General features: G+C 41.0%; 38 protein-coding genes (1 of these 38 running past the window's edge). 9 read left to right on the top strand and 29 right to left on the bottom strand.

All coding sequences use genetic code 11. The annotated features are described in order from the left end of the window. The 17 genes from QVD32_RS01635 to QVD32_RS01555 form a co-directional block, all read right to left on the bottom strand. Window positions 1–289: the 5' portion of a hypothetical protein gene (locus tag QVD32_RS01635; RefSeq protein ID WP_118687561.1), read on the bottom strand. The gene continues 491 nt to the left of window position 1, outside the view; only the first 289 of its 780 coding nucleotides appear in the window; its start codon is at window positions 287–289; the stop codon falls past the left edge of the window. 22 nt (window positions 290–311) lie between these two features. Next, window positions 312–887: a K(+)-transporting ATPase subunit C gene (locus tag QVD32_RS01630; RefSeq protein WP_021892186.1), complete on the bottom strand. Its 576-nt coding sequence runs from the start codon at window positions 885–887 to the stop codon at window positions 312–314. 11 nt (window positions 888–898) lie between these two features. Continuing rightward, on the bottom strand, window positions 899–2,932 hold the full coding sequence (gene kdpB, locus QVD32_RS01625) for a potassium-transporting ATPase subunit KdpB (protein ID WP_046412748.1): 2,034 nt from the start codon (window positions 2,930–2,932) through the stop codon (window positions 899–901). Between the two features lie 16 nt (window positions 2,933–2,948). Further along, entirely contained in the window at window positions 2,949–4,655 is a 1,707-nt protein-coding gene (gene kdpA, locus QVD32_RS01620; protein ID WP_008860746.1) for a potassium-transporting ATPase subunit KdpA, read from the bottom strand. Window positions 4,656–4,677: 22 nt separating this feature from the next. Further along, complete coding sequence (kdpF, locus tag QVD32_RS01615) at window positions 4,678–4,758, bottom strand: K(+)-transporting ATPase subunit F (protein WP_083855828.1); 81 nt, start codon at window positions 4,756–4,758, stop codon at window positions 4,678–4,680. 301 nt (window positions 4,759–5,059) lie between these two features. Further along, window positions 5,060–6,397, bottom strand: a complete 1,338-nt coding sequence (locus tag QVD32_RS01610) for a sigma-54-dependent transcriptional regulator (RefSeq protein ID WP_118687562.1) — start codon at window positions 6,395–6,397, stop codon at window positions 5,060–5,062. 117 nt (window positions 6,398–6,514) lie between these two features. After that, entirely contained in the window at window positions 6,515–7,690 is a 1,176-nt protein-coding gene (locus QVD32_RS01605; protein WP_021892189.1) for a LamG domain-containing protein, read from the bottom strand. A 27-nt stretch (window positions 7,691–7,717) separates the two neighbouring features. After that, a complete protein-coding gene (locus tag QVD32_RS01600; protein WP_021892190.1) occupies window positions 7,718–9,229 on the bottom strand; it encodes a DUF4091 domain-containing protein in 1,512 nt (503 codons plus the stop codon). 10 nt (window positions 9,230–9,239) lie between these two features. Beyond that, window positions 9,240–10,781, bottom strand: coding sequence for a DUF4091 domain-containing protein (locus QVD32_RS01595; RefSeq protein WP_021892191.1), 1,542 nt, complete (start codon window positions 10,779–10,781; stop codon window positions 9,240–9,242). Window positions 10,782–10,791: 10 nt separating this feature from the next. After that, complete coding sequence (locus QVD32_RS01590) at window positions 10,792–12,159, bottom strand: glycoside hydrolase family 27 protein (protein ID WP_021892192.1); 1,368 nt, start codon at window positions 12,157–12,159, stop codon at window positions 10,792–10,794. Window positions 12,160–12,237: 78 nt separating this feature from the next. Beyond that, window positions 12,238–13,335 (bottom strand): FISUMP domain-containing protein, encoded by a 1,098-nt coding sequence (locus QVD32_RS01585; RefSeq protein ID WP_021892193.1) that lies wholly within the window; start codon window positions 13,333–13,335, stop codon window positions 12,238–12,240. Between the two features lie 27 nt (window positions 13,336–13,362). Next, entirely contained in the window at window positions 13,363–14,832 is a 1,470-nt protein-coding gene (locus tag QVD32_RS01580; protein ID WP_229033593.1) for a DUF4832 domain-containing protein, read from the bottom strand. Window positions 14,833–14,891: 59 nt separating this feature from the next. After that, window positions 14,892–16,421, bottom strand: coding sequence for a RagB/SusD family nutrient uptake outer membrane protein (locus QVD32_RS01575; protein WP_008860737.1), 1,530 nt, complete (start codon window positions 16,419–16,421; stop codon window positions 14,892–14,894). Between the two features lie 13 nt (window positions 16,422–16,434). After that, window positions 16,435–19,866 (bottom strand): TonB-dependent receptor, encoded by a 3,432-nt coding sequence (locus QVD32_RS01570; protein ID WP_021892195.1) that lies wholly within the window; start codon window positions 19,864–19,866, stop codon window positions 16,435–16,437. An 18-nt stretch (window positions 19,867–19,884) separates the two neighbouring features. Next, window positions 19,885–20,898, bottom strand: a complete 1,014-nt coding sequence (locus tag QVD32_RS01565) for a FecR family protein (protein ID WP_021892196.1) — start codon at window positions 20,896–20,898, stop codon at window positions 19,885–19,887. Window positions 20,899–21,014: 116 nt separating this feature from the next. Then, the gene (locus QVD32_RS01560) at window positions 21,015–21,620 is read right to left on the bottom strand and encodes an RNA polymerase sigma-70 factor (protein ID WP_008860734.1); all 606 of its coding nucleotides are present in this window, start codon (window positions 21,618–21,620) and stop codon (window positions 21,015–21,017) included. 131 nt (window positions 21,621–21,751) lie between these two features. Then, window positions 21,752–23,326, bottom strand: a complete 1,575-nt coding sequence (locus QVD32_RS01555; RefSeq protein ID WP_021892197.1) for a beta-N-acetylhexosaminidase — start codon at window positions 23,324–23,326, stop codon at window positions 21,752–21,754. Window positions 23,327–23,444: 118 nt separating this feature from the next. On the opposite strand from QVD32_RS01555, the gene QVD32_RS01550 reads away from it, so the two are divergent. Beyond that, complete coding sequence (locus QVD32_RS01550; protein ID WP_021892198.1) at window positions 23,445–25,823, top strand: TonB-dependent receptor; 2,379 nt, start codon at window positions 23,445–23,447, stop codon at window positions 25,821–25,823. Between the two features lie 80 nt (window positions 25,824–25,903). On the opposite strand, the gene lpxK is transcribed toward QVD32_RS01550, so the two are convergent. Continuing rightward, entirely contained in the window at window positions 25,904–27,004 is a 1,101-nt protein-coding gene (lpxK, locus tag QVD32_RS01545; protein ID WP_021892199.1) for a tetraacyldisaccharide 4'-kinase, read from the bottom strand. Between the two features lie 5 nt (window positions 27,005–27,009). Further along, window positions 27,010–28,755, bottom strand: coding sequence for a signal peptide peptidase SppA (sppA, locus tag QVD32_RS01540; RefSeq protein WP_021892200.1), 1,746 nt, complete (start codon window positions 28,753–28,755; stop codon window positions 27,010–27,012). Window positions 28,756–29,160: 405 nt separating this feature from the next. Here sppA and QVD32_RS01535 point away from each other — a divergent pair, with 405 nt between their 5' ends. Together QVD32_RS01535 and QVD32_RS01530 are read left to right on the top strand one after the other, a co-directional pair. Beyond that, window positions 29,161–29,631, top strand: a complete 471-nt coding sequence (locus QVD32_RS01535) for a GNAT family N-acetyltransferase (protein ID WP_008860729.1) — start codon at window positions 29,161–29,163, stop codon at window positions 29,629–29,631. A 24-nt stretch (window positions 29,632–29,655) separates the two neighbouring features. Beyond that, complete coding sequence (locus tag QVD32_RS01530) at window positions 29,656–30,099, top strand: DUF4186 domain-containing protein (protein WP_008860728.1); 444 nt, start codon at window positions 29,656–29,658, stop codon at window positions 30,097–30,099. 115 nt (window positions 30,100–30,214) lie between these two features. Here QVD32_RS01530 and QVD32_RS01525 read toward each other — a convergent pair whose 3' ends face one another. Both QVD32_RS01525 and QVD32_RS01520 read right to left on the bottom strand, forming a co-directional pair. After that, the gene (locus tag QVD32_RS01525; RefSeq protein WP_021892201.1) at window positions 30,215–30,538 is read right to left on the bottom strand and encodes a DMT family transporter; all 324 of its coding nucleotides are present in this window, start codon (window positions 30,536–30,538) and stop codon (window positions 30,215–30,217) included. A gap of 182 nt (window positions 30,539–30,720) precedes the next feature. Continuing rightward, a complete protein-coding gene (locus tag QVD32_RS01520) occupies window positions 30,721–35,229 on the bottom strand; it encodes a carboxypeptidase regulatory-like domain-containing protein (RefSeq protein ID WP_118687558.1) in 4,509 nt (1,502 codons plus the stop codon). Between the two features lie 113 nt (window positions 35,230–35,342). On the opposite strand from QVD32_RS01520, the gene QVD32_RS01515 reads away from it, so the two are divergent. Both QVD32_RS01515 and QVD32_RS01510 read left to right on the top strand, forming a co-directional pair. Continuing rightward, window positions 35,343–37,076: a tetratricopeptide repeat protein gene (locus tag QVD32_RS01515; protein WP_147401620.1), complete on the top strand. Its 1,734-nt coding sequence runs from the start codon at window positions 35,343–35,345 to the stop codon at window positions 37,074–37,076. A 24-nt stretch (window positions 37,077–37,100) separates the two neighbouring features. Then, a complete protein-coding gene (locus tag QVD32_RS01510; protein ID WP_021892204.1) occupies window positions 37,101–37,664 on the top strand; it encodes a Crp/Fnr family transcriptional regulator in 564 nt (187 codons plus the stop codon). Between the two features lie 77 nt (window positions 37,665–37,741). Here the strand turns inward: QVD32_RS01510 and QVD32_RS01505 are convergent, their stop codons facing one another. Both QVD32_RS01505 and QVD32_RS01500 read right to left on the bottom strand, forming a co-directional pair. Beyond that, window positions 37,742–40,621, bottom strand: a complete 2,880-nt coding sequence (locus QVD32_RS01505; protein WP_021892205.1) for a PD-(D/E)XK nuclease family protein — start codon at window positions 40,619–40,621, stop codon at window positions 37,742–37,744. 43 nt (window positions 40,622–40,664) lie between these two features. Continuing rightward, the gene (locus QVD32_RS01500; RefSeq protein WP_118687559.1) at window positions 40,665–41,846 is read right to left on the bottom strand and encodes a hypothetical protein; all 1,182 of its coding nucleotides are present in this window, start codon (window positions 41,844–41,846) and stop codon (window positions 40,665–40,667) included. A gap of 230 nt (window positions 41,847–42,076) precedes the next feature. On the opposite strand from QVD32_RS01500, the gene QVD32_RS01495 reads away from it, so the two are divergent. Together QVD32_RS01495 and QVD32_RS01490 are read left to right on the top strand one after the other, a co-directional pair. Then, complete coding sequence (locus QVD32_RS01495) at window positions 42,077–44,035, top strand: ABC-F family ATP-binding cassette domain-containing protein (RefSeq protein ID WP_021892207.1); 1,959 nt, start codon at window positions 42,077–42,079, stop codon at window positions 44,033–44,035. Between the two features lie 104 nt (window positions 44,036–44,139). After that, the gene (locus tag QVD32_RS01490; protein WP_021892208.1) at window positions 44,140–46,170 is read left to right on the top strand and encodes a M13 family metallopeptidase; all 2,031 of its coding nucleotides are present in this window, start codon (window positions 44,140–44,142) and stop codon (window positions 46,168–46,170) included. Window positions 46,171–46,233: 63 nt separating this feature from the next. Here the strand turns inward: QVD32_RS01490 and QVD32_RS01485 are convergent, their stop codons facing one another. The 6 genes from QVD32_RS01485 to QVD32_RS01460 all read right to left on the bottom strand — a co-directional run bounded on the left by QVD32_RS01485 (window position 46,234) and on the right by QVD32_RS01460 (window position 53,400). After that, a complete protein-coding gene (locus QVD32_RS01485; RefSeq protein WP_021892209.1) occupies window positions 46,234–46,575 on the bottom strand; it encodes a hypothetical protein in 342 nt (113 codons plus the stop codon). A 408-nt stretch (window positions 46,576–46,983) separates the two neighbouring features. Then, window positions 46,984–47,802 (bottom strand): META domain-containing protein, encoded by an 819-nt coding sequence (locus QVD32_RS01480; RefSeq protein ID WP_021892210.1) that lies wholly within the window; start codon window positions 47,800–47,802, stop codon window positions 46,984–46,986. A 79-nt stretch (window positions 47,803–47,881) separates the two neighbouring features. Then, window positions 47,882–49,567, bottom strand: coding sequence for an efflux MFS transporter permease (locus QVD32_RS01475; RefSeq protein ID WP_008860717.1), 1,686 nt, complete (start codon window positions 49,565–49,567; stop codon window positions 47,882–47,884). Window positions 49,568–49,569: 2 nt separating this feature from the next. After that, window positions 49,570–50,646 carry an HlyD family secretion protein gene (locus QVD32_RS01470; protein ID WP_021892211.1) on the bottom strand — a complete coding sequence of 359 codons (1,077 nt, stop codon included), beginning with the start codon at window positions 50,644–50,646 and terminating at the stop codon, window positions 49,570–49,572. A 44-nt stretch (window positions 50,647–50,690) separates the two neighbouring features. Next, the gene (locus tag QVD32_RS01465; protein ID WP_008860715.1) at window positions 50,691–52,022 is read right to left on the bottom strand and encodes a TolC family protein; all 1,332 of its coding nucleotides are present in this window, start codon (window positions 52,020–52,022) and stop codon (window positions 50,691–50,693) included. A gap of 103 nt (window positions 52,023–52,125) precedes the next feature. Continuing rightward, window positions 52,126–53,400, bottom strand: coding sequence for an NAD(P)/FAD-dependent oxidoreductase (locus tag QVD32_RS01460; protein ID WP_021892214.1), 1,275 nt, complete (start codon window positions 53,398–53,400; stop codon window positions 52,126–52,128). 183 nt (window positions 53,401–53,583) lie between these two features. Here QVD32_RS01460 and QVD32_RS01455 point away from each other — a divergent pair, with 183 nt between their 5' ends. Then, window positions 53,584–55,665, top strand: a complete 2,082-nt coding sequence (locus tag QVD32_RS01455) for a tetratricopeptide repeat protein (protein WP_118687560.1) — start codon at window positions 53,584–53,586, stop codon at window positions 55,663–55,665. 150 nt (window positions 55,666–55,815) lie between these two features. Then, the coding region (gene thrS, locus QVD32_RS01450) for a threonine--tRNA ligase (RefSeq protein ID WP_287710041.1) at window positions 55,816–57,671 on the top strand (1,856 nt) is incomplete at its 3' end.

The raw sequence follows: 57,671 nt of genomic DNA, 5'->3' as shown, positions 1-57,671 counted from the left end.
CTTTATTCGCAGAGGGAATATTACCATTCCGATAACCATCGAAGTCGGTGGATCCCCATGCCGTCAACGATAGGTTTTCAACACTGAAACTCAACGTCGGTTGAATACTGGCACCTGTTTGATACATACCTCTCCACACATAGGAGCTAACTAAATCTCCTTGTACATTGAATCGTACTTGAGCAGATGCTTTATTGGTAAACATGGCAAGGAGTCCTATAATCGAAATGATTATCAATGCTCTGATAAGGCTAGCGCCTTCTTTATCGATTAATTGTTTCTTTTTCATGGTAGCTATTGCTGAAATGTTTTTATTTGTTTTCATAATTTTCTAAATTAATGTTCAATTTTAATACGTTTACTTTCTCTGTTCCGAATAATCCTAAAAATGGTTTTTCAATTGTTTGGTCTACTATTTCTTTTACGGTAGTTTCGTCCATATTTCTGGCTGCGGCAACACGCTTTACTTGTACGTATGCACTTTCTGGCGTGATGTCAGGGTCGAGACCAGAACCACTGGCTGTGACCATTTCTGCCGGTACATCTTTACGTTCCAAATAAGGGTGGTGTACCAAGAAGGTGTCGATACGAGTTTCTACTTCTGCCAAGTATTCTTCGTTCGTAGGTCCTTTGTTGCTACCGGCAGAACTACTGGCATCATATCCATCTCCGGCACAAGAGGGACGGCCCCAGAAATAGATGTCTTCGGTGAAGACTTGCCCTACATTGGCTGCACCCACTATTTTCCCATCTAAGGTCGCAACCTCGGCGTTTCCAGAGTTTGGCCCTGCGAATTGGGCGAATATCCATAATATCAGTATATAAAATACTGAGAAGAAAAGGCAGAAAACTAATGTTAGCCTGATTGATTTTATGAAATTTTTCATTGTTGCTTTTATTAAAAGAATAATCCTATTACTAAATCTATGAGTTTAATGCCGACGAATGGAGCTATTATACCACCTAATCCGTAAATGAGCAGGTTGCGGCGGAGTAAAGCCGAAGCTCCGATAGGCTTGTATTGAACACCTCTTAAAGCCAATGGAATCAATATGGGAATAATGATTGCATTGAAAATAATGGCCGATAGAATAGCACTTTCGGGGCTATGTAATCCCATAATGTTCAGTGAAGCTAATTCTGGTACGGCTATCATGAATAGAGCCGGAATAATGGCAAAGTATTTTGCGACATCATTGGCGATGGAGAATGTGGTAAGGGTTCCGCGAGTCATTAATAATTGTTTCCCGATTTCTACAATTTCGATTAATTTCGTCGGATCGTTGTCCAAGTCTACCATGTTTCCAGCTTCTTTGGCTGCCTGAGTTCCACTATTCATAGCTACACCAACATTCGCTTGGGCCAAAGCAGGAGCATCGTTGGTTCCGTCGCCCATCATGGCTACCAGTTTACCGGCACTTTGTTCTTTCTTGATGTAGTTCATTTTGTCTTCGGGTTTGGCTTCTGCGATGAAGTCATCTACACCGGCTTTTTCTGCAATGTATTTGGCCGTTAATGGATTATCCCCGGTAACCATGACTGTTTTAACTCCCATTTTACGCAACCGTTCGAACCGTTCCTGTATTCCCGGTTTGATAACATCTTGTAATTCTATGACACCGGCAGGTTTTTCATTGACGCTAACTACAAGAGGGGTTCCTCCATTTTTTGAAATCTCTGTGATACGATTTTCCAAATCTTGTGGAATTTCGTAGCTTGCGTTTTGAGCAATTTTTCGAATAGCTTCTGCTGCCCCTTTTCTAATCCGAGTACCGTCTGCTAAATCTACACCGGAACATTTTGTTTCGGCACTGAATTTGATAAGCTTGCTACCGGTTGTATTCAAGTTGTGTACTCTTAAACCCGATTCACGAGCCAGTTCTACGATAGATTTACCTTCGGGAGTTTCATCGGATAGAGACGACATCATACAAATTTCGGCAAAAGCATGATTTTCCAAACCGTTGGCGGGATAGAAATGGGTAGCTTTACGGTTTCCGATTGTAATAGTTCCTGTTTTATCCAAAAGGAGAGTATCGATATCTCCGGCAGTTTCTACTGCTTTTCCCGATTTGGTAATTACATTTGCTCTCAGAGCTCTATCCATTCCTGCTATACCGATAGCTGAAAGCAAACCTCCAATTGTCGTCGGGATAAGGCAGACAAACAACGATAAGAAAGATGCTATTGTAATAACAGTTCCTGTATAGTCGGCAAACGGTTTAAGGGTTACACATACGATTAGGAATACCAGTGTGAAGCCGGCTAAAAGGATTGTCAGCGCAATTTCGTTAGGAGTTTTTTGTCTGGAAGCGCCTTCGACGAGAGCAATCATTTTGTCCAAGAAACTTTCTCCCGGTTGTTGTGTGACAAGCACTTCGATGCGATCCGAAAGGACTTTTGTTCCACCGGTCACTGAACTTTTGTCACCACCGGCTTCTCGAATTACAGGAGCACTTTCTCCGGTAATCGCACTTTCGTCGATAGAAGCCAATCCGTTTATGATTTCACCATCGGCTGGTATGGTATCACCTGCTTCACAGATAAATACATCACCTTTTTTCAGTTGAGAGCTACTTGTCGTTTTTATTTGTCCATTGACAAGTAGTTTTGCCGGAGTTTCTTCGCGGGTTTTTCTCAGACTATCAGCCTGTGCTTTGCCTCGGGCCTCAGCGATAGCTTCGGCGAAGTTGGCGAATAATAGTGTGATAAACAAGATAACAAAAACCCATGCATTGTACACGAATGAACCTTGAGCGTTGTCAAAGATGGAATAAATCATCACAAGGAACATAATGGCTGTACAAACTTCTACCGTGAACATGATGGGGTTTTTCACCATGATTCGAGGATTCAATTTAACGAATGATTGTTTTAAGCTCGTTAAAACTTGCTCTTTTTCAAATAAAGAAGCTGATTTATTATTTTTCATATCTATCGTTCTGTTATTATAAGCTGAAATGTTCTGCAATAGTACTTAATGCTTGAACCGGGAAGAATGACAGAGCTGCAACGATAAAGATGACAGCGAAGGTCATGACACCGAAAGTAACTGTATCGGTTTTTAAGGTTCCTGCACTTTCTGGTACATATTTCTTATTGGCTAATAATCCTGCAATGGCAACTTGTCCTACGATGGGAAGGTATCGGCTGAGTATCAATACTATACCGCAAGAGTAGTTCCAGAACCATGTATTATCACCCAATCCCTCGAAACCGGAACCATTATTGGCGGCACAGGAAGTAAATTCATAAAGCATTTCGCTTAGTCCGTGGAATCCCGGGTTATTCAACCAACCGCCTTCGTTTTCGACAAAGGAAGGTGCATGAACATATAAATAGGCCGCTAATGAGGTTCCTACTAAGATGACAAATGGGTGTAACAAGGCAACGATCGTAGCGATTTTCATTTCTCGAGCTTCTATTTTTTTGCCGAGGAATTCGGGGGTACGACCAACCATCAATCCACTGATAAATACGGCGATAATGATAAAAGTAAAGTAGTTCATCCAACCTACACCTACACCACCGAACCATGTATTGATTTGCATGTTCAGCATTTCGATCATGCCAGAGAGAGGCATGGTAGAGTCATGCATACCGTTTACAGAGCCGTTGGAAGTAACGGTGGTTGTCACGCTCCAAAGCGCCGTAGCAGCAGAACCCAGTCGGACTTCTTTTCCTTCCATAGCACCGTTGTCTTGTGCTATACCCATTGCGTCGATGCGCGGGTTGCCACCTGTTTCTTGGGATACATTTATCCATACCCCGGCTAAGTAAGCAAATAGCATTACTCCGAAAATACTGTATGCTAATTTCTTTCGTTTAAGGTAAAACCCAAAAGCGAATACCATAGCCATAGGTAAAATCAATATGGCCCAACATTCTATCATATTAGTGAGATAGGTAGGATTTTCAAGAGGGTGCGATGAATTTACTCCGAAGTATCCACCTCCGTTCGTACCTAATTGTTTGATGGGAACTATCGCCGCAGTAGGACCTTGCGATACATATTGTGTTTGTCCTTCTATTGTAGTCACTTCCATCTTTCCGTCAAAGCCCATAGGGGTCCCTTCTATAATCAGTATGAATCCGATAACGAGGCAAATAGGAAGTAAAACACGGGTACAGCTCCTTACTAAGAAGTACCAGAAGTTTCCAATTGTTTTGGTCGTTTTAGCGGCCAATGCCTTCATGATACCCGCCATTGCCGCCATACCGGTTGCAGCGGTGATGAATTGGAACAGCATGATAACGAATAACTGGGTGAGATAGCTTAGCCCACTCTCTCCGCTATAATGTTGTAAGTTACAATTCACGAGGAAGCTGATACATGTGTTGAATGCCTGATGAACAGACTGTCCTAAATTGCCGTCTGGATTTAGGGGCAGTACTCCCTGAGAAACTAACAATATCATTCCCCAGAAAAACCAAAAGAGGTTTATCACGAGCAATGCTTTCAGGAATTGTTTCCAGTTCATCTCTTCTGTTGGATCGACACCTCCCAGTTTGTACATGATTTTTTCGATGGGAGTCATGAAGTCCGACCAAACTTTCTCACCTTTGAAAACCTTTGAAATGTATTTCCCGATGGGGTAGGCGAGTACGACCATCAGGACAATTTGTGCAATAACACCTAATATCTCTGTATTCATTGTGTTTAATCTTTATAAATGACTAAAACTTTTCGGGTTTTACTAATACATACATCAGATACCCGAACATAATTACGCTGATAATAAATAATGCAGTGTACATGTTAAATCTCCTTTTAATTAAATTTTTTCAAACCAGTCTATGCACTTATAGAAGAGCCAGAAACAGGCAATTCCACTGAGTATACAAACTCCAAAACCTAATGCGTCAAATTCCATGTTACATTTTTTTTAAGTGAATACTAAATTATTTTTTTTCGGTTTGGGGTATGCCAAAGTTGTGCCAATATTGTTTTTGAATATTTTAATTGGTTCATAATTAGTATTATAAATGAAAAGGGAGTATCTGTTCACCAGATGCTCCCTTTTCATTTTGGTAGGGTTGTGTATTATTTTGAAAAAAATTAGAGTTTATATTCTTCTATTTTTCGATATAAAGTGGTAAGTCCTATTTTTAGGAGTTTTGCAGCTTCGGTTTTATTACCGTTTGTATAGTCCAGTACTCGGGCGATGTGGCGTTTTTCCATAGCCGATAATTCGAAACCACTATTATTACTACTTTTTTCCTTAAAAGTTGCATTTTGTATTTCTATGGGTAAATCTTCGGGGTGTAACTCATCACTTTCACAAACAATAAGACTTCTTTCGATAACGTTTCTGAGTTCACGCACATTGCCTTTCCATTCTTGTTGTTCGAGCATGTCGATGAATGCTTTGGAAACCGTTTTCGAGGAATGGGTCATTTTTTCGGATAAGGATTGTACAAATGCTTCGGTTAGAAGTCTAATATCTCCCGGACGTTCTCTCAAAGGCGGTAAATGTATTTGGAAAACCGACAGCCGATAAAACAAATCCTCCCTGAAATGCCCTGCATTTATTTCTTCCGGCAAGTTTCGGTTGGTTGCTGCAATAATACGAACATTTACAGATGTCGGTTTGGTTTCACCTATTTTGATATATTCTCCGGTTTCTAATACTCGAAGCAACTTGGCTTGCAACTCTATCGCCATTTCTCCGATTTCATCTAAAAATATCGTTCCGTTGTGAGCCTCTTCGAAAAGTCCCTTTTTGTCTTTCAAGGCTCCGGTAAAGGAGCCTGCTTTATGTCCGAATATTTCGCTTTCCAAGAGTTCTTTGCTAAATGCCGAACAATTTATTGCAACGAAATTTCCTTTATTTCGTTTGCTCTCGTGGTGAATCGCTTGGGCGAAAACTTCCTTTCCTGTACCGGTCTCTCCGGTTAAAAGAACCGGTACATCGGTTGATGCCACTTTTCGTGCCAACGCGATAGCTTCCAGCAAAGGCTTTGACTGACCAAGAATAGAATTGAATGAATATTGCTGAAAGGTTTCTTTTTCGGGACGATTTTTTACTCCGTTAGTTCGAGCTTTTTCCATAGCCCGACTAATCAGAGGAATAATTTTGTTATTGTCGTCACCTTTGGTTATGTAGTCGAAGGCTCCGTTTTTTATGGCTTGTACCCCGTCGGGTATATTTCCGTGGGCTGTTAATAAAATGATTTCCGATTCGGGCGATATTTTTTTAATTGTTTTTATGAAATCTACACCATTCCCGTCGGGGAGAAAAACATCGCATAAGACAACATTGGGAGAATACTCCATTTGTTTTACTGCCGCTTTACAGTCTCCTGCCTGTAAAACTTCATATCCTTCCAGCCCTAAAATGCGGGCTAATAACTGTCTTATCTGTGGTTCATCGTCGATGATTAGAACCTTATTTATAATATTCTCATTCTTACTCATGCGTGCAAAGATAGGATATATTTTTGTTCCGAAAAAGCAGATACAGAAAAGGCGAGACATTGCATGTTCCCGCCTTTATAGTTTATGGAAGATTTATTAAAGAGCAATTTTAAATGTCGGACCGTACCCTTCTATGGAGATGAAATATATGCCATGAGGGAATCCTTCTATACTGAGAACCGTTGTTTCGTGTTCGGCTGAAATTTGTCGGCTCAAAATGCCTTGATCGGTATATATCGAAATCAATTTTCCAGTTTGAATGCCGTCAATTTGGATTGCGTTATTGTGTCTGACAATAGAAATATTTTTATGAATATTGGTTATGGCCGAGGAGGTAGATAGATTGACCGAGAAAGCATCGGAAAATGCAGTTTCCATAAACGAATGTGCCTTTACACGTACAGTGTAATCTTTTTTATCGAGATTAGAGAAACTGGCCTTCTTTTCGGTAAGTCTGGTTTTCGTGTCGACAACTTGTCCATTGGCAGATAATTCGACACTCCATGTGTTACCGTCGGTTCCGTCCCATAAAATGTCGAATGAATTTTCGGTTTGATTTTCTGTCCGTAGATTCGTAGGTATCTGCGCTACTGTTTCCCAACTGTAATCGGTATCGATAGCGCCCATACACCATGCTTGATTCCCTTCGGGCTCTGCTAAGTTGGCCGTGTGGTCTCCATTACCTTCTGCGAAATTGAAATTTTTAATCAGTCCTGTCGCGGACGGTTCTACTTGTTTCTGATAATTATTTTTTATTTCTTCTGCTGTGCGGGCTACACTCCAAAGTCGAAAGTCTGCCATTTTGCAATTGCAAGGATTGCCCCACGGAGCAGTTCCCAAAAAAAGAGGCTTTCCATCGGCTTCCGTATTATATCCTGTTGTATTCTCCTGTGTTCCGGCTACTTCACCGTTAACATAGACAATCATCTGACTTCCGTCGGCGACACAAGCGATGTGAGTCCAGTTCTCTTTCCAAGAAGTAGGATCGATCCATATAGATGCTCCGTCCAACTGAAATTTAAACCACCCGTCGAATCCTAATGCAAATCCCTTGTCGTTGTGCATATTGCTGGCGAAAAATCCGGTACTATTGTCTATATATAACCATGTTTCTAAAGTCATTTGATTAGACCCGATTGTCGTTTCCAACGCATTCATACCGGCAGCCGATGTTTTGAAAGAAATAGCTCCGATGTCCGCTTTTGTAGGCATAGCTGCAAAAAGACAGGCTGTTATTAAACCTGCGATTTTGAATGAAGTAATTATTTTCATAGATTTGAAATTTAAATGATTAAAGAATTATTTACTAAGAATTTCTAAAATGGATTTTCTGAATTTTTCTATTTCTGCGTTGTTTTTCGAGTATTTTTCGGGCGATTGGTATATAGATTGGAAAAGGGTTTCGCTTTTGGCTCTTCCTATTTTCTTTTCGAGCTTGGCAAGGTATTCATAGTCTTCCATACTGTCTCTCCAACGTTCCATTCGTATCGATACTACGGGGCTTGTGCTGTTGAAATATTGGCCGGGGTAAATCAGCACACCGTCGCCCTCGGGGAGGTCTTTGCGAAAAGCCAATGTGTCGGATTCGGCATAGGCATTGACTGCCCAATATAGGAATCCGGTGGTACGCTCTTTCCAGCTGCGCCATAATACAGCTCGATGCTGATATCCGTCCATCGTGAGTAATAAATTGGGTTGCTCTTCTCCGGGTCCCATGCAGACATAAGTCCACCATTCTTCATTGCCTCGGAGAAGAGAACGGCATGTGTCTGCGTTGGCTTCGTTCGCTTGTAAAGCCCAAGCGCTCATACTGAAAATTTGAGTGTCTCCTCGCCAAAGGTCGAATACGGAAAACAACCGGTCTTTGTATTTCCCGTCTTTTGGTCCGCAGTAAAAGGTCGTGAGGACTTTTGCTTCGGGCATGAGCTTGTGTATTTCTTGGGAATATTGACCGATGAGGTGATATTCTTTCATATAAGTAGGTTCGTCCCATAAGTAGAAGTAGGATTTATCGAGTAAATCGGTTTGTTTTAATTGCTGTAATAAGCTGTCCAATTCGTTGTGTGACAGAGAGTGGTAGGGGACAGCGAACCGATTGAATCGTTTGTCCGATAGGAAAGGAACCGTTCGCTTGTCGTTCCATTTCCACGGAGATGAAGATGCTTCATGTTTCATGCTGTTGGCCAACCATGTGGAGAAATAGGGGTTCATGCGATAATCAAGGCATAATTCTGCCCATTCCAGTTTGTTTTGCAAAGTTTGTTCTTTCGAAGCCGAGTCGATGAGATTCTTTTCTATGATCCCGAATGCTGCTGGTAGCGAAGGTGTCGAGGGTAATGCCGTGTCGTACACTTGCAGATCGATTTTTATTTTTTGCCGTTTTCCGTTACCATCGATCGAAATTTGTTCTTCGTATTTCCCCGGTCGGGTCGACTCGGCCGTATGGAATGTAATCCATAGTTTAGCGATAGAGTCGTTTAAAGTAACTTGTTCTCCATCTATGGGGACTAAGGCATCGTCGAATCCATATACCGATTTGATTTGCCGACAACTATATCGGATAGAATTGTCGGCATTTTCGTTTCGATGTATTTTATAGGTCTCTCCCGGACAGCCTTTGAAAACGATTTGGATATGTTCCGCTTCATTTTTAGCGAGGAATAACGTGCCGGAATTTCGAGGTTGAACTTTATAAAAATCAGATGCTTTGTCGGTCGAAGGTATAAGGTAACATTCGATTGTTTGTTGACAAGAGATTAAAAAGAATGTACAGCTTATGATGAGAAGCCGATAGAAAAGGTGATGTTGCATATCGAAATATTTATTCTGTGATGTTTTCAATTAAATTTTTACGTAGAGCCAATGCGTATTTGCTTTGATCTGTGTAGTTCGAGGGACTCTTATAAACGTTGTTGAGAAGAGATAAGGCGGCCGATCGTCCGAGTTTTTTTTCGTACAAGACCAGCATGTCGTAATCTTCGGCTCCATCGCGCCATCGTTCCAACCGGACAGAGGTACAAATTTTGTTTGTGCCGAACGATTCACCGGGATAGATGAGTATCCCGTCTCCTTCGGGCAGTTCAGGGCGAGGTCTGAGGGGATAAACGCTGGCGAATCCGTTGACGACCCAATATAGGAATCCGGAATTTTGTTCTTTATAATTACGCCACATGGTCGCCCTGTTACCGATAGCGGTAGAATTTGAAGCAAGCCCCGGAGTGTTAGACATGCACACGTAGCTCCACCATTCTTGTCCTGATTTTAATTTGGCTTTGCATTGCTTCGAGCGATTTTCATTATCCTGCAACGCCCATACGCCAGTACAATAAATAGATGTCGCTCCATTTAGAATGTCGAATACGGCGAATAAATCGTCTTTGTGTTCTCCGTCGGTAGGGCCGCAATAGAATGTAGTGAGCACTTTGGCTTCCGGTGCATATCGATGAATGCGATCCGAAAGAGTTTTGATTTGTTCATATTCGTTGGTCTTTGTAGGTTCGTCCCATACATAAAAAAATGCTTTGTTTAGCAATCCGGTTTCGCGAGCTTTATTCAGCATTATCTCTAACTCATCGTCGGATAACCCATGCGATGGCAAGGCAATACGGCTAAAACGTTTGTCTGCCAAGTATTCCCAAGTGCGATCGTCATTCCATGCGTATGGCGAGGAGAAACATTCGGTTTTCATCGTTCCGCTCAGCCATGTGGAAAAGTAGGGCGATATGCGATATTCCAATAAAAGATCCGAAGCTGCTTTGCGCTTTTCTATTTTTTGTTCTTCCGATAGACCGGTGAATATGAAATTTTGAGGGTTGATTCCGAATACCGAGGCAATAGATGGAGTTTCTGGCAAAGAGGCGTTAACGACATTAATCGATATAGCTACGGCATATTCTTTGTCATCGGTTTTGAATCGTATGATTTCTTTATGTCGTTTAGCCTCGGCTTCGGACTTGACTTTAAAAGTGAGCCAAGCTCGCACTACTTTGTCGTCGGGTTCTATTTCGTTATCGCAAGGAATCAGAACATCGTATTTCCCGTTGAAAGCTTCCAGTTTCCGACATTGAAATTCAATGGCATCGTTGTTACCGATACGTTCTATTTTCAGCCTTTTTTTACTATCGGTTTGTATAACGAGCTGTACACTTTCGTATTCGTTACGAACCATATTTATATCGTATCGGTTTTCTGGATCCGAGTTGGAATAATTTTCTATGTTATCCAGACTGTTTAATAGCCAAGTATTGGTCGCTACGGAGGGAACGTCGTTGTCCGAATTTTCTTTTTCACCCGGCCCGTCGTCTTTACAGGCGGCAAGTAAAAACGAGAATAGTATTATATAATAAAAATGTGATGATTTCATACCTACAAGACTATTTAGTTAGTTTAATCAGTTTTACGCCATGCGCAGGAACAGAAAACGAGACTGAGTTATTTTTGATTTCCATTGATTCGTTTTTCCACAAATCGGTGATGTGACCGTCTCCGATATAATTTATGGTTTGTAGTGGAAAGGTGTAAGATTCTATATCTTTATCGGTAGTGTTAAATATGGCGATATAGTGGGTCAATTCGTCTTCGCTTTGAGCATACCAAGCGATTATTCCATTTCGATCGAACAATTCTTTATTTCCTTTGGAATATTGATTGATGTCAAGTACCTCTTTATTTGTAATCAAGTTTAGCGTGAAATCGTCTATTTCGGGTAGATTACAGCCAATCATCAGAGGGGATCTAAACATGGCCCATAGTGTGAGCATTGTGTATTGTTCGTCTGGTGTAAAATTACTCATTCGGGGAGTCCCTCTCATGGCTCTTTGTGCCATTGGGCCTATGGGGAGCATATCGGCGTCGGGCCAGTGCCCTTTACAAATATACTTTTGCCATTTCCGGCAAAGTGGAAATTGTTCTTTCAGAGCCTCCCAGTCGTCCCAGAAGTCTTCGGAAATGCGCCATAGTTGGGCTACGCTTTGCAAATGTTTTATGTTCTCGACAGGGGCAGGGCCGGGAGAAAGGCTCAGGACAAAGGGCCTTTTTCTTTTTCTTGCGGCTTTGGTTATCGCTTCTATTTCGTCGTGTGCATAAATGGGAGATAGTAAATCGTCGGCCTTTACATAGTCTATTCCCCATGAATCATAAAGTTCGAAAAGCGAGTCGTAGTATTCCTGAGCTCCGGGCTTACTCATGTCTATCCCATAAAATCCGAAATACCATTTGCATCGAGAATCGGTATTGACAATGTCTCGTGCTCGATATGATGTCCCTTTTATGGGCGTATTAGCTTCGACCGCTTGAATGGGAATACCTCTCATGATGTGTATACCCAATTTTAAGCCTCTGCTATGCAGATAATCGGCGAGAGGTTTCAACCCTTCTCCGTTTTTTGCAGATGGGAATTTTTCCGTATCGACGATGAGGCGTCCGAATTTGTCGATGATTTGATGTGGCGTTGACGATTCATATTGCTCCAAAGTCTCCATGCCGGGCGCATACCAACCGGCATCGATAACAATGTATTCCCAACCGTATTTTTTCAGATTTTCGGCCATGAAGTCGGCATTGGCTTTAACTTCGTCTTCTGTTACAGAAGTTCCAAAGCATATCCAGCTGTTCCAACCCATCGGTGGGCGTTCGGCTAATATTGCGGTGGATTCCGGTTGGTTGGTTTTGTTGTCGTTGGTGCAATTAGAACAAAGTAGGAGTATGAGTAGCCCTATTGCAATTGAGGTTTTGATGTTCATGATATTCAGTTATCGGGGTTAGGATAAGTATGTTATACGTTATTGCCGAAGGATCCGGCAATAACGTATAGCAATAGTTTAATCTAATACGCAGCGGACACTATATCCTCTGTTCCTGTCGTAAGGATAAAGGGCGGCTCCTGAATCGTTAAGTGTGAATCCGTATGTTACTCCCTGATTGGGGAAGTTTACGGGATCGGGATTCCACGGGTACACATCTCCGTCTTTGGGAGCTGTCGAGGTCCAGAAATAGGTATTGGCAAAGGCTTCTATTACATCGTTTTCAGGTATGCTCCAAATGTATCCAGTCCCAGCCATATTGAATCCGATAGAGTTCATACCGACATCTCCGGCATTAGGATCCCAATAGCTTTTTTCTTTTAATATGGTGGCGGGCATAGTGGGGTCACCGCAAGCATTGATTAAGAAGTCCCATTCAGTTTTAGTCGGTATGTGCCAACCTTCGGGCGCTATACCTTGAATTTTTTCACCTTCTTCTGCTCCACGAGTGCCCCGCATGGTGGCGGTCCATGTGTAATACCCTCCGAAAACTTTTGTCCAAGATTCGTCTTCTCCTTCTTGGGGAGTATAGAATTTTACATCATTTTCTCCAAGAGGAGTTCCGTCGGAATAGGTCGTCGCTCTTAAATTGTCGGCCAACCATACGGCATAATCTTCGGATATAGGATCGAAAACACGACATACGCGATATTCTTCGTTGTCACGAGGATCGATGAAAGGTTTATAAAAACGGAACAATTTCATGCTGCGAATTTCGCTGCGGGACAAGGTTCCTTCGTTTTCACTTTCGACCGCCCAATATAATTCACCTCTTTTGTATTCGCCTACGCCCAGTTTACCGAGTAAGTCGTCGAGGTCTTGATGGGTGAGAGATGTGTACATTTCGGTTCCGATATCAATTCTCTCGATGTTGTTCATCTCTTCATCGAGGCTGAATATAAGAGCGTATGTAGCTCCTTCTTTATCGCTTTCCCATTCGAATTTCAGTTTTCGTGTGGGATTTTCGTACAAAAGATCAAACTCTTCCAAATCGTCGGGCGCGTATAGTGTAATGTTGCTCTCTTGCCCTTTGGGGTCATCGTCATTGTTGTCTTCGGAACATGAGGTCGTAGCAATGAGTAGTGTTGCTGCTAAATAAAAAAGTGATTTTTTCATTGTAATTGTGTTTTTAGGGTTGATGAATTATTTAGTGATTTGTATAGTACCGATTTGTAGCCAGTCGTTTATGAATTTCCCGTTTTTTACGGCAAGATTCAATCCCGGTTTTTGATTTTGGGTATCGTCTGTAATGGCAACTGCCAATATGTATTGTCCGGCTGGGACAATTAAAGATTCGCTGGTTTTATACGTTTTATCGGTTCCTTTTATCCATGCCGACGGTTCTGCGTTTTCATCGGTGATCCGTTGTTTTATTTCATGGCTTTCGGGATCGAGTAGGGCAAATGAAACTTTATATTTATAGTTCCATCTTTTGTTATTGTTGGGACATACGCCTACCCCGCTATTTCGCCATGTATGCTTTATGGATAATGTATTTCCCATTTGTACCGATGCTGGATATTCTATTTGGATAGGGGTTAATCTGTATCCACCGTTACTAATGAAGTCTTTTACCAAATCTTTGGCGTGGGTTATCCAACCTCTGGTTTCGGTAGCCTCTCTCAAATCGAGTGTATTGGCATGTCCTCGTATAGCGTCTTTATAAGCCTGAGTATAAAAGTCGGACCATGATTTGAATTTGTCGGCATAAAGCGGATCGGTGTTCCACGGTTGATAGCTGTCGGAATTTCCTCCCCAATAGCAGCCTTCGGCTATGAATGCTTTTTGTGGGAAAAGCGAGTTGATGATATTGACTTCTGCATCTTGGAACCAATAACTGCCGATTCCGTCACGGCGAGTCAAAAAATCGTGTTTGTCGATAGCCAATCGTTTTTCATATTCGAATCCTATTTCTGTTCCAAAGTTCACGACAAGCAAAACATTTTTGAAATTCTCGGCATATAGGTCTGTAATCCATTGATACACTTTGAATTTATTATTGTTGTTCAAATATTGTACGTGATGCCCTTCACCCCACCAGCCTAAATTGTAAGCGTCGATAAAATCTACTTGTTCGGGATTGTCGAATTCTTTGGCGAAAGCACGGATAAAATTCCCGAATTTTTCCTGAAAGACGGGGTCGTCGGCATAGGGAGTCCAGTTGTTGTTTTCATTTGCAGGGTCCCAGAGCTTATGGACTGCATAACCTTTGGCTCCGGCCTCTCTTACGAAGTCGGGAGTACCGTTATGAATATTGTCTTGTCCGTCGATGTAAACTCTGAATGCCAATTTCAATCCTCGGTCAAGGGCGCCTTGAATGAGCGCTTTGAAATTCTCGTCATGTTCCCATGCGTATTTACCTTCTTCTGGTTCGAGCTCAGACCATCGGGAACGCCAATAGAAAATAGAAGCATATTTTTCTGCTGCGGCTCCCTGTTGATTCCAATAGGTATTCGCTTGTGCGACGTAGTCGTTTGCATCGTCGTATAAAGTCCAACCCGATGCTGGATTGCGGATAAGTGTATTTAGGTCGGGTTCGAACGAGATTATTTCATCTCCCGATTGTAGATTGTCTCCGCCACTGTTCTTTTCACTGCACGCTGTAAGATTCATGCAGATACAAAATAGGAATAAATTAGGAAACAGATATTTAAAATTTAATTTGTTCATAACTAAAAACCTTCGTTATTTTTAAGATTTGGATTTTCATAAATTACCGATTGTGGTATTGCATATAGAATGTGTTTGGGTTCGGCCATAAGCTTGCCACGAGCAATGGCATTGGATATTAGTTCTCCATGACGAATCAAATCGGGGCGACGCATGCCTTCCCAACAAAACTCCCAACCTCTTTCTTTTAATAGGTGTGCTCTGAATGCATCTTTATCGGTTATATCATTTATCTCTTTTTCGTATTTGCTGCCTTTGTAATTATCGAATGCTCGTTCCCGTATTTCATGAACGAGGTCTTTGGCCTCTTGGGTCGGACCGTATATTTCGTTCAGAGCTTCGGCTCTGGCCAATATTACTTCGGCATATCGGTTTATTACGTATTCGCTGGCATCCCATTGCCCTGTCGTGCTAGGATTTTCTTGGTATTTCATTGGAACAGCACCCGGTTTACCCGTGTATTCAGTACGGCGGTCGACCATCTTTTTTCCATTCCAATAGGTCGCCAACAAAGCATTTCTCCGTTTGTCTTTGGGATCATAGGTGTCGTAAAAATCCCAGGGAACAAGGAACCCTCCCCATTTAGTCAATGCTATTCCGTTTTGCGATACATAATCGGCGGGTAATGCATGTGCGAGGAAACAGTTTCCTAAGCCGCCTTCGGGGAAATTGGGTATTGGGAAAATTACTTCGCTGTTCCTTTGATTCGAAGGAGACCATATTGACATGTAATCTTTTTGCAGGGAGTATTCTCCGTCTTTTATCATGACTTCGGTAATCGAATCTACCCGATTCCACCACATCATAGCTTTGCCTTCGTCGTTTCGATAGTGGCGTTCTTGACCGGCTTCATGCATATAGAGTTTCAACATATACATTTGAGCGATACCTTTGGTCATTCTCCCGTATTCGCTTGCCGCGAGCAGACTGGCCGGTTTCAAATTTTCTTCTGCTTCTTTTAATTCAGTGTCTATGAAGTTGACATACCATTCTATCGAGGGCCGTTCTGGCATATAAGATTGGGCTTTTTGAGGATCGAGGGCTATATCTGGATCGGTAATTAATGGTACTGTTCCGTAGAGATCATATAGATCATATGCCCACATAGCTCTGAGACATCGGACTTCGGCCATATATCTGCGTTTTATTGGAGCGGATATAGATATTTTTCGCATGCGTTCCAGCAGAGAGGTCGCTTTGGTAACAGCGGGAACTAGTCCGGTATAAAATTGCCCTAAATCGGTTGTTTCAGCAGTCCACAGAAAATCGAGTTGTTTGTCCCATACCCAGTTGCAGTCACATTCATCGGTACAACCGATTTGCATAGTTAGTAGAGAACCCCATGCACAATTATAGCGATCCCAGCCTCCGCCACGTAGTTCGTGGTATATCCCGGTGACAGCGGCTTTGACATCGTTTTCGGTAGTCATCACGTTATCGGAGCCAAGTTGATCATAAGTTTCGTTTTCCAAAGAGCACGAATATGCTGCTATGAGAAACAGCGAGGAGAAAAATATATTTTTAGTTTTCATAATTCATATAGGATTAAAAGGTTATGTCCACTCCAAAAGAATAGGTACGTTGATTGGGGTAACCGGCTTTGAAATCGGTTTCCGGGTCATTGCCAGAGTAAGGTGTAATTACGAAGGGATTTGAAACATCTGCAAAAATCCGGGCTCTGGAAAATACTTTCCGTATCCATTTTTGAGGAAGTGTATAACCCAGAGTGATATTTTTACAGCGTATGAACCAAGCGTCTTCCCACAGATAATCAGATGGCTGCGGGTATTGGCTTACGAATCCAGACGGATATTTGCTGTGTGGGTTTTCACTAGACCAACGTTCGGATATTTCTTTCATCATGTTTTGTCCGTTTAGAATAAAACGAATATTGGGAATGGAGAATTTTCCACGCGTGGCGTTGTTGACGATTCGGTCGAACATGCCGTAAAAGAATATATTCAGATCGAAACCTTTGTATTCGAATGTATTTCCAAATCCGATTGAGAAGCCCGGATCGTATGTTCCCAATAATACGATATCCGCTTCATCGATAATCCCGTCCGGGGCATCTGTGTATTGAACGTTTCCGTTTTCATCGGGTATAAGGTTCCCGAAGTCGTCTCGGAGATAACCGTTTACGTCTTTTATTTTATATTCACCGGGCAGCAGGTTGGGCATGGAAGCGGGAGGTGTCTCGTCTATACCCAGAACTCCGTCGGATAGGTATCCGTAGTGAGCTCGAATGGGATCATTCGCTTTTTGCCAAGGGCTTAGTTCGTCTTCGGGATTACGCTCTTTCCAACGGTCTACATATCGGGTGAAATTAAGTTCAGTGTCCCATTTGAATTCTCCTGTAAAATTTCGGCTTTTCAAGGAAATTTCTATACCGGTACTTTGAGTTTTTCCGATGTTGGCGGCTACCGTAGATACTTCCATGAATGATTTTAGCGAGCGGTAACCCAAAAGGTCTTTCACTTCTTTTTTAAAATATTCGAATGTACCACTTAACCGTTGGTTGAAGAATCCGAAATCCAAACCAAAGTTAAATTCGGTTGTTGTTTCCCATTTTAAATCTGGGTTGGCGATTTGCGATTTTGCCGTTCCGGTGTTAATCGAATTGCCAAACACATATTGTTGCCATGCTGCCGTATAGTATTCAAAGGCGTTATTCCCGATTTCACTGTTACCCGTCTGACCTAAACTTATTCTCATTTTTAAGTCGGAGAGGAAGTCGACGTCTTTTAAAAAGTCTTCCTGTTTGATACGCCATGCAAATGCTCCCGACGGGAATATTCCGTATCGATTGTTTTCACCGAATCGGTTTGAGCCATCGACACGAGCAGTGAGAGTGAAAAGATATTTATCGAACAAGTTATAATTTATTCGACCGAAGTAGGAGATGAACATAGTTTTTGACTTGTTGGAAGCTACCGTGGGGCGGGCTGCTTCTCCGGAAGCCAGTGAGTTGTATTTGAATATATCGGTGAAAAATTGTGAATTGGCGGCAGAGAATCCTTCGTTGTTGAAATCTTGATAGGAATATCCTGCTAAAATATTGAACTTGTGCGCTTTTGCAATATTGAAATTATAGTTTACGGTTGCTTCTAACAAGCGGTCGAATTGCTGTGCCATACTTTTGCTGGCTTTTCCTCCTTCTTGCTTACCGTATAATGTAGTAGTGGGTATGTAGGAATTTCTTACGCCGTTTTGGTCATCGAATCCTATATTGATTTTCGCAACCAATCCTTTTATGATTTCTGCTTGAAGAAAAGCGTTCACCAATAATCTTTTAGTTTGTGTATAGTCATCTATTTCGAGCATAGAAACAGGATTGGGTACAGTAGTCATTCGATCGCTTTGCGCATAATCCCCGTTTTTGTCTCTGACAGGTGTCGTCGGGTCGTACGACATAGCCGAGTTTATCAATCCAGAGTTTTCGAAGTCTTCTGTTCCCAATGGAACATTCGAGGACTTGATGTAACTTTGAGTCGCATTGATTCCGTATTTGAATATTTTATTTATTTGATGTTCGATGTTCAGACGTCCGGTATAGCGGGTGAAGTCACTGTTTCGAACAACTCCGTTTTGATCGAAGAAGTTGAATGATGCCATGTATTTCAGGTTGGAAGTTCCGCCAGATACCGATAAGTTGTGTTGGTGAATCATACCTTCTCTGGTAATTAAGTCATACCAGTCGGTTCCTTTCCCCGCATTTTTTATATCTTTTGCTTCATAAGGATAGACGATGGGGTCTTTTATCGACGATGGGTTCGTATTTCCGTATGGATATACTCTGTTGTTATAGAGCCATTGCTCTTTGGCGAATTTGTTGGCTTCGGTCATGAATTCTTCGGCCGTCATCATTTCCGTCTTGTTGGCAATTTGTTGGACGCCATAGTTTGCGCTGTAATTGACAACGGGTTTTCCCTCGCGTCCCTTTTTAGTCGTAATGATGATAACACCGTTCGCAGCTCTTGCTCCGTAAATAGCCGTGGAAGAAGCATCTTTTAGAATCTCTATGGATTCGATGTCGTTAGGGTTGATAGAGTTCAGAGGATTACGAGACCCGAAATCGCTATATCTGTTGTCTGCCGCCGGTTCGACTTGGGATCCTCCTACTGGAAATCCGTCGATGATGTATAAAGGTTCGTTTCCGGCTCCGGTAGATGCTTCGCCTCGTATACGCAGAGTGACGCCGCCACCCGGTTGTGCGCTGTTTTGAACCGATGTTATCCCGGCGGCTTTTCCCGATAACATGTGAGAGATCGATGTGTTGGCTGCCATCGGAAGATCTTCGGTTTTTACCGAGGTAACAGCTCCTGTCAGGTCGCTTTTTTTCATACTGCCATATCCGATAACGACCACTTCGTCGAGGTCATTTATCTTTTCTTGTAGGGTGGCGTTCAATATATTCCCTTTTCCTAATTTTAGTTCTTGGGTATCGTAGCCTACATAAGAGAATTGTATAACAGATTTGTCGGGTACAGTTAAAGAATAATACCCGTCTATATTGGTTATCGTGCCTTTGTTGGCTCCTTTTGCAATGATACTTACCCCGATGAGCGGGTCACCTTGTTTATCGGTTACTCTACCGGAGATTTTTTTGCTTTCGGCTGTGCTTCCTGTTTGTTTCGAATCTTTTTCAGGGGCTTTAATGATTCTTACCATTTTACCTTCTATTTCGAAAGAAACCGGTTGGTTTTGGAATATGGTTTCCAATACCTTTTCGATAGGTTGGTTTTGCAAATCGGCATTGACTTTTTGTCGTAAGTTTACATCATTTGTTTTGACAGAGAAAGAATACCCTTCTTGATTCCGAAGAATTTCCAAAGCTCTTTCTACTGTTATATTCGGGAAGTTGACAGATATGTTTTGTCCGTATCCCATAAAGACGAAGCATAATAAAAATGGGATTATGCCTTTCTTGCATCTTCCGACAATGTCGGCGAAGTGATGAATTTTGTGCCTTTTCATGATAAATTAGTTTGATTGTCAATAAATTTCTATGATTTTACCATCTCGTTTGATTGTTAAATATCCGTCTAAATTCATGGCCGATAGAATGTCGTCTAAAGTTTCGTTGTTGACAAATGCCATGTGATAAGGAATTTGTTTGAGTGAATCGTTTTTGATAATTATGTTGACATCGAAATTCCGCTCTAACTGTTTGGCAATATCTTCCAATGTTTCGTTTTTGAAATAGTATTTTCCATCTTTCCATGAAGAATAGTCGGATAGGATAAAATTTTTCTTTTCCAGATTGTGGGTTGTGCGATTGTAATAAACTTGTTCGCCCGGAGAGAGGATACATTTCATTTCTTGGTCTGTCGTACTCGGATAACAGAACGCTACCGATCCATCGAGAAGGGCTACTTCTATTCTGTTGTCGTTGCTGTACGATTTTAAATTGAATTGGGTTCCTAAAACTTCTATACTGCTTTCGTTCGATTTAATGATGAATGGTTTTTCTTTATTTTTTGCCACAGAAAAATGACCTTCTCCCGTAAAGAATATTTGCCGGAAACGGCCGATGAACTCTTCGGGGTAAATAATAGTGCTGCCGGCATTCAACCATACAGTGGTGTTATCGGGCAAAGTGATATGTTTGATGTCGCCATATCCGGCACTTTTTTCTATCCACACTATGTTTTCTTCTTTTTGGTGTTGATAGAATAAGTACCCCGAAAATATAATCAGAGGGAGAATGAGGATTGCCGCAATACGTTGTATCCAGAGAAACAAGTTTGGTTTTTTAGACTTGTTTTCTTGGGGTGCGGAGCTCAGTAATCGAGCTTTGAATTGTTCGAAAGCGGCTTGTATCTCTTCGGGAGAAGTAGATGATGTAGTATCTTCCAATTCTTCCCATAAGGAGAATAATAACTTTTTGGCTTCTTGGCTGTTACCGTTCTTGAAAAACCAACGTTCGACCTTATTGCTTATTTTGGGCGTGCACCGGTCGAAAAAATAACTGGATAGTTCTTGTCTGGTTGGAGTTGGATTCTGCATAATTTTATCTTATATAATATTATACGATTGAAGGAAATTACACACGTAACGACCGTGAAAAAAATTTAATATAAATCTTTATTGGTAAGAAAATGACGATAGGAGATAACAGCTATTTATTTAATAAAGAATATAAATAGCCAGAAAAGGAAGTCTCCTAAATTTTTTTTAATGGTAGCCAATGCGAGGCTGATGTGTTTTTCTACCGTACGTTTGGATAAACCGAGGGTTTTGGCGATTTCGTCATTGCTTAAGAATTGTTCTCGGCTCATTTGGTATATTGTTCTTCGTTGCGGAGGCATGTTTTGCAACGTACGATTGACAATGGATTTTATTTCTTTGATGTTATATTCCGAATCGATTTCGTACTGTAAATTTTGTGGAGTAGACAACATTTTTTCTTGGTATCCGAGCGAATAGTGTTTTTCTCGAAAAAAGTCGTAAACTTCATTTTGTACGATGGTGAATATGTAACTGCTCAAAGTGTTGTCGGACGAGAGTTTTTCCCGATTGGACCACAACTTTAAGAATACATTTTGTGCTATTTCCTCGGCTTCGTATTGATCTTTTATCATACCGAATGCAAAGCTTTTAACCCGAGGATAATATGCGTTGAACAAAATCTCGAATGTTTTGATTTTGCCTGCACGTATCTCTTCTATTTGTTGACTGGTGATTTGCATAAAGTGATGCTGTCGAGGAGCAGCTTGTTTTATCGGCATCAAATTACGGTAAAAAATGATAGAAAAACAATATTTAAGGAATGAAAAGAATGAAGTTTTATAATTCTAAAAAATCTACATAGATAAATCAATAATTACCTATGTAGATTTTTTAGAATAAATATTAATATTTATTGGTATAATTGTTTCCAACGGAGATTTTCTTTGTAGGCCGCTTGATTAAAACGTTTCCATGATTTATTTGAAGGTGAGGTCCAGCCACATTCGGCAAAAGCCGCTATACGAGGATATAATTTACGGTACATGTCCGAAGGGGTAGGTATCCATTCTCCCCACATTTGGGCTCCTATTCCGATAATTAAATCCGTTTCTTTTCCGGTGATACCCGCCAAAGGATCGAAATGGTATGCTTTTTCGAGAGAAGTGTATGCCGTGTCATAATCGAGGTAGGTATATTCGTGATAGGAGTTAACCACTTGGTATCCTTTTTTGACTGTTTGTTTGATCAAAGAAGGGTCTCCTCTCCAAAAATGTACGATGGTTCCTTCTGCAAGCGATGCTCCGGAGGCTGCATCCTCAAAATCGGTGTAATCGTGTATTTTAACTCCGGTAATTTCATTCCAGCCCATCATGTGCTTTTTTTTGCTTTCCAGGTAATGGGAAATGGTATTTGTGAACCATATTTGGAGATCGGCAGGTGTTTTTATATTCTGTTCTTTCATGAAATTACGTACCTGTGCCGATTTTTTCCATTGGTCGTATTTGACTTCGTCTCCTCCGATGTGAATTGTTTCCGAGGGGAAAAGGTTGCATACTTCGTCTAAAACATCTTTTATAAATTGTATGACTTTGGGATCGGCGACGTTATAAGCATGGTATTGTACTCCGAAGCGTGTAGGAACCTTGATAGATTGTTTTTCTGTTCCTAACTGGGGATAAGCTGCAATAGCCGCAGAAGCATGCCCCGGCATTTCGATTTCGGGAACGATAGTTATTTGTCGCTTGGCTGCATAGTCTATTATTTCTTTGATTTCTTCTTGTGTATAAAATCCCTCGTGTACTTTTCCATCGTAAATGTTACTGTTCCAGTTCCCTATTTGGGTAGAATCTCGTTTCCCTCCGATTTTGGTCAGTAACGGATATTTTTTTATCTCGATTCGCCACCCTTGATCGTCGGTCAAATACCAATGAAACGTATTCATTTTGAGACGAGCCATTTCGTCCAATAGCTTTTTAACTTCTTCTTTTCCTTTGAAATAACGGCCTTCGTCCAGCATGAGAGCCCGCCAGAGAAATTTAGGGCTATCGGCTATTTCGACGAACGGAATAACAAGCGTATTGTTTTGAGATGTTATTAGTTGTCGGAATGTCTGTAATCCATAGAATAGACCTTTTGTATCGGAGGCCGTAATTTTTGTTCCATAGTCGTTGGATACGAGCCGATAGCCTTCTAGGCCGATTGTATCGGGTTTTATGTCGAACGTTAAATCGGCTATCCATTTAAAATTAGTAAACTTACATTTGACACCGGTATCGGACAAGAGGTCTTCGATATAATCTTTGTCCAGTCCGCTTTCGGGAGATAGGTAAATCGATAAGTTTTTCCCTATTGGCCTATATTGAGTTCCGATGGCGATTTGGTTGGGGTAGGGGATTATGTGGACTGTTCCTGTAAAGGGCTGTTGTCGGCAAGACGAGAATAATAAAATGATAATCAGTAGATTGAAATTTGATAAATTTTTCATGGTACTATTGTTTTTTATTTATACGGATAATTTTTTGAACGTACGTAATCGGTTATTTTCTTTTTTGAATCGAGAACAAAAATATATTTATCTTTGTACTCTTAAAAAAGGATTGTTTATGTTGCGGTTACATACACTTTTTGTTTTTCTCTTTTTTATATTTATTTCGGCTTATGGAGCTCAAACGTATTCTGTAAAAGGAGTGGTGACGTCTCGTGCAACGGGTGAGGGATTGCCCTTTGTCAGTATGGGTATTTGGAATACTCCGATGGGGACGATGACCGATTCTTTGGGTAATTATTTCATTGGAAATTTATCTCCGGGAATGTACCGCATACAGGTTTCTTCTGTCGGATATAAAACTTATGTCTCTCCTGAGTTTCGTATATCGTCTTATGATTATACGCTCGATATAGCGTTGGAAGAATCGCAGGTGGCTTTAAGCGAGGTAAGTGTTGTGGCCGCTCCGTTTAGAAGTTCGATAGAGAGCCCTATCGCTATGAGGGTTATCGGTGTGCAGGAGATAGAAAAAAGTCCGGGCGCAAACCGGGATATTTCGAAAGTCGTAAATTCTTTTCCCGGTGTGGCTTCGGCTGTGGGAAACGGGTACAGGAATGATTTGATGATAAGGGGTGGAGGTCCTTCGGAAAATAAGTTTTTCTTAGACGGGGTAGAGATACCTAATATCAACCATTTCAGCACACAAGGTGCATCGGGGGGACCGGTTGGGATTATCGATGCCGATCTTATCCGTGAGGTCAATTTCTATACGGGGGCTTTTCCTGTAAGTCGGGGAAATGCTTTAAGTTCTGTATTCGATTTTAAACTTCTCGACGGTACTCCCGATAAATATACTTTTAAAGGAACCGTTGGAGCTTCGGAGGTGGCTTTGACTTCGAAAGGACATATTGGGAATAAGACGACTTATATCGTTTCAGTAAGGCAGTCTTATTTGCAACTACTGTTTTCCTTGCTCGATATGCCGTTTTTGCCCCGTTATACCGATGCTCAGTTCAAGGTAAAGACCCGTTTTTCACAGGAACATGAGCTTATGGTCTTGGGATTGGGCGCGATAGACGATATGAAGTTAAACACGGAAACGGATCCCGAAGATGAATCGAAACAATATCTGTTGAACTATTTGCCTACCATTAAACAGAATACCTATACTCTGGGTGCAGTCTATAAGCATTATTCGGGCAATCATACACAGACGGTCGTGTTGAGCCGTAGTTTTATGAATAACAGTAATATTAAGTATAGGGATAATGATGAATCTTCTACCGATAATCTGACTTTGAGGCTTAAATCGGACGAGATTGAAAATCATTTGAGGTTCGAGAACAGGTCATTGGTGGGGCTGTTTGATTTGACCGCTGGATTTAATGTCGATTATGCCGTTTATAGGAATAATACGTTTCAACGTGCATTTACCGATATCCCTAAGGAAATAAGATATAAAACGGATTTGGGTTTGTTCAAATGGGGTATCTTCGCAACTTCTGGATATAAGTCGGCCGACGATCGTTTTTCGGCTTCATTTGGATTTCGTCTCGATGCTTGTAATTATTCTTCTTTGACGGATAATCCTTTCAAGCAATTTTCTCCCCGGTTGTCGCTTTCGTATAATTTGATAGGGAATTTCTTTTTGAATGGTAGCATAGGTCGGTTTTATCAGCTACCGGCATATACGACAATGGGGTATCAAGAGGATAATGTTTTGATAAATAAATCGAGATTGAAATATATTTGTTCCGACCAAGCTGTCGTTGGAGTGGAGTATTATATCAACAAGTGGGCACGTTTGACGGTTGAAGGGTTTTATAAAAAATATACTCATTCACCGTTGTCTCTAAGGGATAGTATTCCATTGGCCTGTAAGGGGACGGACTACGGTGTGTCGGGTAATGAGGCGGCAAGCTCGACTGCGCGAGGCAGAGCCTATGGTTTGGAAGTGATGCTCCGTTGGTTTGGTATGGGACGGTTTACGGCATTGGCTTCTTATACATGGTATCGTAGTCAGTTCGAGGATCCGGCAACCGGGATTTATATACCGTCGGCATGGGATTATCGTCATCTTTTTACTTTGTCCGGGACGTATAAGTTACCTAAAAACTGGGATATAGGATTGAAATTCAGGTTGATGGGAGGGGCTCCATATACTCCTTATGATGAGTATACTTCGTCTCTTGTTCCGGCGTGGGATGCCACGGCTAGACCTTATTATGATTATGACCGGTATAATACAGGACGTTTGAAAACTTTCTATGAGGCTGATATCAGAGTGGATAAGTCGTTTTATTTCAAAGGTGTGATGTTGGGATTTTATGTAGATTTACAGAATGTGCTGAATTTTAAATACGATAATCCTCCGGTATTGATAAGCACGGGCGAAAAATATGTGGATAATGACGGGACAGAACGGTATCGCATGAAATACATCGCCCAACAAAGCGGAGTGATTCTGCCGACATTGGGAATTACCGTGGAGTTTTAAGAAACTGTTTTAATTTTTGTAGATAGATATTTTGTGCGATGATCTTAATCTGGCATAAAAAACTCAATGCGGCTTCGAAGTTATTTTTTCACTTGTTTCGATCTGCGGTTCTTATAGATTATGTCTGAAATTTTTTCATCGAATGATGTTCCGGTATGTTGCATGAAACGAACATGTATCGGAAGAAAATAGAGCGCTTTTTTTATTGCGTCATCGAATGGGACCGATCGTAGTCTCGCTGCATCTTTTTCTGTGGTGATGATGTATTTTTTCTCTCCTTTCAAGGCCAAAAACCGTGTCGTTATATCGTTCAGATCGTTCGAAGTAAAGTTATGATGATCGGGATAAAGTAGCTTTTCTCGCAGGTCGTGAAAATGAGAGATGTATTGCAGCATGGGAGCCGGGTTGGCGATTCCGGTTACTACCATCAATCCGTCTTTTCTCGATATATCTTTTAGCGATATTTCTCCTATGGCAGTATCGGGGAATACTGCTTGCAGATGACCGTAAGAAAGAGTGGAGAAATATAGATTTTGGTAGGGAAACAGGTGTAACCAACGAGATATAATATTATATTCAATAGGTTTCATATCTATTGGACACTTGGTTACGATGACCATATTGGCTCTCGACAATTCGTGTCGAGATTCACGTAATCGTCCCGCCGGTAATAGTTTGTCGAGGTGTAAAGCTCTATTGTAGTCGGTCAGTACTATCGAGGACAACGGCGTAACATAGCGATGTTGGAAAGCATCGTCGAGTAGAATCACATCGATGTCGGGTATTTGTTTTTTTAATTGTTTGATACCTCGACGGCGATTGGCATCTACCGCGACGGTTATATTGGGGTATTTTCTTTTTATCTGGTAAGGTTCGTCTCCTATTTCACGGGCGGTAGACTTGTCATCGGCCAATATGAATCCTCTACTTTTCCGTTTGTATCCTCTGCTGAGTACGGCAATATGATATTTATGACCGAGTAATTCGATCAAGTATTCGATGTGAGGCGTTTTGCCTGTCCCTCCTACGGCAAGGTTGCCTACTGATATGACGGGTATGTCAAACTCTTCGGCCGGGAGAATGCCCCAGTCGAAGAGTTTGTTTCTAATCTCTACTCCGAGTCCATATAGCCAACTGATCGGAATGAGCCAATGGTTTATCTTAACCGATTTTCCGTACATAAGACTTAGTAGAGCTCAATGTCTTCCATACGGTATTGTACGGGATCTATATTTTGACATTGCTCCAACGCTTTGAAATATTTATAATTTTCACCTAAATAAGAAGCGGCTATTTTTGAGCGAACATTCATTCCCAGCTCGTCCATTAATTGTTCCATAGCCGTTTTTTGTTTTGGATAAGCACTTGTTTTATATTTGTCGAGTTTGGCTTTTTGAGCAACCCATTCGATAGCGGCATCCAAATCTCCCAATTCATCGACCAGACCTATTTCGAGGGCTGTTGCACCGTCCCATACACGACCTTCGGCGATTTTTTTGATCGCCTCGATACTCATGCCACGGCCTTCGGCGCAACGAGTGGTGAATAATTCGTAGCCTCGTTCTATGTATTGTTGCATTTGCCGATGTTCATCGGTTGTCATAGCCCGGCTTACCGAGGGGAAATTACCATATTTATTGGTTTGTACGCCGTCGAATGTAAGGCCTAATTTCCCAGTCAATAAACCTTTATAGTTAGGGATTAGGCCATAAATGCCGATCGAGCCTGTCAATGTAGTGGGATTTGCAAAGATACGGTCGGCATTGCAAGAGATGTAATATCCACCCGATGCAGCGACATCGCCCATCGATACGGCTACTGGTTTTCCGGCAGCTTTAATAGCTTCGATAGCAGCCCATACTTGTTCCGAACCATAAGCACTTCCACCCGGAGAATTAACTCGGAGAACAACTGCTTTTACGTTTTTATCGTTTTGTATTTTGGTTAAATCTTCGACCAGCTTGGCGGTGTTCACTCCGTTGGTTTCACCCATATCGATGCCTCCCTCGGCATAGACGATAGCAATTTCGTCTTTGGCTTTATTTGGGGCTTGCTTGATCGATGCTACTTCGTTGATTGATGCGAAGATTAAATCATCGTCTTTATCTATTCCCACTTTGGCTTTCAGAAATTCGTTCATTTGAGGACGGTACATTAACGTATCGACCAATCCTTTGGCAATTAATTCTTTGGCATCGACTGTCACCAATAGAGTGTCGGCCAGATTGTTCAGCTGGTCCACCGATATGTCTCGGTCTTGCGAAAGTTGTTCGAGAAGATGATTCCAAATAGGAGTCATGTAGGCCATCGTCTGCTCGCGGTTCGCTTCACTCATTTGCGTGTTGATATAAGGTTCTACCGCCGATTTATATGTTCCTACTTTTAGGACTTGGACTTCGATACCCAATTTATCGTAAAGCCCTTTTACAAACATTATTTGACTTGCCAGCCCTCTGAAATCGATAGCTCCTACCGGATTTAGAACGACACTGTCGGCTACCGCACTCAGTAGATATTCGCGTTGTGTGTAGTCGTCGGCATAAGCATAGATGAATTTATCGCTCTCTTTGAAATCTTTCAGAGCCCGGTGTATGCGGTCGAGAGAGGCAACACCGAGGGAAGAGCCGTTAGCATCGATGTATATGCCGGCAATGTTTGGGTTTGTCTTGGCTGTTTTTATAGCTTTAATGATGTTGTCAAGACCGTCTGTTTTTTGTTGGTTCCCAAACAAAACACTCATGAAATCTTCTTGGCTACGGTCGGTAACGATACCTAAATCCAATTTCATGATAGTGTTTGGTTTCGCTGTGTATTCGGTTTCTGTCGAAACCGCCATTCCGGTTAATGCTGCGATGGACAATAAGGTTAATAATATTCCTGCAATCATTACGCCCAATACGCAGGCGAATGTCGTGGTGAAAAATTTTTTCATTGTTCCTTGTTTTTATTTATTGTTTGTTTCATTCTATTTTTACAAAGATAGATTTTTTGTGAATAAAAAGGATTGTAACTGGTTTATCTTTCATTCTTAATATGGTGCAAACATACATATAAAATTTTAATTCAAAAAGAAAATCAATAAATAATTATCGTTTTTCGATAAAATCTATATATTATACTTTACTCTTGGGTATTTATTTTGATTGATATTTATGAATTTTTATTTGTATTGTTTTGATTATTAGTGAAATATATCCTTTTTTGTTGATTCTTCGATGATTGTTCCGCAGAGTGATATGTGCCGTGAGATTGGGGAAAGATAGATTTTTGGGGGTGGTGACATTTCTCTTTATATTCAAGAATCAGTATCTTCGTAATGAAAAAGAGTATAAGCACAATGATAATAAGGTTTGCAGAAGAAAAGGATATAGAGCAGATAAACAAACTTTTGGTTCAAGTGAATAGTATTCATCATCGAGGACGCCCCGATTTATTTAAATCCGGGAAGAAAAAATATACAGATGAAGAATTAAGAAAAATTATGTCCGATTGCGATACCCCGGTTTTGGTAGCGGCAGATGATAAAGATAGAGTCTTGGGATATGCGTTTTGTATTTTTCAGCAACATCGGGATAGTCATATCCTCACGGATATAAAGACTCTGTATATCGACGATTTGTGTGTCGATGAAGGCCAACGGGGCAATGGTGTGGGTAAAGTGATTTATGATGCGGTGGTTCGGTTGGCTAAGGAACAAGGGTGTTACAATGTCACTTTAAATGTGTGGTGTTGCAACGAATCGGCTATGACGTTTTATGAAAAATGTGGTTTAAAACCTCAAAAAGTAGGAATGGAGATGATTTTGTAGGTCAACCTCTGTTGTTTTTGTCTCATGAAGAAGGTTAAAGGAAGCGATTTTTTCTGCGGTGAATTATTCCCTGAATCGACTTCTGTCGAAAAAACAGAGGCTTTACCCAATACCTATGATTGGGGAGACCTTTTCGAACGACTTTCACAGTCCCGGTTCCGCAGCAAATTTCGTTTAACTACTAAGGAAATAGTGTATCTGAAAGAAAAAGGAGAGGATACGATTGCCCGTCATGCCGCCGATTTTATTCGTAAACGATTGGCTCCGGCCGTGATTCCCAACGATGGTAAACAAACTCCCATGCGCGGGCATCCCGTGTTTATAGCTCAACATGCCACCGGGTGTTGTTGCCGAGGTTGTTTCGAAAAATGGCATCGTATACCGGCCGGTCGAGAATTGACCGATGAGGAACAACATTATGCCGTGGCTGTGGTGATGGAGTGGATAAAACGACAGCTCGGAGAATAGTAAAGAACACGGTTGTAGTTTATTTCTCATTTATTTTTTGTCTGTATCGGTTTAAGGTTGTTGTGTTCGGTGGCAGCCATTATCTCTTTGAACATATATTACTATTTATTTCTAATTAAACCATTTTCAGACCTATGATTGATGCAATTAATGTCGTAACGAAAAACAGTCGACCGAAAGCTGCAGGTTCATGGAAAAAGACGATGCCTACTATCACCGTACCGACAGCGCCGATTCCTGTCCATACAGGGTAGGCCGTGCCGATAGGAATTGTCTGTATGGCTTTGGCCAGAAGTATCATACTTAGAGCCAGACAAGCTAGAAAACCTATGCCCCAAAAGTAATATTCGAGGCCTACAACTCCTTTCATTTTTCCTAAGCAAAAAGCGAAACACGATTCGAAGAATCCTGCTACAATCAAAATAATCCAGTTCGTCATAAAATCGAGAGGTTAATTTGAAAATGGTGCAAAGTTATTCTAGTCCCGCCTATTTTTACTTTACATTTGATAAGAAGTGAAATAAGTTTTTGACGATTAATGATGAATGATATCGAACGTAGTAAAAAAATCCCGATACATAACGATGTATCGGGATTCTTCGAAATATAATTAGAAAATTATTATTTAGTCACGACCAATTTGGTCACCTCGGTTTGGCTGCCGGAAACGATTCTGACGATGTAGATACCCGATGGCAGGTTCCGTACGCTTATTGTTTCCCCGTAAAAATAACGAGACTTTTCATTCCCGGATATATCGAATATGGACAAGTAGTCATATTCACCGGAAACTGTTACTGTCTCTTTTGCCGGATTGGGGTGAATCGTTCTGCCGTTTAATTGGTTTTCTTCTATTCCGCTGCCTTCTTCCACATCAAACTCTATTTCTGTCATAGGGGTCGTTACCGAAGAAAAGACAGCTTTCACACCTGCTTTATGTTTACCTTTATTCAGACCGGAGAACAGATAATTGCTCTGTTGGGTCGTGTTGATTTTTTCACCATCTAAATAGACTTCGAAAGAGATATTTTCTTTCATGTTGTTTAAATCGACTCCTTCTGGTAACTCTACTCCGATGAATATATCGTCGACCATAAAGACGAAAATATTATTGGAGACGCAGTTAATCGTTATATATTTGGCTTCGGCAGGAATGGTATATTTATATTCCGTCCAATTTCCCATCGGAACTTCTATCGGGTTTTCTCCGTTCAGCCAGATGAAATCGGTTGCGTCATTACCGGTGACCGAATATCCTACATTCATCAACTCTTTACCATAATCTTCCGTATAACTCTTGGCATAAAACTTCAATATAAAGTCTCGATTGAAGTTCAGTTCGGGAGAAATGATAAAGTCATTGTTCGCACCCGGACGTGCAGGGAATGAAGCTAAGTATTTTTCTCCGCTACGTGGTCTGATATTGGAATCGAAAAGTGCGATGTTGGGGTCGGTAGCGTATGGGTTAAAGATCATATAGGCTTTCGGAAGAGTCGCATTGATGTAGTCTACGTCGTCGATTCCATAAGTTTCTTGACCGTCACCGTCGATATAAGTCCAGCCTATGTTTCCTGCCGAGTTGATGACAAAATCGGTATGAGTTTCAAAATCGTCGAAAAGATGTTCCGACACGTTCCATTTGAACATGCGCTCCTGTTCATTGTCGGTTTTCACCACTTCGAGATTGAACGGATTGACGATATATTCTTGTAATACGTAGCTAGATTTTTCGTAACTGTTTTCAGTGGAAAAGTCTTCGGATTCGGCTGTGTAGTTATTGAAACCTTTTAATGAAATGTTTATATCGTAAGTCCCTTTCCATATATTGGAGAAGACGATTTTACCCGAAGCATCGGTTGTACCGGTGTATATATGTTCGCTGTTTCCATCAATATTTGTCAGAACTACTTGGGCTCCTTTCGCTTCGTTGGTAGGAGTGCTCGTTTTTATGTTGAGGGTGACCCGAGTGTACATATCTTTCGTTAACGCTTGCGTGAATGCTGCCGGCGAAACGATTTCTCCGTTATTGTAAACGGTTTTGACTGCATAATGATAAAATCCTTGTTTCAAGGAACTCCAATTTGTATCGGTATAAGAATATGCCTCTACTGTTTCGGCGGTTAATAATTCCCATTGTTCCGGAGTGTCTTTCTGTTCGGCGGTTAGTCTCCATACTTGGTATTTTTTATCTGTCGTGGCAGGCGGTAATTCGTCTTCACCGATCAGAATACCGATACCGCGAATCATCAGAGAACGTTTGATATCGTGTTCTTCCGTATAAGTGAACTTTCCGGTCGTGTAATCCTCTGAGAAACAATTTGTTTTTTCGGTAAACGGATAGTCGGGACCTTCGCCTGTATCGAGTCCTAATCCGACGTGGCCTTCATAGCTGAGTGCCAACATGTATCCATTCGGTGCATTTATCGGTTCCGGGAATTCAAAACTGCTCCATTCCATATCTTTGTTGGGAACATTCGTTTGAGAGTATAAGATGGTCGAAGTGGGCTCTCCTTCGGTATCTAAATCGAACACAAAAATATTGACCGTGTGATGTGTGGTAAGGTAGTTTTCTGTGAACCATGTCATTCCGGTTAGCTTGGTCGGTGTTCTGAATACCGAACCATATACGCTTTTTACTGTCGATCCTGTTGTTCCGAGTCTTCCACCATGTATCCCGTTATCGTGACGGAATAAACGGGTATCCATAGGTTCTTTCCACTCTAATTTTACCTGTTCTCCCTGAATTTCAGCTTGCAATGAATAGGGTGGAAGAGGCTTGTCTTTTAGTATGATGTCATCTAAAACGATATTACTATTTTCTACGTTCAGAGTCAGTGTATCGTTGCTTAACCCGTAACGTTCGATGGTTAGTGCGTATAGGTTGGATTGATATACTTGTGGGAATATAAATGTACCGTCGGAACCGGATTCTGTCGAGTAATCGGTATATCCGGTTATCGATACTTTCGCATGACTGATAGGTTCGTTTTTACTGTTTACTATTTTACCGCTTACGGAATAAGTAGGCAGTTCCTCCAACGTCGTATTTATTTTCGCAGTATCTCCCATTTCGACGATTATATCGCTCTGTTCGATATAGCGGTAACCTGTTTTATTGAACGTCAATGTATAGTTTCCTGCTTCCAGTTCTTTAAATTCATAGAAACCTTTTTCATCGGTAGTGCATTTAGTTTCAGAGTCTTTTATGGTTACTTCCACACCCTCCAAAGGTGTTTGTCCGTTTGTTACGACACCCGATAAGACCCCTTCGCTGACTTCTTCTAATAAAACGTCGGTTACATAAAGGATAAACATGTACGGCTCAGAGTGGCAATGGAAAGAAATGTGATAATTTCCTGATTCCAACCTTTCGGGGAGAATGACTTTATATTCGACGAATGTATTGCTTTCGACTTCATAGTCGCCAAGTAAGGTCGTCTGTTCAGCGACAGAAGCTCCTGTACCCAGATGTACGGCGACCTTTTCGGGATAACCTACGTCATAGGATTGTAATTTAAACTTTAAGCGATAGATTTTGTTTTTTTCCAAATGAATCGGCGAAGAAACCAACCAATCGTCTCCCCCGGTTTCTCCATCTTCATTATAGTAATAATAAGCGGCTGCAAGAGTCGTTTCCCGTTTCCATGTGTATTCGTCATTATTGGCGTCGATCACATTCCAGAGAGCGAATTGGTCGTCTGTCGCAAAATTACATCGGTAAGGTACAGTTAATGCCGGACCCATGACAAGCCTGTCCGTGGTTGCGGTTGGACCTGCGCCATCGGGGGTAATGGCTTGTATCTGATAAGAATAGATATTTAGTTTTGTAATGGAATTATCTATATACTCATTACCGGTCGTAGTTTCGGCTACAACGATAGAATCCGGTAGACGAGTAATTTTATAGGTGAGAGCAGAGGCATCTATCCAACCTCCGTTTGCACCGGTTTGTGGAGTAGACCATGTTATCTTTGCTCTGTTTTCATCGAGGACAATCAATGATAGTTGGGAAGGAGCTGCCGGTACGTCACGTCCTATGAATATTGCTTGTGCCGTGGTGCTGCTTGTTCCCTCGTTATTGATTGCGGTAATTCGATATACAACCGATCCATTTTGTTGTATTCCGGTATCTTGCCAATTACTTTTTTCTCCGATTGCCGGGTTTGTGATTTCGTGAACGAGTTGTTCGTTTCTATAAATTTCTATCTTTGTTAAGTTGGTTAGTTTATTCCCTCCGAAAGTTAAAGATGGATTTGTCCAACTCAATTCGGCAGATAATTCTCCATTAGCTCCCGGTGTGATTTGTAAATCCGAGATTTCGGCAGGAGCATTAGGATTCGTTTTTTTGAAGGGTATATAAAGTCCTACGACTTGTGCATAGTTCCCTAATTTACTAATCCCTTCTGCTGCTCCCGTAGAGGTATCTATCGTTCCCCAAAAATTATATCCGGCCCAATAAAGAGTATTTGTTTCGTGATCGAACTCCATAGATTGAAGATCCTCGCTTACCCGTTCACCGGTATAGCCGATGTCTGTGGCTGCCCCCGTAAATTTATCGATACTCCATAAATCTCCATAGTCTACATCGATGGCATATAATTGACCTTCATAAGAACAGGCTAAGGCTACATATTTGCTTTCGCCTATCTCTCCTGCAATGGTCGTTTCTCCGGTGGTCAGATTTACTTTCAATAGCAGCGTTGTATAGACGCTTTCATCATACCCGATGGCATACATGGTTTGGGTCGAATAGTCGTATGTCATATCCTGAAATAAAAATGGCATACCTCTATAATCTGCGACCTGTGTGGACTCTCCGGTGGAAAGATCTATGCGATTGAATGAGTAAGGGGTGGCATTATAACCGTCGGTCTCATATAGATAAACATAATAGAATCCTTCGGCGAATGCACCTGCACAGGCTACTCTTGCTTGGTCGTAAGGCCATACGGGTTGAATGTCATCGGCCGCATCGGTTTTGAATTTACAAATACCGTATTCGTCTTGGTTGTAATCGTCATATCTCAGCCAACCGTAAACATCACGACTGTCGGTTTGGGCAGAGATGGTCATGGATAATAAGGTAAATCCTAATAATACTAATAAATGAAAAAGTTTTTCTTTTCTCATATTAACCACTATTTTTTAGTTTTAATATACAAATGTAAACTAATATGCTGCTTTTCTCGAAAAAAAAGAATGGACAATCGGTGGACAGATGGCATTTTTCGTATATTTGTATCATGAAAAGAGGTTTTTTATTCGTTTGTTTATGGTTATATTCCTTTAACTTTTGGGGGCGTGAGGTTATAGGGACGTATTGGAAGCCTATCGATAATACATTCGATTCGATTGCAGATGTGCTTGAATTGGAATTTATATCTACCGATAGTATTTATTATCGGGATTCGTTGATACAGGAATTATATACCATAGCCCGAGCTCACCATAAAGAAACGGTGTACCTGTGGCGAGCTAAATTTTGGGATGCAAGGTCGCAGCTTAAAAAGAACAATTCCGATTCTACAATTCATTTAATTGATGAGGCCTATCAGCAGGTAGATTCCATACGTTATGTTTATGATTATATGCGTGTTTTTCATTTATGGACAATTATGCATAAAAATCAGCCGCATGTTGCTTATAAGAATTTAAAGAAAATATCGGAGTATTATGCCCGGACGAACAATCTGTTCATGTTGGCTCATGCTTATATCGATATGGGAAACATACTGAGTCGCCTGAAAGATTATCCTAAGGCGTTGGAGTATTTGCAGAAAGCAGATTCTTATTATAAGAAACTGAATAAGCCGGTTTATCGGGCAAAAAACCAGTTGAATATTTCGAATGTTTTATATTCGATGAATGAAGAGGTGCAGGCCGAAAAAATTCTTTATAAACTGTTGGAAAATCCTGTTTGTGTTGAAGATACGTCTTTCTATATCAATACTTTGTTATTGTTGACTGAACATGATGTACCTCTGAGTAAAAAATATGTTTCAGAAGCGTATCGATTGTCTACCGAATTTGCGAATAAAAGACTGTTGATTCAGTCGGAGTGTTTTATGGGGCGTTTTTACCAAAATAATCATAGACAGGATAGTGCTTTGTATTATTATAGAAAGGCATGCCGTAGAGTGAATATTCGGAATATCGACCTCATCGTTCCTGTCATAAAGAATATGTCGGAATGTTTTGCTGCCATACAGCAGGAGGACAGTGCTTATGTTTATTTGAACAGGTATGAACAATATAAAGATTCGTTGGACCAAGTAAACAGTTTGGCTGAAATTAGACGTATGGAAAGCCGGGCGGCCATAGAGAAACAGGAACTCGAATTGCAGCAGGCGGAAGAAAGAGGCAGGTTCCGGTTCGTTTTGATTCTTGTCGTTTGTGCATTCATACTTTGTATTGCCGCATTGGTTTGTTATATATTTTGGAAAAAGAGTAGGGAGGAGAAGATAAAGAAACAATTGAAAGAGTTGGAAAATAAAGAATTGGTGACTCGGTTGGAGAATGAGATGTTGCAGAATAATTGTTTCAAAGTGGAATTGGAGTACAAAGATAGGGAGCTTGCCTCCAATTCGTTGATCATCATGGAGAAGAACCAAGTATTGAAATCTCTTGTCGATGAATTGGAAAAAGAAAAAGATGCCGGAAATATTCAATCGAACACGGCTTTGCAAATTAGTAACAATATAAGAATGCACTTGGGGACCGACGATGAATGGGATTTCTTTAAAATGCAATTTGTAAAGGTACATCCCGATTTCTTTGTTCGGTTGAAGACTTTGTGTCCATCTATTACCGAAGGGGAGCTTCGTTTATGTGCATATATCCGTACCGGTATGGAAAATAAACATATAGCCCAAATGCTCTCTTTACAACCTGAGAGCGTTAAGAAAAATCGTTATCGTTTGAGACAAAAGTTGAATTTGGGGAAAGAGTCGCTCGAAGATTTTTTGAGAGGTATTTAATATACTTGGAATGAGTCGTGTTTTATGGATTTACGAGACATAATCAACAGCATATATCCGATATCGGAGAAATCGATGGATAGGGTGTTATCTTGTTCTTTGGAACTCGGACACCCTAAGGGGCATCTCCTATTGGAGGCAGGGAAAATCGAGTCGGATATATTCTTTATAAAAAGAGGAATTGTGAGGGCCTATGTTTCGCACGAAGGTAAAGATATAACGTTTTGGATCGGGAAAGAAGGGGCGACTATCATGTCATTGAAAAGTTATGTAAAGAATGAGGCTGGATACGAAACCATAGAGCTTATGGAAGATTCTCTTTTGTATTGCTTAAAGAGGAGCGATTTGTATCGCTTGTTTGAGGAAGACATCGATATAGCGAATTGGGGGAGAAAACTCGCCGAATTGGAATTTTTGCGAGCAGAGGAAAAACTAATTCCACTGTTATTCACGACGGCTTCCGAACGTTATAGAGTTTTGTTGGAGCGTACTCCCGATTTGTTACAAAGAATTCCCTTAGAATGTCTTGCCTCGTATTTGGGAATTACTCCTGTAAGTTTAAGCCGTATAAGGGCGAAGTTAAAATAAATTGGGCGATACCATGTTTCTTGGAGAAAGAACATTAGCTTATGTAGAAAAATTTATTCGCTTTTCATTTGTTCGAGTTATCGTTTGCATAACTGTTTGAAATCGCAATATTTACAATGCGATTCAACAGTGGTTTGTGAAAATGGTTTGTCGAGGTCGAATATATCTTCTAAACAACGAGTAAGGTATAGGTCGAATTCTTTTTCTACAAGGTTAAAGTCGGTGAGAGGCTCTTTGTCGTATTTCAAGAAGGATTCGAATTTATCGAATAAGTTACGGACAATATAAATAGACGGCTGTAAGGGTTGTATAGGGGTTTTGTATAGTTTGTACAACTTGCAGTAAAATAACACCTGCATGATTGCTTTTTTACGATCTTTTTCAGAAGGGTAGAAAAGTTCTGTTACCGATTTGAAATCGAGTCTTTCGCGTCCGGTTTTATAATCGACGATACGAATAAGTCCGTTATGTTCGTCTACCCGGTCGATAAAGCCTTTCAACTGTATGGATCGGTTGTTCCCGATCGATATGTTTTTATGTATGGGAAGTTCGGAGGCTACATAGGAAAAAGGCGTAAGGGCACGGTCTTTTTCCAGAGTTTTGTCAATCAGTTTAAGAATGATTTCCCCGGTCAGGTAATCATACCCGGTTAGCGGTTCGGGGCTATGTGGGGCTTTGTAATACTCTTTGGCAAAACATTCTTCGAGATACCGGTTGAGCAAGCCTTTGTCTTTGCGTATGGCGTCGATGTGGTCGGCGGTGACAGTTATTTTTTCTTTTTCGCCTTTGATACGGTTATAAATTTTTTGCATCATACCGTGATAAATGCTACCGAAAGTACTGCTGTCGACGCTTTCTGCGACTTCGTCGGTTTGTTCTATTTTTTCGATGTATTGCAGATAAAATTGTAAAGGACAGTTCAAATAACGATTTATTGCACTGGCCGATAATGCGCTATTTCCTCCTTGCATGAAATCGGCTAATTTTTTTTCTATGCCATATTTCCGTTTATCGATGGAGATTGTTATCGGAGAGAAGGTCGCTATGTCGCAATTGATCTGTATTTCCTGTATGGGTATGCGGTAATGGTATTTCAGTTGGTATATATATCGGCTCACTTCTCCGCTTTTGAGTCCGTCGGTGCGACTGTCGTATAATAAGAATACCCGTTTAGCCCGGCTTATCATGCGGTAAAAGTAGTAGGCGTAAATACTGTCTTGATGCTCTGTCGTAGCCATGCCGAATCCTTTTCTTAAATTGTAGGGAATGAATGTGGCGGCTATTTTCTTAACGGGGAATACCCCTTCATTCATGGAAAGGATAATAAGATTATCGAAATCGAGCGCACGAGTTTCGAGTACGCCCATGATTTGTAATCCCGATAAAGGCTCCCCTTGAAACGGTATGGAAATCGATGCGGCCATTTTCCCCAATAGCCGAAAGAATGTTTCTACGGTCATCTCTATGTCTTGCTCGGCGATAACATCACGTAACCGTTTGACGGTAATGTAGTAGTGATACATAAATTCCAGTTCTATCGCCGAGAATCCCACAGGTGTTTCTTCGTCGCCGGCTTCTGATGAATCGCTCCTATTTTCTCCTTGTTGCAAATATTCGAGCAATTCTATCAGATAGGCTGCCGCTTCATCTGTTGTACGGGGTATAAGAAACAGAAGTTTTATCAGTCGATGATTCCCTAATTCTTTCGGAGAGACGAATGTGCGATTGTTTTCGTTGATGAAATTCGTTATTTGATAGGCTTTTTCGCCTATTCGAGACGCTATGAACCGGTGTCCCAATAATTGTTTTACATCGAGATGATAGAATCTCGGCTCTCCTTTTGAGACCCGGACGCGGCGCTGCATTTGGTATATCGATTCCATGAGTGCTGCGACAGTGGTGTGTTGCAACGTATATCCCATAGTGATGTTTACCGTAGAGATTTCCGGTGGAATGGAGTATAGCATAGGAAGCAACAACTCTTCGTCGGGGAGAACGATGGCTGTATTGATGGCCTTTTCGGGAGATAAATGATTATTGTCGATAAGGCTTTGAAGTATATCTGTCGCTTGTTTCGCCTGCCCGACAGCCGACGGTATCGATATTAATTCGATCTGAGGCGTTTGTTCGATATGCTCGTCGATCTCGATTTTTGAGGGGAATCTGCGTTTATTATCGTTAAGAAAGAATGCCGCTTTGTTGTATGAATCCTGCAAGGTGGGAGCGTAATAATCCCAATAGAAATCTCCTATGCCGATGTCGCGTAAATATTCCATGAATATTTTTTCGGCTTCGGTGATAGCGTTGAATCCGATGAATACCACTTGTGTATAAGGTAGGTCGAGAGCTTCTTTCCGTTTACTCCGTTCGGCGACGTCTCGGAATACCATGCCTTCATAGGCTTTGTTTCGAGAGGATAGCTCATCTCGTAATCCGGTATAAAGATCGAAAAGAATTTGCCACAGTTGAATGAATTGCTGTTTATTATCGCTTTCGGTGGTAGGAAAAAACAGATGCCCCCAGAAACGTTTGACGATTTCTATTTGCTCTTCGGTCAGATAAAATTCGTCTATCTCTTTCAGATCGTGTATATTGGTAAATAATTGCCGAGCATCGACCATGTATTTATCCACATCGTCGAAATCACCTAACAGCATGTCTCCCCAAAAAACGAAATTGTCGAATGTCTCATCGCTCTTTCTCAGTTCGATGTATTTTTTATACAACGTTACAAGTAGGCTGATTCGGTCTATTAAGGCATAGGGCGATAGCTCGGCCATTAGGTCGTTTATCGTGGTTACTTTGGGCGAGAAGATCGGTTTCCCGGAAACTTCGGCCAAATATTTTTGAAAAAAAATGCCGCTTCGCCGGTTGGGAAAAACAAATGCAAGTCGAGAGATTTCGTTACCGTACTTTTTGTAAAAGGCTTGGGCTATGCGATATAGAAAGGGTGTCATGATTTTCCCGGTTTATCTACATGATCGGTTTGAGGAATTTTTATTATATTAAGTATTCAGTTATATCGACAGGATTATGATCGGTAGTTTTGGGTTGCGATAAAAGGAATTTATCGTTTTTGTAGTTAATAATAACGTGCCAATACATTCTATTCTCCTTTTCAGTCGTCCACATATTTTTGACCAAAGGACCAAATAGGGCATAGGGTATGAGGAGTGTCTTTTGAGAATCTCCGCATCCAAATGCGACGTAAGCCGTAGGATATTCTTCCAACATTTTTTGTTGATGAGGGTGAAATGCAAACCAAAATCGGCCTTGTTTATCGGTTGTATTATGATTTCGGGATATGGTACACATTACGCAGAGACTATTGTCTTTGGTCGTATATGTTATTTTTGTTTGTTTTATAAGCTGTTGTTTAAGGTGGTTCTGTATTTTATGAATACAATCTAAATAAAAGTTGACCGGAATAGCTTTTTCTTTTTTGGTAGGTGATAGCGATGGTGTTTCTACTGTATCGATATCGTCTAACTGTAAGTCTTTTGACGTTTCGAATATCAAATCGATGAGTTTATCGACTCGTGTATATTCTCTTGGTTTTAGTAGTTCTGTGATTTGGAGAATTGTTTTGGCATCATTAAATGTTTCCTTCAATTTTAGTAGCTGTATCAAGGCATCGGTACTGATAATCCGTATATTCCAAGCATAGCGGGAACCTCGTACCTGAGATTCTAAATCTCCGGTATCTTCGCGACCTACGACGATTAAAATAGAAGAATTTTCTTTATCTATTTTCCCCGCGTCGATAAGTGCGCTTCTATATTTTGCAACCGATTCGCTTAAATTGATTCTGATGTAATCGGTTGTTTTGACTTCGATAATGATATTATATCCGTCTTTTGTAGTCCATATTCCATCAAAACCAATACTGTTCTTTTTCCCTTTGTATAATCCGTATTCGACATTGAAATTAAGCCTTTTACCTATTTGATTGACAATGTCTTGTAAGGCAAGACCACTATTTTCAAAAGGGTTTGAAAGACAATAGTTTGCGAATTCGAATAAAATATTCGGTTGTACTATATCCAGTAGATTCCTAAATTCGGAAGAAGTGGTATTCCCGTCTTTTAACTTTCCGTCTCCTGCAAAAGATAAAATTTGAGGTAAAGACTTGTCTTTGAATATGTCTGGTGTTTCGTTGTAAAGGGTGGCTATCGTGTTCATGATTGGAATATAGGGCGTTTTGTATCTTGTGATATATTTGTTTTTTAAGTTTAATGGCAAATTTAATAATTTTGTTGTGAGTATGAAAAGACACTTTTAAAAATTAGAGATTTATGATTGGGGTAAAATAATCTTTCCCAATAACTATAATTAAGTGTTTGTTGTAGCTTATTCTGTATTATCTTTTCATTTTATTATCTATCTTTGCATTTCGATAAGGTAGAAGATATATGATATCGATAGAAGGACTTTCGGTCGCTTTTGGAGGAAATACACTATTTGACAATATTACTTATGTAATTAATAAAAAGGATCGCATTGCATTGGTGGGGAAAAATGGTGCGGGGAAATCGACTATGTTGAAAATCATAGCCGGGTTGCAGGCTCCGACATCGGGCAGTGTGAATATGCCGAAAGACCTTACAGTGGGGTATCTTCCGCAGCAGATGAATCTATCCGATACTCGTACGGTAATGGAAGAGGCGGAACAGGCTTTTTCTCATATATTCGAATTACAGTCGCGTATAGAGCGCATGAATACCGAATTGTCCGAGCGTACCGATTATGAGTCGGAATATTATCAGGAGTTGATAGAGCGGGTTTCCAATGCTAATGAGCAATTGGCTCTTATCGGGGCATCCAATTATCAGGCAGAGATAGAGAAAACTTTAATAGGGCTGGGATTTACACGAGAGGACTTCGGGCGGGATACGTCGGAGTTCAGCGGAGGGTGGCGTATGCGTATCGAATTGGCGAAATTGTTGTTACAGCGTCCCGATGTGCTTTTGCTCGATGAGCCCACCAACCATTTGGATATAGAGTCTATACAATGGCTCGAAAGTTTTTTATCGACTCGCGCCAATGCGGTCGTATTGGTTTCTCACGACCGGGCGTTTATCGATAATGTGACAACACGGACGATTGAAATCTCTTTGGGGCGCATTTATGACTATCAAGTCAATTATTCCCGTTATGTTGTTCTCCGGCAAGAGCGTCTCGAACAGCAGATGAGAGCTTATGAGAACCAGCAGAAACAGATACAGGATACCGAGGCTTTCATCGAGCGTTTTCGTTATAAGGCAACGAAGTCGGTACAGGTACAGTCGCGTATCAAGCAACTAGCCAAACTCGAACGAGTAGAAGTGGACGAAGTAGATACCTCCCGGTTGAATCTGAAATTCCCACCGGCGCCTCGTTCGGGCGATTATCCCATTATCGCCGAAGGAGTAGGAAAGAATTATGGCAGTCATGTGGTTTTTTCGAATGCCACGTTTACGATTAAACGAGGCGAAAAAGTCGCTTTTGTCGGGAAAAACGGTGAAGGAAAATCGACTTTGGTAAAATGTATCATGGGCGAAATTCCCTATACAGGAACTTTGAAGATAGGGCATAATGTAAAGATCGGGTATTTTGCTCAAAATCAAGCGAGCTTGCTCGACGAATCTATTACGGTTTTCGATACGATCGATCGGGTCGCGGTAGGGGATATTCGTACAAAAATACGAGATATACTCGGTGCTTTCATGTTTGGGGGCGAGGCTTCGGACAAGAAAGTAAAAGTTTTGTCGGGAGGGGAGAAGACCCGATTGGCAATGATACGTCTATTGCTCGAACCTGTCAATTTGCTTATTCTCGATGAGCCGACTAATCATCTGGATATGCGTACCAAAGATGTGTTGAAACAAGCGATTCGTGATTTTAACGGGACGGTAATTCTTGTTTCCCACGACCGGGAATTTCTCGATGGTTTGGTTTCGAAAGTATATGAGTTCGGTGGAGGACAGGTGCGAGAGCATTTGGGCGGAATTTATGATTTCCTGGAAAGTCGTAAGCTGGATTCTTTGCGAGAGCTTGAACAACGAGCCACAGTTTCGAAAACAGAGAAGGACGGAAATATTTCGAAAGATTCTGCTTCCTCGGCCAAATCGGAGGATTCTAAGTTGTCGTATGGAGAGCAAAAAGAGTTTGCCCGTCGTTTGAGAAAGGCCGAAAAGGTGGTTGCGGATATTGAATCGGAGATTGCTGGTTTGGAGAAACGAATAGCCGAGGTGGAGGAAAAGTTGGCAACGCCCGATGGTGCGGCGGATACTTCGTTATACGAACTACATGGACAGTTGAAGAAGCAACTCGATGATGTGATGTGGAAATGGTCCGAGGCCTCCGAAGTATTGGATAAATTACAGAAATAAATATAGCAAAAGTCGAATGCAAAAAGCTAAGTTCGATTAGAATCTTTGAGGAAACGCATTCTATATTCTACAAAGTGAATGAAACATATAAAAATGAAAGTAAAATGAAAAGAGTAATGATTTTATCGTTTGCTGCTGCTTTGCTTGCTACTGGTTGTACAAGCAAATCGACCGTAAAGACTCCGGGTATCGATCTTTCCAATCTCGATACGACGGTAGCTTGTGGTGATGATTTTTATGATTATGCGTGTGGCGGCTGGATGAAGAAAAATCCGTTGAAGCCTGAGTATGCTCGTTTCGGATCTTTCGACCAATTACGTGAAAATAACCGAGAACAAATTCGATTGTTATTCGAAGAATTAGGTAAACAAAAGGCTGAACCGGGTAGTATCGCTCAAAAAATTGGCGATTTGTACAATATGGGATTGGATAGTGTGCGATTGAATGAGGAGGGAGCTTCTCCTATTGCGGAAGAATTGAGTCGTATACAATCACTTTCCGGTAAAGAGGCGATAAGTGCCATGATAGGAGAGATGCATCGTACCACATCAGCCCCATTTTTTGCCATATATGTGGATGCCGATGCTAAGAACAGTACGATGAATATCGCAGGTTGGTATCAGGCGGGTATGAATATGGGTGACCGTGATTACTATATAGCCGACGATGAAGCCAATAGCAAGATACGGGATAGTTATCGCAACTATATTCAGAAAATATTTACATTGTCGGGATACAGTGCCGAGTCCGCAGCGCAAGCAGCTGCTACCGTATTGAAGGTGGAGACCGAAATCGCTAAGGCCGCTTTTACTCGCGAAGAGTTGCGTGATCCTCAGGCGGGTTATAATGTTATGACAATCGATGAATTGAAAAAGCAATTCGGCGGTCTGGATTGGGATATCTATTTTAATACGGTGGGTTTAGACAGCTTGAAAAAGATAAACATCGGTCAGCCGCGTACATTGAAAGCTGTAAATAATTTGCTGAAAACATTGAGCGAGCAAGAGATTCGCGATTATTTGGCGTTCAACTGTATCGATGGCGCAGCTCCCTATTTGAGCGATGACTTTGTAAATGCTCATTTCGATTTCTATTCGAAGACTTTATCGGGGAAAGAACAAATTGAACCTCGTTGGAAACGTGCTCTCGATGTCCCTAACAGTCTCTTGTCGGAGGCAGTGGGCGAAATGTATGTTGCTAAATATTTCCCTCCTGAGGCAAAAGAGCGTATGGTACAACTTGTTGCGAATTTGCAGACCGCACTGGGACAACATATAGACAGCCTTGAATGGATGAGCGACGAAACCAAAGCGAAGGCTCATGAGAAACTAAACAACTTTTATGTAAAGATCGGTTATCCCGATAAATGGCGCGATTATACTGGTTTGACGGTGAATCCGAAAGATAGCTATTATGCTAATATTCGTCGTGCAGCCGAATTTGAAACTTTATATTCTCTGAAAGATGAAGGGAAACCTGTGGATAAGACCAAGTGGTATATGAGTCCTCAAACCGTTAATGCTTATTATAATCCGAGCTCTAACGAAATTTGTTTCCCTGCCGGAATTTTGCAGCCTCCATTCTTTAATTTTGATGCCGATGATGCCGTTAATTACGGGGCTATCGGTGTCGTTATAGGACATGAAATGACTCACGGATTCGATGATCAAGGGCGACAGTTCGATAAAGATGGTAATCTTAATGATTGGTGGACTTCTGCCGATGCCGAGCAATTTACTAAACGAGCTGAAATTTTGGCTTCGCAATATGATAACATTGTTGTGCTCGATACAGTGCATGCCAATGGTCATTTTACATTAGGTGAGAATATTGCTGACCATGGAGGTTTACGCATTGCTTATACTGCATTGCACAATACTTTCGATGGTGTGGAGCCGGCTCCGATCGATGGATTTACTGCCGATCAACGTTTCTATCTGGCGTATGCTGCATTGTGGGCCGGCAATATTAGAGATGCCGAAATTCTCCGGTTGACGAAGATTGACCCTCACTCGTTGGGCCGTTGGCGTGTCAATGCTGCGTTGCGTAATATGGAAACTTTCTTTAAGGCTTTTGATATTAAAGAAGGAGATGCCATGTACATGGCTCCCGAAGATCGGGTGATTATTTGGTAATGGATTGTAGCAAACAAAAAAGGAGATAATCCTAAAAGGATTATCTCCTTTTTTGTTTATATCTTAATTGAAATATCGGGAAATTTGGAGAATATCTAATTCTACGAGATCGAGATGTTTTTGTATTTTGTGTAACGGTAGATTTAGTTTGCGAGATATTGCCTCGTCGCTTAGTCCCTTTTTTCGCAGTTGATAAATAAGTTTTTGTAGATCGCTCATTCGCTCTGAAATTCGTACGAGTTCTTTATCGTATAAGTCTTCGGGTGTGATGACTCTTAAATATTGTTCCATTTGACGTTGAGTCGTGTAGGCTTGTCGATATTGCCTTAATACATTTTTGTAATCGTGAACAAAAATGGAGATGAGTAATTTGAAGAAAAATTGCTTGACTGTCGGCGGCAGCATAAACTTTTTTGTTTTTTAGTTGTATATATTAAAACCTCCGCCTAATTCACATTCTTCAAAAGATGTCTTACTTGCTTTCACAGAATGGTGTGGGTTACACATGATTAGGCGGAAGGTTTAAAATCCTTCTTCCTATTTTGTAACACACACATATTTTCCCTAATGTAAGCAAGTAAGACGACTCAAAATTAAGCAATAGATTTGAATAAAAGGAGGTGCTTGATTTCATTTTTTTGAAAAAATGGCTATTCTATTATAACCCGAATTTTTTAATGGTTTATAGACTATTTAAATGGGTTTCTAAATAAAAAACGCAGGTTGATAACGCCTGCGTTTTTTATTTTTATAAGAATAATTTTTTATCCTGCTCTTTTTTCAGTGGACATGTAATCGTTGCTTTGTATTTTCTTATTGAACTTTTTCGATGATGATTATCGGAGTTTGGGGTTGTTGATATAATGCTGCATGAAAGTTGTCTATCATGTAAAATCCGGTAACTTTGCCGAGTGCCGATAAGAATAATTGCTCCGTTTTCATGTCTGGACAAGCCATGCGGGTAGTTGCTACTTGTGTAAAAGCTATTCCGAAAGCGGTTCCATCTAAAGAAATCCCTCCGAACATACGGTTACAGCCCGCAAATCCAGATAATTTTGCCTCTGGGATATCGATAACCATAGTCGGATTTTCTTCGGTGATTTTTTTCCCGTCGATAGTTGTGACTTTCCAAGAACCATTTAATAGATCTACCATTCGTTTTTCAAGGGTCATCACAGATTTCCCTTTTTCGTCACAGAATTTGATAGATAGCTCTTTGGTATCAGCTCGTTTATAAGAGCGGGTTTCGTTCAAAGCATTGAGGACAGTACGATCTGTAACTTCTGGCCGGCAAGCCTTCATCGTCGAGATGAGCGATTCGAAACGTAACCCATTCTCATTTTCGAAAAATGCAGTGCCGTTTATTACGTTGCAACCGTCGTTGCCGTAAATACGTCCGTTTGTGAGATCGAAAGTGATTTCTACTGGTGAATCGCCTATAACGGTTTTACCTTTGGCTGTTTTTATAATCCATGTCCCGTTGAGTTCTTCTCGATTTATAGAAATGTTTTTCTTCTCATTGGTTTGTGATGTGGAAGTTTGAGTTTGTGTCATACTTCCTTTTTCAGTCGTTTTACACGATACTGCGGATAGAAGTAAAATAATGAATCCGGTAAAAAGAAAATTTTTCATTATATATATTTGTTTTGGTTATATGCAAAGATAACAAATAAATTCTCGAAAAGTAGGACATTTTTTTATTTGTTATATATTAGGCTAATTCTTTCCCTACATAAGCTCCTTTTTCTTTGAGATTCAGTATTCCCGGATATTCTGGTTGCTTGTACCGGACACAGAGAACTATAATAATGAATAATATGCTTGCAAAGATTGTCCAGCCCGTGATTTCTTTGAGAGCCGACAACATGGCTTGTACTTGAATGCGTCCTGATACTTGCATGGTCGCAAGAGTAGTCGCGGTTTCGGCACTATGTCCTTGCATGAATTGACTGCCTTTCACCGTTTGATTGAAGCTGCCTGCGATTTCTGGATTCATCAAGTCTACTCCTGTCGATAGTGTGGCCATATAATGTTGCTGACGTTCGTTCAATAAGTTGGAATAAATCGCTGTTCCTACGGTCGGCCCGATAATTGACCGGGCAAAGAGCATTACAAAAATCCAAGACGACATATATTTGAGAGGCAGGCGTATACTACCCAATACGGCACACATGGTATAGAGTATCATCATACCGGTCGAGCGCAGTATCGTGGCCCATATCATGTGTTCATAAAGACCCATGCTTTGGTATTGGAAATACATATATATGGCGTAGGCTGTGATGAAACTGAACCCGAATGCGAAGATATATTTGAAGGGTATCTTGAAAGCCGATAGAATCATGCACAATATGGCTCCTATTACATATCCTACCAATGAATAGTTTCCCAACATGGCATTTTGAAAATTGTCTATTTTCATAGATATGCTGGTGAATACGCTCACGAACATGGCGCTGCAATTAATCATCATAAGCATGATGAATGTTATTGAAGCGAAAATAACATTCTTCTGTTTGAATACTCCTAGTTTCAGATAGGGGTGTTTCAAGTTTCCCTCAATAAAAATGAGAGCGGCCGTGGACAGTAGGAATAATATGGCGGCCAGCCGTATGTAGTAGTTGTCAAACCAGTCGAGTGTTTTACCATAAATCAGTATGAATGACCCAGCCATCATCATCAATGATGCGGCAATTACATCGCCGAATTGACGGAGATTGAAGTTGAGCTTTTTCAGATGCCTCTGATATTTCATGGTGGAAAGAACAACGACGATTGAGAGCATCAACATTCCCATCATATAGTAATAGACATATTGCCATTCATATTCATAGGCAAGCCATGCGGTCAACGAATTACCGGCTTGCGCGAAGAGCATGAAAAAGAGATAAATGATAGGTTGTGTGAGGCCTTTGGCTTGATCGTTCTTGTCGGCAACTACGGGATCGGTGGCTTCGGCTCCCGGGGTGATGATGTCGCTGGCCTCTATCTTGAATGCATACAGTATGAGAGCAAATAGATTTATCAAAGTGAGAGCCATGCGGATAAAACCCGTAATGAGACTGCATAACATGAGTAGTAACCAACTGTCTGTAATTGCACAAATATAGCTGAGCCAAAATAACAGAATGAAGCCTGTCATTAACATCATTTTGGGTCTCCTCACAGCCAAGACTCGTTGCATAAATGGTGCGAATACTACCATGCCGATTGCTCCGGCATAGCTTGCATATTGAATGTGCTCCGAGATAATTCCAAGACCGGACGACATCTCTCCACTATTTATGGTATATGCCCCGTTAATGAACATAATAGGGCAGAATAGCATGATGAGTATGATGATTCCCAGTGGTTTTGGAACCCAGTCGTAAAAAGGATAATTTTTTGTGTGAGCCATTTTTACAATTTAGCTTTTATAATAACCATCATTCCGGCTGCTAAGAGTCGGTTGTCTTCTTCCGATAATTCGTCAAACTCGATTCTTACAGGAATACGTTGTTGTATTTTTACGAAATTCCCGGCTGAATTATCGGTAGGTACTAAGGAGTATTTAGAACCCGTGGCTCCCGATATGGCCGATATGTGTCCCGAAAACTCTTTATCGGGAAAGGCATCGACTTTGATGCTTACTTTTTGGCCTTCGTATAAATTGGCTATTTGGGTTTCTTTATAATTGGCAATCACCCATTTTTGAGTATCGGGTATGATATAAGTGAGACTTTGACCGCCTTGTACAAATTGTCCGTCCTCTAAGGCCCGTCTTCCCAGTGTTCCGTCACAAGGGGCGGTAACTGCTGTATAGGACAAATTTAATCGAGCCATTTCCAAAGCTGCTTGGGCTCTTAATATTCCGGCTTCGACCGATGCTTTGCGGTTTGTAACTTCGTTTACTCCCGAAGTGGCTGCGGCTTTCTGTTTTTTCAGAGCTTCTAACTTGGCGAGTGTTGCTGTTAACTCGGTTTCGAGTTGTTCCACTTGTATGGGGGTAGCCGCATTACGTTGCAATAAGTTGCGGTAACGAGTCAAGTCTTTTTGCAATTTGCTTATGCGTGTATTTATTTCCTCGATAGAGGCATCGTAAACCGAAGCAGTCGCCTGTGTCGTCGTCAAACTGGAAGACAAGATTGCAATTCCGTTTTCGGCATCTTTCAAAGCCGCCTCGGCTTCCGATACTCGTATACGGTATTCTCTATCGTCCAGAACAAGTAATGTGTCGCCTTTGTGTACGAATTGGTGTTCGGTGAAGTAAACTTTCTTTACATATCCCGGTACGCGTATGTTGATTGGCGATATATATTGTTCTATTTGGGCATCGTTGCTGGTTTCGCAGCGTTTGTAATTGAGAAAAAGGCAAGCCGCTTCATAAACTCCGTAGCATAGAACGATGATACCGATTGCATTTAATGTATATTGTCCGAAACGCAATGCTTTTAATTTTTTACTCCGTTTATAATGAGAGCTATTTTCTTTTTTCATAATTGTAAAAGTATTTATATATACTGATTATTAATTTTACAGGATTATTGGGTGAGAATATCGAGTTGTTGGGTTAATTTCAGCAAATTCAATTCTGCTATTTTATAATTGTAGTGCGCGCTCAAATAGCCGTTTTGGGCTTCGGTTAATCGGAGCTCATCTTGTAAGAGTTCGGTCATGGAAGCTATTCCTTCTTTGTATTTATCGGTTGTAACCAAGTAAACTTCTTCGGCCAACTTGTAGTTGCTTTGTTGTTTTTCGTAATTGCGTTGATTGTTCATCAAATCCGATACCGAGTTAGTGTACTGTGTTTCTAGTTGTTTGCGGGTATTTTCCTGTTGGAGTACAGCTTTTCGGTATTCGACGTTGGCTTGTTGTTTTTTGGTGTGTTTGCTCAGACCATCGAAGATGGGTATTTTCAAGGACAGGCCGAAGTTGAATGATTCGTACCATTTGTTGGATATATGAGAGTGGAAGAAATGTTTGAATTTATCTGTATAAGCCGAATAAGCCAGTTGGCTGGTGAAATTGAGCGAAGGTATGTAACCTTGATTGATTATTCGTCCTTGTTTCTTTAATAATTGGGTTTGAGTATCCAGTAATTGGAGTTCGTATAGCGAATCTGATAAACCATTGAAACGCACATTCCCGGTTATGTCGGGATTGAGCGGGGTAAGAGTTATCTCGTATTCCGAGGGAAGGTCAAGCGTATATTTCAGAAGGTTGAGTTGCTGGTTAAGCATAGCTTGGGCGTTGTGATATTGAACCCTCATATTTTCGAGATTTATTTCAACACGTTTTACATCTACGTCCATAGCCATTCCATTATCGAAGAATGCTTGTGTGATGTTGCGAAGGGAATCTAGACGGGCGATATTTCCTTCGATAATTTGTAATTGACAGATGGTCGTTTGTCCCAAGAAATAGAGTTTTCCTATTTCGACGATAAGATCCTCTTTGGCTTTTTCGTAAGACAATAGGTCTATTCGATTTACTAATTCCGAGATGGCGATACTTGTATATAGAGTCTGATTATATAATGGTAATTGCAGTTGTAAACCGCCATTGGCATTGTATCGTAGTGTCTTGGTGACGTTATAGGGAGTTCCATATTTGCTTCCGTCGGTTACCGAAACGGCCGGTTCGGGACTATTGGTAAAATTGGCGAAAGCATTGATGACCGGTAACAGTTTGAACCTGTTTTCAGAGATCCCGTATTTGCTTTTTTGGACATTTAGATTTTTATTTTGCAGAGAGAGATTATTCGCTATGCCCATTTCGATGCATTCTTTCAATGTCATCACTTGTCCAGATTGGGCATAATTGAGTGCAATAAATAAAAAACAGCACAAAAATACGCTAGTGACTTTTTTCATAAATTAATACCTATTTGTTCGGGGGACAAAGGTAGATTGAAAAAAGTCACTTTTTTAGAGGAAAAACAAACCAAAATTGTTCTAAAACACGGATTAAATATGGTTATTCTTCATTCCGTTTCGGATATCGGGTCGGGCGTATCAACAATCGTAAGGTGGCGTTATAGGTAAAATAGTACCAACACCAGTTTAGAAAAGTGATAATTTTATTTTTCATGCCTAATATGGAAACCAAATGAACTCCCATCCATGTGAACCAAGCCGGCCGCCCGTATAATTTTAGATAGGGCAAGTCGGCTACGGCACGATTACGGCCGATGGTTGCCATGTTTCCTTTATCTTTATAATGAAAAGGCGTTTCGAAACTGTTCCGGTTCAAATTTTTTGCTAACAATTTGCTTTGTTGTATGGCTACCTGAGCTACTTGCGGGTGACCTTTGGGATAGTTTTTTTCGGTAAGCAGGGCTATATCGCCGATTGCGAAAAGGTTTTCACACCCGACGACCCGGTTGTATTCGTCTGTGACGATTCGTCTTCCTTTCCCTATGGACGTTTCTGGAATTCCTTTCAAAGGTTCGCCGGTGATACCTGCTGTCCAGATGAGGGTATGGCATTTTATTTTATCGCCGTTGTCAAAACTCACGTAAGTCCCGTCGAACGATTTCATGGTATGTCCGGTAATAACTTCGACTTCGAGTTGTTCGAGGTATTGTCGAGATTTGGTAGAGGCTTCTGTACTCATATTCTGTAATAGGCGGTCTGAACCTTCGACAATAACGACGCGCATATCGCAAGGACTGATCTCGGGATATTCTCGAGACAGAATGTACTTTTTCATTTCACCCAAAGCACCCGCTATTTCGACTCCGGTCGGGCCTCCGCCGACAACCGTGAAGCAGAGAAGCGTGCGGCGCGATTCGGGATCGGCGCAGGTACAGGCCCGCTCTAAACAGAATAGTATTTCATTTCTTAGTCGGATAGCCTCGGCAGTAGATTTCAGAGTATATACTCGTTCCCTTAATTCGGGCATATTGAAAAAATTATTGGTTGTGCCTGTGGCGAGCACCAAATAATCATAATTTATATTTCCTGTATTGGTCGTTAAAATTTGCTTTTGAGTATCTACTGCAAGAGCTTCTCCCATATGGAAACGGACGTGACGTAATTTACGTAGCTCTTTCCTGAAAGGAAAACAAATGGCGGCCGGTTCAAGTCCCGACGAGGCTATTTGATAAAACAGAGGAGGAAAGGCATGAAAATTTTTTCTATCGACTAAGGTCACTCTGAACTTTTCAGGATTAATTCGTTTGGCCAGTAAAAATCCGGCAAATCCGCCTCCGACGATAACGATGTGTTGTAGTTTTTTTTCTGTGCTCATGTCTGTGCAATTTTGAGGTATAAAGATACGAAAAAAGTTTCTTCTTTTTTATATAAGACATTTTGGCGTAAAAAATGTTCATTCGATGTGTTGGGAAAGAAAAATCTTATAAAATGCTCTCAGGGTTGTGTTGTTTTGTCATTATTTACGTACATTTGTCTGATAATCATGTTAAGGCATTTAATGAAACTTATATTCAAGTCAAATATCATATTTCTATTGCTGTCGTTTTCCTCTTTTTTATCTGTGGCGCAGATTAATACCGATAGAGTGATGAATATCGGACGTAATGCACTTTATTTTGAGGACTATATTCTGTCGATGCAATATTTCAATCAAGTAATAAAGGTAAAGCCGTATATGGCCGAGCCTTATTTTTATAGAGGAGTTGCGAAGTTGAGCCTCGATGATTTTAAAGGGGCAGAAGAAGATTGTACCCTTTGTATCGAACGTAATCCTTTTATTGTCAATGCCTATCAAGTTCGGGGGATTGCCCGACAGAATCTTGGGGATTATCAAGGCGCTATCGACGACTATACCGAGGGTTTGCGTTATGCCCCCGAAGATAGGTCTTTTTTGAATAATAAGGCTATTGCCGAAGTGCAGTTGAAAAAATATGACGAAGCCGAAAAAAGTTTCGATAAACTCATAGCTTTGCATCCGAACTATTACAACGGTTATATGAGTAGGGCCCAGTTCTATTTGGAGAAGGGCGATACGATAAAAGCGATTGATGATATAGATAAAGCTATTTCGATAGATAAATACATATCGGGAGCATATGCTCAACGGGCTATTATTAAAGTGTTGCACGATGCCGATTATGATTCGGCTTTGGCCGATATGAACGAGGCTTTGAGGCTCGATCCCAAAGAAGTGTCTTACTATTTCAATAGGGCTCGTATAAAATATCATCAAGATGATTTGCAGGGAGCTATGGCCGATTATGATTATATATTGAAACTAGATCCCGATAATACGATGACCTACTACAATCGGGGATTATTGCGTATGCAAGTAGGTGAACGGAATAAGGCTATATCCGACTTTACAAAAGTAATAAAGGCTGAACCGAACAATTATTTCGCAATTTATAATCGAGCTTTGTTATATGATATGATCGGGAATTATGGGAAGGCTATTTCTGATTTTAACGTAGTTTTGGAACAGTACCCCGATTTTGCCGCGGGTTTTTATGCTCGCTCTGAGGCGAAACGGAAAATGGGCGATATGAAAGGCGGTGAAAAGGATTTCATGCTAGCTATGGATTTACAAAAGAAGACCCAGTATGAACCGATCGATGAAAATACAGTAGCTTCGAATAATAGTAAAAAATCGGGACAAGCAGCCGATGAGCGGTCTGAGTCTGATAAAAATATTAATAAGTTCAATCAAATATTGGTAGCCGATGCCCATACCGAATATAAGCCGGAATATGAGAATAAAATTCGGGGACGGGTACAAGATCAGAATGTGCAAGTATCCGTACAGCCAATGTATGTGCTTACTTATTATGAAAGACCCGATGCCGTTCGTCAGAATATTTATTATGTAAGGGAACTCGAAGAGTTGAACGATACCCATGTGTTTAGCAAGAAATTATTGCTTACGAATGCCGAGGCGGCACTGCTATCCGATCAGGTAAACTATCATTTCTCTTCCATAAATGATTATTCCCGTCTTATAGAGATAAATCCTTCTAATCCATTGGCCTATTTCGGTCGAGCTGTCGATTTTATGCTTGTTCAGGATTTTTCTAGTGCTCTTGACGATTTGAATAGAGCTATTATGACGAGTCAAAATTTTACGTTAGCCTATTTCCTTCGGGCTGTTGTAAGAGCGAAACAAATAGAATATCAACTTTCGGCGGAGTCTGTACAGAGTATAGATTTTCAACAGGTGCGCTCGAAAAACTCCAAAGATTTCTCTTTGTCTGGATTACCGGCAGTGGGAAATGAGAGTTTGAAAATGGAATATGAGATGGTGCTGCGTGATTATGAGAAGGTGATAGAGTCTGCACCGCGGTTTATATATGTATATTACAATCGTGGAAATCTGCGTTGTTCCCAGCAAGATTATAGGGGTGCTATTGCCGATTATACCGAGGCGATACGGTTACGTCCCGATTTTGGAGACGCTTATTATAACCGAGGGTTAGTCTATTTAAAACAAGGCGATACGGTTAAAGGTACGGCAGATTTGAGTAAAGCGGGAGAGTTGGGAGTTGTGGCTGCGTATAACTTGTTGAAACGAATGAGCGATTAAAAGATTTTTATAAATATCCGTTTGGGTAATGAAATAATTATTATTTTTGTGCCTTGGAAAAAGAGGCGCAGTCATGTGTCTCTATTATTAAATGTATAAAATAGAAGCGTTTTTTGAAAAACGTTGAAAATAGATAAGGACAGAAAAATGATGATTAAGATTACGTTTCCCGATAATTCGGTAAAGGAATTTGAATCTGGTATTACACCTTTACAAATAGCCGAGAGTATAAGTCCAAGATTGGCTCAGGAAGTTCTTGCGGCGACAGTCGATGGACAGGAGTGGGATCTTTCTCGTTCCATAAACGCAGATGCTGCTATTAAACTTTTCAAGTGGGACGATCCAGAGGGAAAACATGCATTTTGGCATTCTTCGGCACACTTGTTGGCCGAGGCATTACAAGAACTGTATCCCGGTATTAAATTCGGTATAGGCCCGGCTATCGAAAATGGATTTTATTATGACGTGGACCCGGGGGAGGCTACTATTACGGCGGCCGATTTTCCTACGATAGAGGCTAAAATGCTCGAATTGGCGAGCCGTAAAGAACCGATTGTTCGGAAAGAAATATCGAAGGCCGATGCTCTCGACCGATTCGGTAAACGTGGAGAAGAATATAAAGTTGAACTTATCAGCGAACTCGAAGACGGTACGATAACTACTTATACGCAAGGTGCGTTTACCGATTTGTGCCGGGGACCGCATTTGCCCAATACGGGGCTTATCAAGGCCGTGAAGATAACTTCTTTGGCCGGGGCATATTGGAGAGGCGATGAGAAGCGCAAACAATTGGTTCGTGTATATGGCATCACGTTCCCGAAGAAGAAGTTACTCGATGAGTATCTTGTTTTGATGGAAGAGGCGAAAAAACGAGACCATCGTAAAATTGGTAAGGAAATGGAGCTCTTTGCTTTTTCTTCCAATGTGGGGCCGGGATTACCTCTTTGGTTGCCGAAAGGGACACAACTGCGGGATCGTCTTGAAGCTATGTTGCGTAAAGTTCAAAAACGTTTTGGGTATTTGCAGGTGATTACTCCTCATATAGGAAATAAGATGTTGTATGTGACATCAGGGCATTATGCTAAATATGGGAAAGATTCTTTCCAGCCCATTCATACGCCGGAAGAAGGAGAAGAATATTTGTTGAAGCCTATGAACTGTCCGCATCACTGTGAGATTTACAAGGTGACACCGCGGTCTTATAAAGATCTTCCTCTTCGTTTTGCAGAGTTTGGTACAGTTTATCGATATGAACAAAGTGGTGAGTTGCATGGTTTGACTCGTGTACGTAGTTTCACCCAAGATGATGCGCATATATTCTGTCGTCCGGATCAGTTGAAAGACGAGTTTTTGAAAGTAATGGATATTATATTCATTATCTTCAAAGCTTTGAAGTTCGATAATTTCGAAGCCCAAATCTCTTTGCGCGACCCTAACAATCGCGAGAAGTATATCGGTAGCGATGAAAATTGGGAAAAAGCGGAGCGGGCCATTGTCGAGGCTTGTGAAGAGAAGGGGTTAAAAGCCAGAGTCGAATATGGTGAAGCTGCATTCTATGGTCCTAAACTCGATTTCATGGTTAAAGATGCCATCGGCCGGCGTTGGCAATTGGGAACCATACAAGTGGATTACAACTTGCCGGAACGTTTCGAACTCGAATACACCGGTAGCGATAACCAGAAACATCGTCCGGTAATGATTCACCGGGCTCCTTTCGGTTCTATGGAAAGGTTTGTTGCAGTTCTCATCGAGCATACGGGCGGAAAATTCCCGTTGTGGCTTACTCCCGATCAAGTGGCTGTTCTGCCTATAAGCGCTAAATTTAACGACTATGCACAACAGGTTGTTAGCGAATTGGCCGAGAAGGATATTCGGGCATTTGTTGATGACAGGAATGAAAAGATAGGGCGGAAGATTCGCGATAACGAACTGAAAAGAATCCCTTATTTGCTCGTTGTTGGTGAAAAAGAGGCTGAAAATGGTGAAGTTTCTGTAAGAAAACAGGG

This window comes from Barnesiella sp., from assembly GCF_022723415.1.
Taxonomy (GTDB): Bacteria; Bacteroidota; Bacteroidia; order Bacteroidales; family Barnesiellaceae; genus Barnesiella; species Barnesiella intestinihominis.
Note: the sequence above shows the minus strand (reverse complement) of the source record. Positions and strands in the feature narration are given on the sequence as shown.

Bases quoted from the DNA above. Each gene is read 5' to 3' on its own strand.
- QVD32_RS01565 (WP_021892196.1), bottom strand. From the start codon at position 20,898: ATGCAGAATCCAACTCCAACCAGACAAGAACTATCCAGTTATTTTTTC.
- QVD32_RS01515 (WP_147401620.1), top strand. From the start codon at position 35,343: ATGAAAAGAGGTTTTTTATTCGTTTGTTTATGGTTATATTCCTTTAAC.
- kdpB (WP_046412748.1), bottom strand. From the start codon at position 2,932: ATGAAAAATAATAAATCAGCTTCTTTATTTGAAAAAGAGCAAGTTTTA.
- QVD32_RS01560 (WP_008860734.1), bottom strand. From the start codon at position 21,620: ATGCCGATAAAACAAGCTGCTCCTCGACAGCATCACTTTATGCAAATC.
- QVD32_RS01495 (WP_021892207.1), top strand. From the start codon at position 42,077: ATGATATCGATAGAAGGACTTTCGGTCGCTTTTGGAGGAAATACACTA.
- QVD32_RS01455 (WP_118687560.1), top strand. From the start codon at position 53,584: ATGAAACTTATATTCAAGTCAAATATCATATTTCTATTGCTGTCGTTT.
- QVD32_RS01490 (WP_021892208.1), top strand. From the start codon at position 44,140: ATGAAAAGAGTAATGATTTTATCGTTTGCTGCTGCTTTGCTTGCTACT.
- QVD32_RS01580 (WP_229033593.1), bottom strand. From the start codon at position 14,832: ATGAATCTTACAGCGTGCAGTGAAAAGAACAGTGGCGGAGACAATCTA.
- QVD32_RS01530 (WP_008860728.1), top strand. From the start codon at position 29,656: ATGAAGAAGGTTAAAGGAAGCGATTTTTTCTGCGGTGAATTATTCCCT.
- QVD32_RS01585 (WP_021892193.1), bottom strand. From the start codon at position 13,335: ATGAAAAAATCACTTTTTTATTTAGCAGCAACACTACTCATTGCTACG.
- QVD32_RS01485 (WP_021892209.1), bottom strand. From the start codon at position 46,575: ATGCTGCCGCCGACAGTCAAGCAATTTTTCTTCAAATTACTCATCTCC.
- sppA (WP_021892200.1), bottom strand. From the start codon at position 28,755: ATGAAAAAATTTTTCACCACGACATTCGCCTGCGTATTGGGCGTAATG.
- QVD32_RS01520 (WP_118687558.1), bottom strand. From the start codon at position 35,229: ATGAGAAAAGAAAAACTTTTTCATTTATTAGTATTATTAGGATTTACC.
- kdpF (WP_083855828.1), bottom strand. From the start codon at position 4,758: ATGTACACTGCATTATTTATTATCAGCGTAATTATGTTCGGGTATCTG.
- QVD32_RS01460 (WP_021892214.1), bottom strand. From the start codon at position 53,400: ATGAGCACAGAAAAAAAACTACAACACATCGTTATCGTCGGAGGCGGA.
- QVD32_RS01480 (WP_021892210.1), bottom strand. From the start codon at position 47,802: ATGAAAAATTTTCTTTTTACCGGATTCATTATTTTACTTCTATCCGCA.
- QVD32_RS01570 (WP_021892195.1), bottom strand. From the start codon at position 19,866: ATGAAAAGGCACAAAATTCATCACTTCGCCGACATTGTCGGAAGATGC.
- lpxK (WP_021892199.1), bottom strand. From the start codon at position 27,004: ATGTACGGAAAATCGGTTAAGATAAACCATTGGCTCATTCCGATCAGT.
- kdpA (WP_008860746.1), bottom strand. From the start codon at position 4,655: ATGAATACAGAGATATTAGGTGTTATTGCACAAATTGTCCTGATGGTC.
- QVD32_RS01630 (WP_021892186.1), bottom strand. From the start codon at position 887: ATGAAAAATTTCATAAAATCAATCAGGCTAACATTAGTTTTCTGCCTT.
- QVD32_RS01600 (WP_021892190.1), bottom strand. From the start codon at position 9,229: ATGCAACATCACCTTTTCTATCGGCTTCTCATCATAAGCTGTACATTC.
- QVD32_RS01575 (WP_008860737.1), bottom strand. From the start codon at position 16,421: ATGAAAACTAAAAATATATTTTTCTCCTCGCTGTTTCTCATAGCAGCA.
- QVD32_RS01590 (WP_021892192.1), bottom strand. From the start codon at position 12,159: ATGAACATCAAAACCTCAATTGCAATAGGGCTACTCATACTCCTACTT.
- QVD32_RS01475 (WP_008860717.1), bottom strand. From the start codon at position 49,567: ATGGCTCACACAAAAAATTATCCTTTTTACGACTGGGTTCCAAAACCA.
- QVD32_RS01605 (WP_021892189.1), bottom strand. From the start codon at position 7,690: ATGAAAATAATTACTTCATTCAAAATCGCAGGTTTAATAACAGCCTGT.
- QVD32_RS01535 (WP_008860729.1), top strand. From the start codon at position 29,161: ATGATAATAAGGTTTGCAGAAGAAAAGGATATAGAGCAGATAAACAAA.
- QVD32_RS01595 (WP_021892191.1), bottom strand. From the start codon at position 10,781: ATGAAATCATCACATTTTTATTATATAATACTATTCTCGTTTTTACTT.
- QVD32_RS01550 (WP_021892198.1), top strand. From the start codon at position 23,445: ATGTTGCGGTTACATACACTTTTTGTTTTTCTCTTTTTTATATTTATT.
- QVD32_RS01470 (WP_021892211.1), bottom strand. From the start codon at position 50,646: ATGAAAAAAGAAAATAGCTCTCATTATAAACGGAGTAAAAAATTAAAA.
- QVD32_RS01555 (WP_021892197.1), bottom strand. From the start codon at position 23,326: ATGAAAAATTTATCAAATTTCAATCTACTGATTATCATTTTATTATTC.
- QVD32_RS01465 (WP_008860715.1), bottom strand. From the start codon at position 52,022: ATGAAAAAAGTCACTAGCGTATTTTTGTGCTGTTTTTTATTTATTGCA.
- QVD32_RS01505 (WP_021892205.1), bottom strand. From the start codon at position 40,621: ATGACACCCTTTCTATATCGCATAGCCCAAGCCTTTTACAAAAAGTAC.
- QVD32_RS01510 (WP_021892204.1), top strand. From the start codon at position 37,101: ATGGATTTACGAGACATAATCAACAGCATATATCCGATATCGGAGAAA.
- QVD32_RS01500 (WP_118687559.1), bottom strand. From the start codon at position 41,846: ATGAACACGATAGCCACCCTTTACAACGAAACACCAGACATATTCAAA.
- QVD32_RS01525 (WP_021892201.1), bottom strand. From the start codon at position 30,538: ATGACGAACTGGATTATTTTGATTGTAGCAGGATTCTTCGAATCGTGT.